This window comes from Streptomyces sp. CNS606 (genome assembly GCF_000426325.1).
In genome coordinates, this window is sequence record NZ_AUFD01000017.1 from 1 (window position 1) to 57,671 (window position 57,671).

The following is a 57,671-nucleotide window of genomic DNA, read 5'->3' on the forward strand; positions in this document are numbered from 1 at the left end:
CGCGAGGGCAGCGCCACGAAGTGGTCGTCGGGCTGGATGACATGACCGTTGGCCGTGGTGTGCCCCACCAGACCCTCACGGGTCGCGAACACCGTCGCGGAGAACGCCGCAGCCGCCCGCGGCCGCTCCTTCGCCCGCTCCGAGGCCGGCACCGCCTCCGCCGACAGCCGCAACCCCTCCACCACCGGACCGGCCGAGCCGTCCGCCATCCCGAACAGGGTCACCCGCGCCTGCACCGAGGACGCCGCACGCGGCAGCAGCGCCGGCGCACCGGCCGCCGCCTCCCGCCACTCCGTCCACACGCCACCCGCGCCGCGCCCGCGCACGTCGACCGCGACCCGCGTGCCCTGCGGCGTCCGCGCCTCCAGATCCACCGACACCCGGTGCACCGCACGGCCCAGGTCGCGCACGGGCAGCACCGCCGCACCCTGCGCGCCCTCACCCCCGGCCGACGCCGGACGCACCCCCTCCGCACGCAGCCGCAACGCACCGTCGGCGAAACGCACGCCCACGTCGTCACCGCCCCGCACACCCAACTCCGCACGCCAGGACACCTCCTGGCCCGGCTTCGCCGGGGCAGCGGGGGCGGCACCGGCCGGGCCGGAGGCGGCGCCCAGGCCGACCATGGCGAGCAGTGCGACGGCGCCGCTCAGCGCCCGGTGGCGTCGTACCCGCGAGGTCAGCACGTCGGCACCCCCGGCAGCCAGGCGTCGGAGACGTCGATGAAGATGTTCGAGATGTAGCCGCCGTAGTCCGGCAGGTAGGACCAGGCGTCGTTGCTGTAGCCGCCGTAGTGCACCATCTGGCCGCGCTTCTGGCACTGCACGGTGACGGTCGTCGGCCCGGAGAGGGTGGCGGTCACGGAGGAGTTGGTGGTGGCCTGGGCGCGGATGTTCACGCCGGAGCCCCAGGTCGGGAAGGACGTGCCGTCCCCGCCTCCGCCCCCCGGGGTGCAGGGCAGGCCGACGCCGCGCGCCGACAGGTAGGTGACGGGGTTGGCGCCGAAGCCGAAGCCGCCGTCAGGGTGGACCTCGAAGTGCAGGTGCGGGCCGGTGGACTGGCCTTCGCTGCCCATCAGCGCGATGCGCTGGCCGCCGCTGACGGTCTGCCCGACGGACACGTCGCGGTGGTACATGTGCCCGTATTCGGTGACCGTGCCGTCGGTGTGCCGGATGCGGATCCACTGGCCGTACCCGCCGGCCGGGCCGGAGTGGGTGACGGTGCCGGGGCCGACGGCGTAGATGGGCGTGCCCCGGCTGTTGGCGATGTCCACGCCGTCGTGCCCGTCGTGGTAGCCCTGGCTGATCACACCGGCGGTCGGGCACGAGCCGGAGTAGGCGAGGGACGGGGCGATCGGCGCCTGCTGCGGTGCGGCCGTGGCGGCGGCGGGGAGGGCGACCATCGTCGCCAGTACCGCGCCGGCCGAGACGACCGTCGTGAGGAGTCTTCGGGCGGCGCGTCTGCCGTGGAATCGGAACATGCGCTCTCCTGGAGGCGTAGTGGAATCGTGTTTCCGTCCGGGCCGGATGCCGCCAGGAAAGCAGGGGCGTCATGCACGCGACAATAAGCGGGCGGGGTGCGAAAGTGACGGGCCCGGGAAGCAGAAGACCACGGGTGGACGAATCATCCCCAACCGGTGGATAACACGGAGCGGGTGCCGTTGGTCCGACCTCTGACGCCCGGCCCCCCTCGGCCGCCCGGACGCCTCACAGCCACACGTCGGGCCCGCCGCCGCGCCACTCGATCAGGTCCGGGTCGTCCAGCCGGATGCCGTCCGGGTCCAGGCCCGCACGGCGCAGGAACTCCAGCAGGTCGGCCTCGCTGTACGCGATGCCGAGGATCGTTCCGTCGGCACGGACACGGCGGCCGCCACCGCCGCCCTCCGCGGGCGGATACACGACGACGGGTGCACGGGCCATGCCTCCACGCTCGCTCTCCGCGCCGCCCGCCGCATCTCCTTTCGCCCATTCGGCTGGCCTCGGACGGATGCTCGCGGACGGAGGGCGGACGAACGGCAGGACGGAGAGCAGGGTCTCCGGCGCCGGCTCAGTGCGCGGACGCGGGCTTCGCGGGGCGCTCCAGCGGCACCTCGGCGCGCACGGCGTAGCCCCCTTCCGGGGTCGGCCCGAACGTCAGCCGGCCGCCGAGCAGCACGGCGCGCTCCTGGAGGCCCACGATGCCGTGGCCGCCGCCGGGGATGTCCGGACGCGGCGCCGCCCCGTCCGGCGGCCCGTTGCGGATGCTCACCCGCAGCGCCTCGTCGTCGACGTCGACGGTGACCAGCGTGCGGGCGCCGGGCGCGTGCTTGCGGACGTTGGTCAGCGCCTCCTGCACCGTGCGGTACGCGGTCCGTTCGACCGCCTCCGGAAGCCGGCGGCCGTCGGCGCCGTCCATGCGCAGTTCGGCGTCCAGCCCGGACCCCTCGACCAGCTCCGGCAGGTTGCCCAGCCGCGGCTGCGGAAGCAGTTCCGTCGGCCCGGCACCGGCCGCGCGCAGCACCACGATCATGCCGCGCAACTCCTCCAGGGTGCCCGTCGCCAGCCGGCGCAGCGTGCCCGCGGCCTCCTTGACCTCCGGGTCGGCGGCGGTCACCTCCAGCGCCCCCGCCTGCACGGCCATCAGGCTGGCCTTGTGGGACACCACGTCGTGCATCTCCCGTGCCAGCCGGGCGTGTTCGCGCGCCAGCACCGTACGGGCGTGCAGCTCCCGCTCGTGGTCGCGTACGGTCGCCAGCTCCGCGACGCGGGCCGACAGGTCCTGCCGGGTCTGCACGAGGAGCCCTATGACGGCGGGACCGACGCCGAGCACCAGCGCGTAGATCAGGTTCTGCACGAGCAGTCCGGGCTCCGCCTCCGCGAACCGGCTCAGCGGCCACGGGATGAAGCTGCCCGTCACCACGGCCACCACCGCGAGCCGCACCTGCCAGGCGACCCGGCACCGGCTGGCCAGCGTGCCCAGCGCCACGATGGACGCCAGCAGCGCGACCCCCGCGTACAGGCCGGGCAACGCCAGGGCGAGCGTCAGCCGGGGCCAGCGGCGGCGCAGCAGGAGCGCCCCCGCGGCGACCCAGGACAGCACCGTCTGCCACAGGTGCGGAGTGGGCAGCGAGAAGTACACGTCGAGCGAGGCCAGCACGGCGACCACGGCGTCGGTCAGCCAGCCGCGGCGCATCCACCGCAGGGCGGTCAGCGGCGCGCGCACCGCCCGCCGCAGCCGGCCCCGGCCCTGCGCGGGCGCGTCGCCGGCCCGCCTCTCGTCGGCGGCGCGCACTTCGTCGGCGGTGGTGCCGTCGCGGGCGTCGGAGTTCTCGAGGGTGCCGGGAGTCTCTCGGGTGCCGGGAGCCTCGCGGGCGTCGGGGGTCTTGCGGGTGCCGCGGAATCCGGCGGCGCCGTGAGCGTTCATCGCGCGCCGTCGGCGCCGAGCAGACCCGCGCGTTCCGCGATCACGGCGGCCTGCACCCGGTTGGCCACCCCGAGCTTGGTGAGCACCGCGCTCACGTCGTCCTTCGCGGTCGCCGTGGAGAAGCACATCCGGGCGCCGATCTCGCCGTTCGACAGCCCCTCCCCGATGAAGGTGAGCACCTGTTTCTCCCGCCCGGACAGCTCCGCGACGGCACGGTCGGCGGACACCGCCTCGCCGCCCCGGCCGCCGTCCCGCAGGCGCCGCACCACCGAGGACGACATGCAACCCGCGCCCGTGCCCAGGGCCCGCACCGACCGCACCAGCACCTCCGGGTCGGTGTCCTTCAGCAGGAACCCGCCCGCGCCCAGCGCCAGCGCCTCGCCGAGGTACTCGTCGGTGTCGAAGGTCGTCAGCATCGCCACGTGCGGCGGTTCCGGCAGGCGGCGGATGTGCCGCAGCAGGGTGATCCCGTCGACGTCCGGCATCCGGATGTCGAGCAGGACGACGTCGGGCCGGTGCTCCCGTACGGCGGTCAGCGCGTCCGCGCCCGCGCAGGAGCCGACGACCTCTATGTCCGGGGCGCTGCCGAGGATCACGGTCAGGCCCGACCGGATGAGCACCTCGTCGTCGACGATGAGAAGCCGCAGCGTGGCGGCGGTTTCCGCGGTGGGGGACACGGCGTACCTCGGGAACTCGTACCGGACCGTCAGGGATGTCCCGAACACACTGCGGGAGGGCGCTCCGGAGGACCAGCCGATGTGTCCGGTCTCACATCGCGTACGGGCCGCCGCGGGGAGGCAGCCTGACCCGTATGCCGGAGCGGGCCGTCGCCGCGGCGAGGCAGTACGCCGGGACGAGGGCCGAACGCCGGGCGGGTCGCCCCGCCCGGCGCCCCCCCCGGGTGCTTCGGCCGCCGCCCAGTCTGACGCCCCCACCCGTACGGCGTAACCACCGGACGGCTGCCGTCTCCAGCCGGTCGGCGGGCGCCCGCCAGCCAGTTGGCGGTCCGTCGCCCCCCTGATGGCCACACTTCGCCATGCACAAGTAAAGAAGCACGTCCGAGGCTTGTGCACACCCCTCGGTGGGGTTGAAGGATCAGCCCCACCTACCAGCGACACCCACCAGCAGCACCTGCCCGCAGACCCCACCTGCCGGCAGCGGCACCATCGCCGCCACCGCGGCGGAACCGCAAGGGGGAACGCCTTGACCGCCTTCACCACACCGAACGGCCGCACCAGACGCGGAGCCGCACGCGGCACCGCAGGCACCGGTCCGGGCGGCGCCCGCACCCGGCGCGGCACGGTCCTCGCCGCCGCGAGCACCCTGGCGACCACCGCCCTCATAGCCGGCGTCGTGGCCGTACCGTCGGCCGGCGCCGCCCCGGCGGCCGCGGCCGATGCCCCCACGGCCGCGGCCGACCGGGCCCAGCGGGACCACCGGGCGGAGGCCCGCGGCGTGCGCGTCGCCGCTGCCCGCGCCGCCGCCGAGGGCATCGACTGGGCGGCCTGCCCCGCCGGCTGGGAACTGCCCGACCCCGTCCGGTGCGGCTGGGTCACCGTGCCCGTCGACTACGCCGAGCCGAACGGCGACACCGTGAAGCTCGCCGTCGACCGCGCCCCCGCGACCGGCGGGAAGGACGCCCACCAGGGCTCGCTCCTCTACAACCCCGGCGGGCCCGGCGGTTCCGGCATGCGCTTCCCGCTGCGCTCCACCACGGGCGGCGAGGTGTGGAAGAACCTCGCCGAGGCGTACGACTTCGTCGGGTTCGACCCGCGTGGCGTCGGCCGTTCCGCCCCCCTCTCCTGCATGGACCCGCTGGAGTTCGCCAAGGCCCCCAAGCCCGCGCCCGTCCCCGACGACGAGGCCGACAAGCGCGCCCACCGCAAGCTCGCCCGCGCGTACGCGGACGGCTGCGTCGAGCGCAGCGGCGACCTCCTCCGCCACATGAACACCCCGAACACCGCCCGCGACCTGGACGTGATCCGGGCCGCGCTGGGCGAGAAGAAGCTCAACTACCTCGGCGTCTCCTACGGGACCTACCTCGGCGCCGTCTACGCCGAGCTGTTCCCCGGCCACGTCCGCCGGATGGTGTTCGACAGCGTGGTCAACCCGTCCCGCGAGAAGATCTGGTACCAGGCCAACCTCGACCAGAACGTCGCCTTCCAGACGCGCTGGAACGACTGGACGGCATGGGTCGCCGAGCACGACGACGTGTACGGCATCGGTGCCACCGGCGAGCAGGTCCAGGAGCGGTTCACCGCGCTGCGCGCCGCCGTGAAGAAGGAGCCCGTCGGCGGCGTCGTCGGCCCCGCCGAACTGCTCGGCTTCTTCCAGGGCGCCACCTACTCCGACCGGGCCTGGGCGCCCGTCGCCGCCGTCTGGTCCGCCTACGCCAAGGGCGACGAGCAGGCCCTCGTCGACGCCGCCGGCCCGGACCCCTCCGACACCGCGGGCAACGTCTCCTCGGAGAACGGCAACGCCGTCTACACCGCCGTCGAGTGCAACGACGCGCGCTGGCCGTCGAACTGGAAGCGCTGGGACCGGGACAGCACCCGGCTGCACCGCGACCACCCGTTCCTGACCTGGTCCAACACCTGGATGAACCTGCCCTGCGCCGACTGGCCGCTGGAGCAGCGCGAACCCGTCGAGGTCCGTCCCGGCCGGAAGCTGCCTCCCACGCTGATCCTCCAGGCGGAACGCGACGCCGCCACCCCGTACGAGGGCGCCGTCGAGCTGCACGAGCGGCTCAAGGGCTCCCGGCTCGTCACCGAACGGGACGCCGGTTCGCACGGCGTCTCCGGGCTCACCAACCCGTGCGTCAACAAGCGCGTCGACGCCTACCTGCTGGACGGCACCCTCGGGAAGCGGGACGTCACCTGCGCCCCGCACGCCGAACCGCAGCCCGAGGCACCGGCGCAGGCGAAGGCGCCGGACCAGGCGTCCCGCGACGCCGGCGCGGCGACCGTCTCCGCTCCCTGACCCGCGGCGCCGACTCCGCGGACGCTCCCCACCGCCCACGGCATCGGCGCCGCACCGACCAGGCGGGGGCCGGAGGCCCCACACTCCGGCCCCCGCCACCCCTCGTACCGGTGAGGCCCCAGACCGGTGAGGGGAGAGCGGTGCCCGACTTCCCCCGCCTCCCCTCACCACCCACCCGCCCCACACGCCTCCCTCCCACGACGGCGCACCACCCCACCCGTCCGCCTCCCCCGTCTGCCTCCCCCCGACCGGGGTAGAGGGAAGGGGACGGCCGGAGGGAGGCGGGCGCCGGTCCGCGTTCCGGCCGGGGAAGGGGACACCATGACCGGGTCACCCGTCGAGGACGACCTCCGGGCGGCGGAGAAGAAGCTCCTGCAAGGGCTGACCATCGACGACCGGCGCCCCGAGCAACCCGTGGTGCTGGACGCGGAGGGACGGCCGCTCTCGACGTGGCGCGAGAACCACCCGTACGACGAGAAGCTGCGCAGAAAACCGTACGAGCGCACCAAGCGCCTGCTCCAGATCGAGTTGCTGAAGGTGCAGCGGTGGGCCCGGGAGACCGGGCAGCGCATCGTCGTGGTCTGCGAGGGCCGGGACGCGGCGGGCAAAGGCGGCACGATCCAGCGCTTCACCGAACGCCTCAACCCCCGCGGCGCACGCGTCGTCGCGCTGGAGAAGCCGACCGAGCGGGAACGCGGCCAGTGGTACTTCCAGCGTTACGCCGCCCACCTCCCCTCCGCCGGGGAGATCGTCTTCTTCGACCGCTCCTGGTACAACCGGGCCGGCGTCGAGCAGGTCATGGGCTTCTGCACCCCGGAGGAGCACCGCCTCTTCCTCCAGCAGGCTCCGCTGTTCGAGCAGATGCTGACGGACGACGGCATCCTGCTCGTGAAGTTCTGGTTCTCCCTCTCCCAGGGCGAGCAACGCACCCGCTTCGCCATACGCCAGGTCGACCCGGTACGCCGGTGGAAGCTCTCACCCACCGACCTGGCGTCGCTCGACCTGTGGGACGCCTACACCACGGCGAAGATCGACATGTTCCGCGCCACCGACACCCCGCACGCGCCGTGGACCGTGGTCAAGAGCAACGACAAGAAGCGGGCCCGGCTGGAGGCCATGCGCCACCTGCTGAGCCGCTGCGACTACCCCGCCAAGGACCCGGACGCCGTCGGCGCATGCGACCCGCTGATCGTCGGCCCCGCGGACACCCTCCTGGAGGCGGGCGAGGAACCGACCGACCTCTCCCCCACGCCCCTCGCCGACCACGGCACGGGCCCGGGCCGCCACCCCGGGCAGCCCGCCGACACGGCCGAGACGCCGTGAGACGCCGCCGGACGCCGCGAAGCCCGGGCCGGGACACCGCCCGGCCCGGGCTCCTTCGGTAGGTCGTGTGGGACTCGAACCCACAACCAATGGATTAAAAGTCCACTGCTCTGCCAATTGAGCTAACGACCCGCCCCCGCAGCATAGCCCGGAGGCGGGTCGATCATCGAAGCCATTCCCCCGTGAAGCGCCTACACCTCGGGCCCTCCCCCGGAGAGCACGGCGACCCCGTCCGCGGGCAGCACACCGGCCGCGCGTCAGCCACCCCGGCCCGCGCCACCCCGACGACAACGGCCCGGGACCCGAACGGAGTTCGGGTCCCGGGCCGGGGAGTCGTGCCGGGCGTCAGCCCGTCGCGTCAGCCGTTGCGCTTCCAGCGCGGCTTGTCGGTGCGGCGGTCGGAGTGGCGCCCGCCCGCGTTGCCGCCGCCCCGGTGGAAGGAGCCGGCGCCGCTCCCGCGGTGGTCGTCGCGGCGGCCGTACGGGCGGCGCTCGTCACGACGGTCGCGGTTGAAGGGGCGCCGGTCGTCCCGCCGGTCGTCGCGGTTGAACGGACGGCCGCCGTCACGACGGTCACGGTTGAACGGACGGTCCTCGCGCCGCTCGCGGTTGAACGGACGGTCCTCCCGCCGGTCGCGGTTGTAGGGCCGACGGTCGTCGCGCCGGTCGTCCCGCTTGAACGGACGGCCGCCGTCACGACGGTCACGGTTGAACGGACGGTCGTCCCGCCGGTCGTCACGGCCGCCGCCCTCGCGCCGGTCGTCGCGGCGGTCGAACGACCGCTCGTCGCGCTTGCGTTCGCGGCGCTCCTCGCGGCGGCGCTCCTCCGCGGCGCGGGCCTTCGCCTCGGCCTCGGCCTCCGCCGCCGCCTCGGCGGCGAGCGCCTCGGCGGCCGCGGCGACGGCCTCGTCCGGGTCGTCGCCCCGCTCGCGCGCGGCGCGCGCGGTGAGGCGGTCGGCCTCCTCACGCAGCTCGGCGGCGCGGCGCTGCGCGCCTTCCAGGCGCCGGGCCAGGTCCTTGGCCTCGCGCTCCGCCTGCTTGGCGGCGTTCGCCGTGGACTCGGCCTGCACCTCGGTCAGCGAGCGGGCGCCGGTGATGCGGGCGACCTCGTCGTCGAAGACGTCGCCGCGGCCGATGATGTGGCGGGAGGCGTCGACGCCCGCGTCCTCCATCAGCCGGAAGATCTGCCGCCGCTGGTGCGGGAGGGCGAGGGAGACGACGGTGCCGGACTCGCCCGCGCGGGCGGTGCGGCCGGAGCGGTGCAGGTAGTCCTTGTGGTCGCCGGCCGGGTCCACGTTGAGGACCAGGTCGATGCCGTCGACGTGGATGCCGCGCGCGGCGACGTCCGTGGCGACGAGCGTGTTGACCTTGCCGTCCTTGAAGTCGGCGAGGGTGCGGGTGCGGGCGCCCTGGGTCATGCCGCCGTGCAGGGCGTCGGCGCGCACGCCGGCGTCGCGCAGCTGCTCGGCGACGCGGTCGGCGCCGAGCTGGGTGCGGACGAAGATGATGGTGCGGCCCTTGCGGGCGGCGATCGCCGCGGTGACGGGCTGCTTGTCGCGCGGCTTCACCACCAGCACGTGGTGCGTCATGGTCGTGACGGCGCCCTGGGCGGCGTCCACCTGGTGGCTGACCGGGTCGACGAGGTAGCGGTCGACGAGGGTGCCGATCTCCTTCTCCAGGGTGGCGGAGAACAGCATGCGCTGGCCGCCCTCAGGGATGAGGTCGAGGAGTTCGGTGACCTCGGGCAGGAAGCCCAGGTCGGACATCTGATCGGCCTCGTCCAGGACGGCGATCTCGACGTCCTGGAGCGAGCAGGCGCCGCGGTTGATCAGGTCGCGCAGGCGGCCCGGGGTGGCGACGAGGATGTCGACCCCGCGCTCCAGGGCGTAGATCTGGTTGCCCATCGAGGTGCCGCCGCAGACGACCTTGAACTTGAGGCCGAGCACGTCGCCGTACGGCTGGAGCGCGTCGGAGACCTGCATGGCCAGTTCGCGGGTCGGGGTGAGGATGACGCCGCGCGGGCGCTTCTTCTCCGTGCGGCCGCCGGTGAGGCGGCTGAGCAGCGGCAGGCCGAACGACAGCGTCTTGCCGGAGCCGGTACGGCCGCGGCCGAGGATGTCCTTGCCGGCGAGGGCGTCGGGGATGGTGGCGGCCTGGATGGGGAACGGCGTGGTGACGCCGTTCTGTGCGAGCTTGCGGACGACCTGCTCGGGAAGACCGAGGTCGCCGAAGGTGAGGGACTGTTCCGCGTCGGCGTCCTCGGGGAGAACGGCGTCAAGGGCGGAAACGGGCGCAGACATGCGTGAACAAACCTTCCGGAGTCATCGGCACGTGCCCATAACTCCGTGAAGCACACTGGACCGCCTCGATGCGGTCTGCCACGGCAGGGAAGGAACGCGCCACACGGCGCGCTTCAGTCGTGGCGCCGGGCGAGGGTGAATGGGATCAAACGATCTACCACCATACGCACCCGGTGGGGTGGCGCGCAAACCGGTGCAGTCGGTGGTGAGGGCCGTCACACACGCGTTCTCGGCGGGCGGTTCGGGATGTCGGGTGTCACCGGTCGTGCGCCCAGGCCGGGGCTCCCGCTCCGCCCGCACCGCCGCCCTCCGAGCCGCCGCCGCTGCTCCCCGCGGGCGGGGTGGCGCCACCGGACGGCCCCGAGGCACCGGACGTGCCGCCGGAGGCGTCGCCGCCGCCGTTCCCGTCCCCGCCGCCCGTGCCGCCGGGCGTACCGCCGCCCTCGGATCCGCCCGTGCCGCTGGACGGCGACGGGCCGGGGTCGCCGCCGCCCGTCGCGTCGCCCGGGGTGCCGCCGGTGGCCGGGGGCTGCGGGCCGCCGCCGGGGGTGCCCCCGTCGTCACCCTCGCCGTCCCTCCCGTCACCGCGGCCACCCTTCGACCGGTCGTCGCCCTCGCGCTCGTCCTTCCCGTCCTTCCCGTCCTTGCCGGCCTTCCCGTCCTTGCCGCCGTCGTCGCCGTGGGAGCCGTCCCCGCTCCGGTCGCCGGCCTCCTTGCCGTCTCCCCCGTCCGCGCCCGCACGGCCCGGGCGGCCCCCTCCGTCACCGTCGTGGCCGTCCGCCTTCTCCCCGTCCCGGCCTCCGGCCTTCTCGTCCGAGCCGGCCGACTTACGGTCGTCGTCGCGGCCGTCCTTCGCGTCGTCGGACGACCCGGCGGCCATGCAGCCGGTCGCGGCGACCAGCAGCAGCGCACAGGCGACCGTACGGGCGGTCGCACGGCCGACCCTGCGGGCGGCGGCACGGGCGGCGGCACGGGCGGGGACGCGGGTGGGGACGCTGCGGGCGAGGGACGCTCTGGACACGGTGCCTCCGGGGATGCGGGCGGTGCGGGCGGTGCGGCCGGTGTTCGGCGGTGTGGGCGGGGAACCCAGCGTCCTGCTCAACTTCCCCGACCTCCCGCAGGACACGGCGCCGGAGGCCGCCGCGGGGCCCACGTTCCCTCCGTCGGCGCAGGCGAGCACCGCCGTTCGCCGCCGGTGACCTGCCGGCCCGTCAGCACGCCCTGCCCGTCCCGTGGTTCGCCGCGCCCGGCAGCGGGGCGGCGCGGGAGTGCCGCTCGTCGCCGGGGGTCTCAGACCGCGCCGGTCAGTGCCAGTCCCGCGGCCGCCGCGCCGGTGCCCGCACACACCGACGCGGCCACGTTCGCCCCGGCGAGCACCCCGCGGCCGCTCTCCGCGAGCCGCAGCGTCTCCCAGGAGAACGTCGAATACGTGGTCAGCGCCCCGCACAGCCCCGTTCCGAGCAGCGCCTGCACGTCGTCCCCCGCTCCACCCCCGCCGAGAACCGCACCCGTGAGCAGGCCCAGTGCCAGGCAGCCGGTGACGTTGACGGCGAAGGTCCCCCAGGGGAAGTCGGTGGCGTGACGGCTCTGCACCGCCCGGTCCGCCAGGTACCTCAGCGGGGCCCCGAGCGCCCCGCCCAGCGCGACCCACAGCCACGTCACGGCCGTCGCCTCCCCACGACCCTGCGGGTCCCCCACGCACCCACGGCCACCGCAGCGACGGCCACCAGCGGCGTGGCGGCCACGGACACGAGCGCCGCGCCGGGACGCCCGTCCGCCGCCCGCGCGACCGCCTCGACGGCGTACGTGGAGAAGGTGGTGAACCCGCCCAGCACGCCCACGCCGAGGAACGGCCGGGCCAGCGGGTGGGACCACGCCGCGCGCCACCGTCCCGGACCGGGCCGCGCGTCGCCGATCAGCACCATCAGCACGCCGATCAGCGCACAGCCGAGCCCGTTCACGGCGAACGTCCCCCACGGGAAGCCGTGGGGGCGTGCGGGGAGCGCGAGCGTCAGCGCGTGGCGTGCGAGCGCGCCCGACGCGCCCCCGCAGGCGATCGCGGCGAGCAGCGGCCACCGTCGCCGGCCCACGGTCTCCGCCCGGTGCTGCGCGAGGCGCAGGTCGACGTCCGAGTCGACGGGATCGGAGGACGGTCGCCGGGCGCCGGGGCGGGTCACCCGTAGCCCAGGGCGTGCAGACGTTCGTCGTCGATGCCGAAGTGGTGGGCGATCTCGTGGACGACCGTGATCTCGACCTCCTCGACCACCAGGTCGCGGTCGCCGTCCTCGGACTCGACGAGCCGCAGCGTGGGTCCGAGGTAGATCGTGATGCGGTCCGGCAGCACGCCCGCGTACCACTCGCCGCGTTCGGTCAGCGGCGTGCCCTCGTACAGCCCCAGCAGGTCGGGGTCGTGCGCCGGGGGCTCGTCCTCGACGAACACCGCCACGTTGTCCATGAGCCTGGTCAGCTCGGGCGGGATGCGGTCCAGGGCCTGGGCGACCAGTTCCTCGAAGTCCTCGCGCGTCATCTCCAGCACGCCGCCATTGTCGCCGCACCCGCCCCGGCGCACGAGGTGCCCCGCCCCACCGCTTTCCGCCCCCGGTCCGCACACGTCCCGGGACACCGGCGAGGGAACCGTTTTGGCACGACGTGACCCGGCGCACGTATCGCCCATGCCGCACCGGGTGGTGTTCAATGCCCCTGTTCTGCATGAATCTCCTGCGTCCAGGGCATAGGGGGCTCCATGGCCGCGCGTGAAGAACGGCACCGTCCGACCCGCCGTCCGTTCCGATCGCCGGGAGCCGCTCTCTCCCGTGCCGGGCGCGCCGGGCGCGCCGCCGCCGCACGCGTACGGCGGTGGGTGAGACGTCCACGCAACGGCCACGGCGCCGCGGCCGCCGACGGAGCGGCGCAGCCCCCGCAGGGTGCGGGGCTGTCCCGGGAGGGGCGCCCCGCGCAGCGCTGGAAGCGTGCGGGCGGCCTGGTCGCCGTCACCCTCCTGGGGGCCTGGCTGGGCCTGCTGATCGTGGGAAACGTGCGCACCGACGTCGGGCCGATGGACACCACGATGACCCTGCGCCCCTCGCTCTCCGGCGGCACGAAGATCAACGTGTCGCCGCTCGGCTCCCTGGAGCTGGACAGCCATCACGCGCCGCTCCGCCTCGACGTGAACGTCGACCAGCTCGACCCCGTACGGTCCACCGCCCTCGTCAGCCACCCGGAACGCATCAACGGCCTCGAGAACGAGATCACCACCGACGTGCAGGACGGCGTGCTCGACGTCGCCGTCCGCACGGTCGTCGCCGTGGTGCTCGGCTCCACGGTGCTGGGCCTGGCCGTCTACCGGCGTCCGCGCCGCGCCCTGGCCGCGGGCGGACTCGCTCTCGCGCTGCTCGCCACCTCCGGCGTCACGGCGCTCGCGACGTGGAACCCGAAGTCGGTGCTGGAGCCGAAGTTCTCCGGCCTGCTCGCCAGCGCGCCGTCCGTGGTGGGCAGCGCCCGCAGCATCGTCACGGACTTCGGCGCCTACCAGGAGGAACTGGCCCGGCTGGTCACCAACGTCACCAAGCTCTACGAGGCGACCTCCACCCTGCCCGCCTACCAGCCGTCGCCGAACACCACGCGCGTGCTGCACGTCTCCGACATCCATCTCAACCCGATCGCGTGGAGCGTCGTGCGCTCCCTGGTCGAGCAGTACGACATCGACGTCATCGTCGACGCGGGCGACACCATGGACCACGGCACCGCGGCCGAGAACTACTTCCTCGACCCCGTCCCCGACCTCGGCGCCCCCTACGTGTGGGTGCGCGGCAACCACGACTCCATCGAGACGCAGGCGGCCATGGCCGAGCTGGGCGACGGCGTGTACGTGCTGGACAACGGCGTCGCCGTGACCGTCGCGGGCGTCCGCATCGCCGGCATGGGCGACCCGCAGTTCACCCCCGACCGTTCCGTCGTCCCCGAGGGCGACCCGGCGGAACGCGCCGCCGGGCGTGAGCTGGCGTTCGCACTCCGCAAGCAGGCTGCTCAGGACACCCCCGTGGACATCGCCGTGATGCACAACCCGGTCGCCGCCGCCGAGACCGACGGCGAGGTGCCGCTCGCCCTCGCCGGCCACACCCACAAGCGCAGCAACGAGATCCTCGACGACGGCACCCGCCTGATGGTCGAGGGCACCACGGGCGGCGGCGGCCTCCGCGCCGTCGAGGACGACGACCCGCAGCAGGTGCAGGCCACCGTGCTCTACCTGGACGAGGAGACCGACCAGCTCCAGGCCTGGGACTCGATCACGCTCGGCGGGCTCGGGCTCTCCAAGGCCGAGGTCAGCCGGCACCTGCCCGGCGACGTGAACCCGCCGGAGCCCACACCGTCCCCCTCCTCCCCCTCGCCGTCGCCTTCGGTGCCGGGCGAGCCGCCCGGCACGCCCAGCCCGGGGAGCCCCGCACCCGGCGTCCCGCCCACCACCGGCGCCCCCACCCGGGAGGCGGCGCCGTGACCTGCGGCGTTCCACCGACCACGGTCGTACGGGAATCCGTTTTGGCGTTCCGTCCCGCCATCCCATATGCTTCTCACGTCCCCGACGCGCTGCGAAGCGCCCAGGTGGGTCATCAGCCCTCATCGTCTAGTGGCCCAGGACGCCGCCCTTTCAAGGCGGTAGCACGGGTTCGAATCCCGTTGGGGGCACGCACCACCCTGTGCGAGACTGGTTCCCGCACAGCACGAGCTTGGTCCTGTGGAGCAGTTTGGAGTGCTCGCCACCCTGTCAAGGTGGAGGCCGCGGGTTCAAATCCCGTCAGGACCGCTGTGGCTGGGTAGCTCAGTTGGTACGAGCGTCCGCCTGAAAAGCGGAAGGTCGCCGGTTCGACCCCGGCCCCAGCCACACCGCGTGAACAGGGAAAACCCCCTGCCGGATACGTCCGGCAGGGGGTTTTCTCGTGAGGTGACATCACCGGCCGACCTCAGTGCGGCCATCGGATTCTCCGCCGTCCGGGCACGCCCCTGGCAGCGGAACGGCTGGGGTCCGCTGCCAGGGGCCGACGACGACGGCAGGGTGATCGCTCAGCAGGACTGCTGCGGCCCGCTGTTCTCCGTGCCGACGCGCCCAACGGCCGTCTCGTCGCCCAGTCCCGTGCCCGCGGCGCGGGGGATGTAGCAGGCGTAGCGGGTCTTGTTGATGACCTCCAGGTGGATGTGCGCGCCGGTGTCGCCGTTCACCTGGTAGCAGGAGGAGTACCGGAACCGGCCCGTCTCGCCGAGCTTGGTCCACGGGCCGACCGTCGCGCCGACCGCGATGGTGTCCGGCTTGCGGTCGACGTGCATCACGTCCGCCCGTCCGACCACCGCGCCGGTGGCGTCGTTGCGGGCCTCCAGGCCGATGCGCCAGCCGCCGTCGGCCAGGTTCCCGGTGGCGCAGCCCGGGGTGACGGTGACCACGCGGACCGACACCGGGCTGCCCGACGCCGTCTTGCTGCCGAACGGCGAGACGACCGTGGCTCCCGGATTCTGGTAGATGTCCACCGACCAGTCGTTCAGGTAGCCCCAGTTGGAGAAGACCCGGTGGTGCGAGGACGGCGGGGTCTGGCCGAACCGGTCCCAGATGGACGGTCCCTGGATGGGCGGGTAGACGTTGATCGGGTCGGCGGCCAGCGGGCGCGCGACCTTTTCGGGCGCGTCCTGGGTGTCCGGCCCGGCTGCGGGGGAGGCGGGCGCGGCGACCAGGACCGAGGACGCGGCCAGGACGGTGACGGCGACGGCGCGGGCGAGTGCGAGGAGTCTCAAGGCTTCTCCGTGCGGTGGGGGACGACGGACCGGCGGACGGCCTGGACGGCGCCCCCGCCGCCGCAGAGTCAAGCACCGGCCCCACACCATGACCAGACGTCAGACACGCCCGCTCCGCCCGGGCGCCTCTGCTCGGAGCCGTCGCTCCGGACCGTCGGACGCGTCGGACGCGTCGGACAACGGTGATCCCCTGCCGGACACGTCCGGCAGGGGATCATCTCGACGGTTTTCGGCCGCTCCCCGCGTGAAGGGGCAGGATCGCTGCCGCGCTCACGCGGGCCGTGTCAGGACACGTCGGTGATCTTCGGCATCTCGCCTTCCGTCGTGGTGATGTCGATGACGGAGAACGCCGCGCCCTGCGGGTCTCCGAGGGAGGCGAAGCGGCCGAACGGCGTGTCCACGGGGCCGAAGTGGAGCCTCCCGCCGCTCTCGGTCGCCCTCGCGACGGCGTCGTCGCAGTCCGGCACGGTGAAGTAGACGTTGAGGTAGGGCGGGACCTCGGGCGGGAAGTCCTCGGCGTTCATCTTCATCCGGCCGAGGACGGCGTCCTCGCCGAGTGCGTAGACGTTGAAGTCCATGCCTCCGGTGTCCTCCACGTGCCGTACGCGGTACGGGAAGACGCGGGAGAAGAAGGTGTCGGCCGCCGGCGCCTCCCGGGTGTTGACCTCCGCCCAGCAGTACGCGCCGGGGACGGCCTCGGCGTCGAAGCCCTGGTGCGTGCCGGCCCGCCAGACGCCGAAGACGACGCCGCCCGGGTCGCGGACGAGCAGCATCCCGCCGAAGTCGCCGACGTCCATCGGCCCCATCAGCACCTCGCCGCCCGCGTCCCGCACCTTCTGCGCGGTCGCGTCGAGGTCGGGCGAGGCGAGGTACAGGCACCAGGCGCCGGCGCCGCCTTCCATGCCGGGCATGGTGGGCGAGACGGCGGCGACGGCCTTGCCGTCGGCGTACGCCTGCGCGTAGTCGCCGAACCGCGGGTCGGGTGCGGCGAACGTCCAGCCCAGCACGTCGCCGTAGAAGCGCTTCGCCGCATCGACGTCGTCGAACATCGCGTCGGCCCAGCAGGGGGTGCCTTCCGGTCGTACGGCCATCACTCTGCGCTCTTTCCGTATCGAGGGGCTCCCCCCTCCTTTCACGCTAGCCACGGCCCGGCGCCCTCGCACGCCGACGACCCCGCCTCCGTCGGCGGGCCTACGTCCGGGTGCCGGCAGAACCGGTCTCCGGGCCGATCCGGCGGGCGGCGGGGGCTGCGTAGGTTCGGGCGCATGCGGATCGGGATTCTGGGGACGGGGAACGTCGCGCGGGCGCTGGGAGGGGGATGGGCGGCGGCCGGGCACGAGGTGGTGCTGGGGTCGCGGGCCCCGGCGGAACGCGGGAACGCCGGGCCGGACGTACGGTCGCTCGCCGGGGCAGCGGCGCACGGTGAGGTGCTGGTGAACGCGACGCCCGGCACGGAGTCGGAAGCGGTGCTCGCGTCGCTCGCCGGGGAGGTGCGGGCCGGCACGGTGCTGGTGGACGTCGGCATCGGCTTCACGCCGGACGGCGCCCTCGCCCATCCCGGCGTGTCTCTGGGCGAACGGCTCCAGGCCGCGCATCCGGCGCTCCGGGTGGTCAAGACGCTGTGCACGGTGACCGCTTCGGTGATGCGCGATCCGGGCGGGCTGAGCGGACCGTCCACGGTGTTCCTGTCCGGCGACGACGCCGGTGCGAAGGAAGTCGTCGGCGGGCTGCTGCACGATCTCGGCTGGCCGGAGACGTCCCTCCTGGACCTCGGCGGCATCGGCACGGCACGTGGTCAGGAACACCTCGCGCTGCTCTTCCTGGGCGTGGCCGGGGCGTTGGGCTCGCACGCCTTCAACGTTCGCGTGGTGCCGGAGGCGGACACGGCGACCGTGGCGGCGGCGCGTACGGCACGGCGCTCGCGCCGGTACGCGGAGGCGGTGGCTTTCTACCGCGACGTCGTCCGCCTTCCCGTGGTCCACCTGGCCGAGGACGGTCCGGACGGGCACGGGGTGGCGATCTTCGGGCTGCCGGGCACGGCGGCGACGTACGAACTGCTGCCGGGAGACGGGTCGTTGCCGGGCGCTCGTCCGCACGAACAGCTGGTGCTGTACTTCCCGGGCCGGGCGGCCAGGGACGCCGTCGTCGGCCGGCTGACGGACGCCGGTCACGAGCCGGTCGGGCAGAACCGCTACTGGACCCTCAACGACGCCGTCACCTTCCGGGACCCCGACGGGTCCGAACTCGTCCTCGCCCCGTGGGTCTTCGGCGCGGAGCCGCCGCCCGCCCGCAGGCGGCGGGCGGGGGTCGTCACGCCGGCCACCGGACGAGGGCGCTGAAGACGAGGTACAGCACGACGACCGCGACCGGCGCCAGGACCGACACCAGCACCCGGAGCGCGGTGAAACACCGCTGCCGGGGCAGGGCCAGCTCGGGACGAGAAGGCCAACCGGGGGTGTGCGGGGCGGTCGTCCCGGTCATGCGCCCATCCAACGCCGCTCGGCGCCCCGGGGCCTGAGTCGCCGTACTCACCCGCACTCCGCCGGAGTACGGAGAGGCGGAGACCGGGGAGGGAGACCTCACGGCACCCCTCCGGTGTCAGTGGTCCGTGCGAGCGTGGTGGCATGACGACGATGCCGGACGGACGTGCCGTCCCGCCGCCGCGGGCCGACGAACGGGCCACGCTGGAGAGCTGGCTGGACTTTCACCGGGGGACCCTGCCGCTGAAGTGCGCCGGTCTGGACGACGCGCAGCTCCGGCGTGCCTCCGTGGAGCCGTCGTCCATGACGCTGCTGGGTCTGGTCCAGCACCTGGCGGAGGTCGAACGAAACTGGTTCCAGCGGGTGTTCGCCGGCTCTCCGGTGGACCGGGTGTACGAGGAAGGTCCGCACGGCTTCACGCTGTCGGCCGGTCGGGGGATCGACGAGGCGCTGGCCGTCTGGCGCGCGGAGGTCGCACGGAGCCGCGCCGCGATCGCCGACGCGTCGCTGGACGACTGCGGCACGCTGTCCGCCGCGGAGGCCGCGCACCTCGGCGGTGACGCCAAGGTCTCCCTGCGCTGGATCCTGGTCCACATGATCGAGGAGTACGCCCGCCACAACGGCCACGCCGACCTGCTCCGCGAACGCCTCGACGGCGCCACGGGGACGTGAGACGAGCACCGACACCGTGATGCAGTGCCGCTCGTGCGGATACGACTTCCGTCGGATGCCGCAGCAGGACACCCGCACCGGTCCCGTGCAAGGAGGCCCCGGCCGCGGCTGGGGCCGGGAACGCTCCGGGCGGTGAGCCCCCGTCACGCCGGCACGGACGGCCGCCCCTGCGCCGGGCGTCGGGCGCGGCCGCCGGGGTGGCGGTGGCGATGCAGCCAGAAGACGGTGCAGGAGACGAGGGACCAGGCGGCCAGGCAGGCGTACGGCTGCGGATGGAGGGTGCCGGGGAAGTAGACGGCCGTGTGCTGGGCGTTGACGGAGGCGCCGGGCGGGAGCCAGCGGCCGACGGTACCGAACGGGGACGGCAGCAGGGGCCAGGACACCGCGCCTCCGGAGGAGGGGTTGCCGAGGAGCACCATCAGGCCCCAGGTGGGGAGGACCGCCCAGCGGCCGAAGAGGGCCTGGAACATCGTGAAGACCATGCCGGACGTGAACATCGTCAGGGAGAGGATCAGCCACGCGTGCGCGAACGGCAGGCGCACCGCGGCGAGCAGCCAGTCGACGACGGCGGCGATGGTGAAGCCGCCGAGCACCGCGTACCCGGCGGTGAAGGCGATGCGTTCGGCCGGGTCCAGGGCCTTGGCGTGGACGCCGAGCTGGATGGCGCCGACGAAGCCGATGATCACGGCGGCCAGGGAGATGTAGAAGAGCGCGAGGCCGCGCGGGTCGCCGGGCTGGAGCGGATGGAGATCCCGCACCCGGACCGGGACGCCGACGGCGTCTCCCGCCTTGGGCCCGGCCTCCCGCAGCAGCAGCGCCACGGACGAGCCGGCGGCGCCCGCCACGTCCAGCTCGACGCCCCGCTCGCGGGAGAGCCGGATGATCGCGAAGACCTCCTGCGCCTTCATCGCGCTGCGCGCCGCGTCGTAGGAGGGGAGTCGGTGCAGGGTGAGCGAGGAGTCGAGCCGCTGCTCCAGGGCACGGACGAAAGCGGTACGCCGCACGCCCGGGTCGGCCTCGCCGACGACGGCCGTGGGGACGTGACGCGGGGCGGGGTCGGCCATGGCGTAGGTGTAGGAGCCGGCGAAGAGGCCGGCCCCGGCGGCCACGATCAGCGAGATCACCACGGCCGGGAGGAAGGGGGACGCGCGGAACGCCGCCCACCAGCCGCGCGGGCCCCGCCGTGCCCCCGGCGTTCCAGCTTCCTCCGGCGCTCCCGGCCCTCCCGGCGTCGCCGGTTCCTTCCGTGCCTCCGGCGCACCCGCACCGTCCGGGTCCTCCGGTGTCCCCGCCGCGTCCCGCTCCTCGTCGCTCACCCGGATCACCGTAAAGGGGATCTACGGGATGTTCCGGTAGCGGCAGGGAGCGGTTCTGCGGGGACGCGGCGGCGCCGCGCGGGGGGCTGCGGCCCGGAATTGATTCGCCACCCGAATCCGCGAGGTGCGATCCTGGGGTCCGTATGTCCAGATCTCCTGCCGCCGCCCCGACGCTCCCCGCCCTGCTGGAGCGCCTGCCCGAGCTGATGCTGCGCGACCAGCAGCGGCTGGGGCGCCGTCTCGACGGCGCGCGCCGCATCCGCAAGCCGGAGGCGCGGGACGCCGTGCTCCGCGAGATCGCGGACGCGATGGACGTCTCCGAGCTGCGGGTCGCCTCCCGCCGGGACGCGGTGCCGGCGATCACCTACCCCGAGCAGCTCCCGGTCAGCCAGAAGAAGGGCGCGATCCTGGAGGCGATCCGCGACCACCAGGTCGTGATCGTCGCCGGTGAGACGGGTTCCGGCAAGACCACGCAGATCCCGAAGATCTGCTTGGAGCTGGGCCGCGGCCTGCGCGGCACCATCGGTCACACCCAGCCGCGCCGCATCGCGGCCCGCACGGTCGCGGAGCGCGTGGCGGAGGAGCTGAAGTCGCCGCTGGGCGAGACGGTGGGCTGGAAGGTCCGCTTCACCGACCAGGTGAAGGACCACACGCTGGTCAAGCTGATGACGGACGGCATCCTGCTGGCCGAGATCCAGACCGACGGCGAGCTGCGCCAGTACGACACCCTGATCATCGACGAGGCGCACGAACGCAGCCTCAACATCGACTTCCTCCTCGGCTACCTCGCGCAGCTCCTGCCCCGCCGCCCCGATCTCAAGGTCGTGATCACCTCCGCGACCATCGACCCCGAGCGGTTCTCCCGCCATTTCGGCGACGCCCCGATCGTCGAGGTCAGCGGCCGCACGTACCCGGTGGAGGTGCGGTACCGGCCGCTGCTGGAGGAGGACTCCGACGAGAAGGACCGCGACCAGGTCACCGCGATCTGCGACGCCGTCGACGAGCTCCAGGCCGAGGGCCCCGGCGACGTGCTGGTCTTCCTCTCCGGCGAACGCGAGATCCGCGACACCGCCGACGCGCTGAACAAGAAGAAGCTGAGACAGACCGAGGTGCTGCCGCTGTACGCGCGCCTCTCGCACGCCGAGCAGCACCGCGTCTTCCAGCGCCATTCCGGACGCCGCATCGTTCTCGCCACCAACGTCGCGGAGACGTCGCTGACCGTCCCCGGCATCAAGTACGTGATCGACCCGGGCACCGCCCGCATCTCGCGCTACAGCCACCGCACCAAGGTGCAGCGCCTTCCCATCGAAGCCGTCTCGCAGGCCAGCGCCAACCAGCGCAAGGGCCGCTGCGGCCGTACGTCGGACGGCATCTGCATCCGGCTGTACTCGGAGGACGACTTCCTCTCCCGCCCCGAGTTCACCGACGCCGAGATCCTGCGGACCAACCTGGCCTCCGTCATCCTCCAGATGACCGCGGCCGGTCTGGGCGACATCGAGAAGTTCCCCTTCATCGACCCGCCGGACCACCGCAGCATCAAGGCCGGGGTGCAGCTGCTGGAGGAACTGCACGCGCTGGACGCGCGGCAGAAGGACCCGCGCAAGCGCCTGACGAGGACCGGCCGGCAGCTCGCCCAGCTCCCGGTCGACCCGCGGCTGGCGCGCATGGTGCTGGAGGCGGACCGCAACGGGTGTGTCCGCGAGGTCATGGTCATCGCCGCCGCGCTGTCCCTCCAGGACCCGCGCGAACGGCCGTCGGACAAGCAGCAGCAGGCCGACCAGCAACACGCCCGCTTCAAGGACGAGGGCAGCGACTTCCTCGCGTTCCTCAACCTGTGGCGCTACGTGCGCGAGCAGCAGAAGGCGCTGTCGTCGTCCGCGTTCCGCCGGATGTGCAGGTCGGAGTACCTCAACTACCTGCGCATACGCGAGTGGCAGGACATCTACGCCCAGCTCCGACAGGTGGTGAAGCAGCTCGGCATCCAGATCGGCGAGCCGAAGGACGAGGTGGACGCGACGGCCGTGCACCAGTCGCTGCTGGCGGGCCTGCTGTCGCATGTGGGGCTCAAGGAGACCGAGAAGAACGAGTACCTGGGGGCGCGGAGCGCGAAGTTCGCGATGTTCCCCGGGTCCGCGCTGTTCCGGAAGCCGCCGCGCTGGGTGATGTCGGCGGAGCTGGTGGAGACCTCGCGGCTGTGGGCACGGGTCAACGCGAAGATCGAGCCGGAATGGGTCGAGCCGCTCGCGCAGCACCTCGTCAAACGCACCTACAGCGAGCCGCACTGGGAGCAGAAGCAGGCCGCGGTCATGGCGTACGAGCGAGTCACGCTGTACGGCGTGCCGCTCGTCGCGCAGCGCAAGGTCAACTACGGCCGCATCGACCCCGAGACCTGCCGCGACCTGTTCATCCGGAACGCGCTGGTGGAGGGCGACTGGCGCACCCACCACCAGTTCTTCGGCGAGAACCGGAAGCTTCTGGAGGAGGTCGAGGAGCTCGAACACCGGGCGCGGCGCCGCGACATCCTGGTCGACGACGAGACGCTCTACGACTTCTACGACCAGCGTGTGCCCGAACACGTCGTGTCGGGGGCGCACTTCGACTCCTGGTGGAAGACGAAGCGCCGGGACGAGCCGGACCTGCTGAACTTCGAGAAGTCCATGCTCATCAACGAGCAGGCGGAGCAGGTCACCGAGGCCGACTATCCGGACGTGTGGCACCAGGGGCGGCTGCGCTTCCCCGTGACGTACCAGTTCGAGCCGGGCACGGCCGCGCCGGGGACGGACGCCGACGGCGTGACCGTGCACGTGCCGCTGCACGTGCTGAACCAGGTGACGTCGGAGGGGTTCGACTGGCAGATCCCCGGCCTGCGCGAGCAGTTGGTCACCGAGCTGATCCGGTCGCTGCCCAAGCCGATCCGCCGCAACTACGTGCCGGCGCCGAACTTCGCGCAGCGCTTCCTCGGCCTGTGGGGGCCGGACGGCGCGTACGGGCCGGACGGCGGGCCGCCCCTGGAGCGGTCGCTGACGGCGGTGCTGGCGCAGGAGCTGCAGCGCATGGTGGGCGTCCGGATCGCCCAGGAGGACTTCGACCGTGCGAAGGTCCCCGACCACCTGAAGATCACCTTCCGGGTGACCGACGAGCGCCGCCGCAGGCTGGCCGAGGACAAGGACCTGGAGGCGCTGCGGCTGCGGCTGAAGGGGAAGACGAAGGCGGCGCTGTCCAAGGCGTTCGACTCTTCCGCGCGGGGGCGCGGACGGGGCGAGGGGCGTAGCGGGCGTGGCGGAGGCGGCGGAGGCGCCGGGCGTGACGGCAGCGCCGGGCGGCGGGACGGTGACGAGGCGGGCCTCGCTGCGGACGCCGGGACGGCCACCGAGCCGGGGCTCGGACGGCGCAGCGGCCTGACGACGTGGACGCTGGGCACGCTGCCCCGCACCTTCGAGACCCGACGCGCCGGCCAGCCGGTCCGGGCGTACCCGGCGCTGGTGGACGACGGGGACTCGGTGTCCGTGCAGCTCTTCGACACCGTGCACGAGCAGCAGGCCGCGATGTGGCGCGGGACGCGGCGGCTGATCCTGCTCAACCTGCCCTCCGACCCGGCGAAGTTCGCCCAGTCGCAGCTCGACAACCGGCAGAAGCTCGCCCTGTCCCGGTCCCCGCACGGCAGCGTGCAGGCGCTCTTCGAGGACTGCGTACGGGCTTCAGCGGACCGGCTGGTCGCCGTGCACGGCGGACCGGCCTGGGACGAGGAGGCGTGGCGCAAGCTGTTCGACGCGGTGCGCGCCGACCTGGTCGAGGCGACGCTGCGGACCGTCCAGCAGGTGCAGCAGGTGCTGGCCGCGTGGCACTCGTGCGAGCAGCGGCTCCGCTCGATCACGAGCCCGGTGCTGGTGGCCTCGCTGACCGACGTGCGGGAGCAGTTGGCCGCGCTGGTCTGCGACGGCTTCGTCACGCAGCACGGGGCGGGCCGGCTGCCCGACCTGATGCGGTACCTCGTCGCGGCGGACCGGCGGCTCCAGCAGCTTCCGCAGCACGCGGAACGCGACCGGGCGCGGATGGCGAAGGTCCAGGAGATGCGGGACGAGTACCTGTGGCTGCTCGAGCAGTTCCCGGCCGGGAGGCCGGTGCCGAAGGAGGCCCGCGACATCCGCTGGATGCTCGAGGAACTGCGCGTCAGTTACTTCGCGCACGCGCTGGGCACGGCGTATCCGGTGTCCGACAAGCGGATCATGAAGGCGGTGGACGCGGCGGTGCCGCAGGCGCGTTAGGGCCGCTGCGGCGGGCCTGGTGGGGGTCGTCCGAACGGATTCGCGTGGCGGGGCTGAGCTGGGGTAGAGTCTGGCTCGCGCCGCACGGGCCCCGGGTCCGGGTCGGCGAACCATCCAGGTCCTGTGGAGCAGTTTGGAGTGCTCGCCACCCTGTCAAGGTGGAGGCCGCGGGTTCAAATCCCGTCAGGACCGCGTTGCAGGCAGTGGCCCGCTTCCCTTTGTGGGGGCGGGCCGTTGTCGTGTGTGCGGGCCTGGGGTGTGGGTCGGGGGCGTGGGCTGCGGTCCGGGCCGACGACCCGGAAACCCATGATGTACGGGCCGCGTTCTCGGCGAACGGCGGGCACGACTCGTACTTCGCGGCCCACACATCACGGGCAAGTGTTTCCGGGCGCATCGACCCTGCCCTCCGCCCACGCCCCCTCACGTCCATGGCGGGTGCGGGCTCCACGTCCACGGCGGGTGCCAGCCGCCCTCGCCGCGCCCCTCCCGCTCTGTGGGAAGGGCTCACGCCGAGTTCGGGGAGGACCCAGCCCGTGTCTCAGTAGGGGGCGGGCGGGGCGGCCGGCGAGGGGGTGGGGCTTGACGGGGTGCGACCGGGGCGGTACGTAACGTGGCAGGGAGGTGTGCGCCATGACGACAGCTCCGGACGGCGACTCCGGTCCCCGCCGCGCGCGGCACGAGACGCGGGCGCTGCTGCGCGCCCACCTGGCGGCCGCGAGCCGTTACCGGCACTCCACGCGCCAGTGTCCGGTCTGCCACCGGCTGCTGCGCCTCGCGCTGGAGGGTGCAGAGGACCGAAGTCCCTTCACCAAGTGACGGAAGAACCCCCGCCCGACGGGCCGTTCCCACTATCGTGGAGTCCGGGCGGGGACAAGACCCCGGTGGTGTGACGGGACTCACCGAAAATGTTGGCCTCGCGGTGCAACTGACGCACCCCTGGCGGGTCGTCGATTTTATATGTGCAATTGCACTGCGCGGGGAAGGTGGTGGCGTGCACCGTCAACTCCCTCTGCAGAGGCTGGAGTCGGGTTCCCCGGAAGGGCAAACGCAATCGCGCTGGGCCCGGCGGAGCCCAGCGCGATGTCGTCGCACTGCTTGGCGTCCTGCGGGTGGGGGACCCGAAAGACGCCCGATTATGCGGTTATTTCGCTTCCCGTCCTGAAGATTCAGGCCTCGCTGCGCTGCTGCGGGATGCCCGCGAGCAGGGCGCGGACCTCCGCCTCGCGGTAGCGGCGGTGCCCTCCGAGCGTGCGGATCGACGTGAGCTTGCCGGCCTTGGCCCAGCGCGTGACCGTCTTCGGGTCCACGCGGAACATGGTGGCGACCTCAGCCGGGGTCAGCAGCGGCTCGGCATCAGGGGTGCGAGCGGTCATGAGCGGCCTCCTCGGGAGAACCGAACCATACGGTTCTTTCCTCTAAATTCTGCACCTTGACCCGCGTTGCCCGAAATGGCGCGCGCGGGTCGAGTCGGTTATAGGACGAACGGCTTGTCCTCGGCACTACAACTACACCATCTGTCCAGCCACGTCGGCCAAACCGATGGAATTGCCCTCTCAGGCGTGCAACCTCGGCGGATGCCGATGGACCGTGCCATAGCGGACAGTTACGCCCCTGTGACGATGGGTCACAAGGTGGTCAGGTGTCATAAGACCTACCAAGGAGTGCAACTCTGATCTTTCTACCCCTAGTGGGACAGAAGGACCCCCTCCGGACTCGTTGTCCTATTTTGACACGAGGAGTGGGTCTGAGAGCAAGACCCGGAAAACGTGCTTTCCATCACCTTGTGCCGATAGCCCGGTTCAGGACATTGGTCCCGATCGGCGTCAGTTCGCGAACTGGAGGTCGCGGACCGCTCGCCAGCGCTCCGTCAGCCGCTCGTACGCCTCGTTGGCCGCCTCCGCGTCCCCCTCGCGCAGCGCCGCGACGCCTGCCGCCACGTCCGCCGCGGAGTGGTCCTCGGCGAGCTGCTCCTCGGGGATCACGTGCGCGAGACCGCCGTAATCCAGTTCGACGAGTGACCTCGGATGGAACTCCTCCAGCCAGCGGCCCACGTCGACCAGACCCTCGACGAGCGGTCCGTCCTCCAGCTCCTCGCGGAGCACCTTCAGGCCGCGGGCGAGGCGACGCCGCGCCTCCACCATGGGCGTCCGGTACCGGAGAACGGACTGCTGACTTCCGCTCTCCTCACCGCTTTCCGGCTTCGCAAACTCCCTTTCTTCGTCCGTGAAGAGTGCGAACCACCGCACGGGCACGTGCCACAGCGCGGAACGGATCCACGGCCGGGCGTCCGGGTTCCGCTCCCGCCACCGGTCGTAGTCGGCCATCGCCTGCCGCCGCACGACGGGCGGGACGGCGGCGTCCAGCACCGGACCGGGCATCTGCGGCACCAGGGGGCCCGCCGGAGTGGAGAGCCCACCCAGGGCCTGCCAGCCGCGCAGCCGGGTCCGCCAGGGGCAGACGCAGGTGACGCCGTCGACGTCGGTGACGAACGCCTCCGCGCTCTCCCGGACGGGCACCACCACCGGCGGCACCGGCAGCAGGTCGGCGAGCGCGCGCCGCAGCTCGTCCTGGGCCGTGGGCAGCCTCTTCCGGCGCGCGTAGCGCGCCCAGTGCGCGCGCTCGGCCTCCGGGAACGCGGCCAGCGGCTCGTACACCCGCAGGTAGGCCGCGTACGGAATCACTGCCGCGGGGCTCTGCCGCACGCTCTCTCCTCCACGTCTTTCGCTCCCCCGCCGGACGGGGCGGACGACTTCCTCACACGATCGTGTCACCGTCGGCGGTCCTCCCGTGCCCCGACAGGTCGTACCCTGCTGCCGAAAGATGACAGCATCGCCCTCCTCCCACCCCTCAGGAGGGCGACCCCTCCGCGACTACAGGAGTCACCACCGTGACTGACGTACGTCCTCACTCCGCCAACGACGACGGAGTGCTGCACACCCTCTTCCGCTCCGAACAGGGCGGACACGAGCAGGTCGTGCTGTGCCAGGACCGGGACAGCGGCCTCCGCGCCGTGATCGCCGTGCACTCGACCGCCCTGGGCCCCGCCCTCGGCGGCACCCGCTTCCACGCCTACGCCTCCGACGCGGACGCCGTCAGCGACGCGCTGAACCTGTCGCGCGGCATGTCGTACAAGAACGCCCTCGCCGGCCTGGAGCACGGCGGCGGCAAGGCCGTCATCATCGGCGACCCGGACAAGCTGAAGTCCGAGGAACTGCTCGAGGCCTACGGCCGCTTCGTCGCGTCGCTCGGCGGCCGGTACGTCACCGCCTGCGACGTCGGCACCTACGTGCAGGACATGGACGTCGTCGCCCGCACCAACCAGTGGACGACCGGCCGCTCCCCCGAGAACGGCGGCGCCGGCGACTCCTCCGTGCTCACCGCGTTCGGCGTCTTCCAGGGCATGCGGGCCAGCGCCCAGCACCTGTGGGGCGAGCCCACGCTGCGCGGCCGCAGGGTCGGTATCGCCGGCGTCGGCAAGGTCGGCCACCACCTGGTGGGGCACCTGGTCGAGGACGGCGCCGAGGTCGTCGTCACGGACGTCCGCGAGGAGTCGGTCGAGCGGGTCCGCGCCGCGCACCCCTCGATCACCGTGGTCGCCGACACCGCCACCCTGATCCACACCGAGGGCCTCGACGTGTACGCGCCGTGCGCCCTGGGCGGCGCCCTCAACGACGCCACGGTCCCGACGCTCACCGCGAAGATCGTCTGCGGTGCCGCCAACAACCAGCTCGCCCACCCGGGCGTGGAGAAGGACCTCGCCCAGCGCGGCATCCTCTACGCCCCGGACTACGTGGTGAACGCCGGTGGCGTGATCCAGGTAGCGGACGAGCTGCACGGCTTCGACTTCGCACGTGCCAAGGCAAAGGCGACGGGCATTCTGGACACCACGCTGGCGATCTTCGAGCGGGCCGCGCGGGACGACGTGCCGCCGGCCGTCGCCGCCGACCGGATCGCGGAGCAGCGCATGGCGGAGGCCCGCTGACGCTCCGCGACCGCCCGCACCTGCTCCCCGCGGGTGGTGGGTGCCGGGCGGTCGCGGCCGGTGCCCGCCGGGCGGCGGGGAGCCGCCCGGCGGCCCGGCGGCCCGGCGGCCCGGCGGCCCGGCGAGAGCCTTCTCACGCACCCCTGGGCGGGTCGTGCGATGTGCAGAAGGTAAAATCCCCGTTGACCAGTGGGAAACGGGTCACCAGGCGAGGCGGCGAGCGGCCGCGCCGTGCGGGCGACGTACCGTACGGCAGCGGAAGCAGGTACCGTTGAAGCCACACGGACCGGTCTCTCCCTCGAGAGACCGCACGTCCGCTGCCGAATGATGAACGCGTGTCAAGACTCTGGGGCCGTCGAGCCCCGTCGTTGAGGGGGTCGAGCCATGGGGCGCGGCCGGGCCAAGGCCAAGCAGACGAAGGTCGCCCGCCAGCTGAAGTACAACAGCGGTGGGACGGACCTCACGCGTCTGGCCGAGGAGCTGGGCGCATCGACGTCGAACCAGCAGCCGCCGAACGGCGAGCGGTTCGAGGACGATGAGCTGGACGACGACCCGTACGCACAGTACGCGGATCTGTACAACGACGACGAGGACGACGAGGACGACGAGTCCTCCCGCTCCGAGTCGCAGCGGCGTCGCGCCTGAGCACGACGCGCGCGGCAAGCGGCGCCCGGCTTCCCCGAGCGCCACGGCCCTGAGCCACACACCCGGTCCGGCCTCCGCCGGACCGGGTTCTGTGCTGCCCGCCGCCGAGCGGCGAACCGCCCCTGCCGACAGGCCGCGAGCGCGTCAGGCTCCGGGGTGGTCGCCGGTCAGGGTGACGGCCTCGGCGCGGTCGCCGCGCTCGGTCACCTCGCCCGCCACCCAGGCGTCGACACCCCGCGCGGACAGGGTGCTCAACGTGGCGCCGACCGCGGACTGCGGGACGACGGCGACCATGCCGACGCCCATGTTCAGCGTCTTCTCCAGCTCCGCGCGCGCGACTCCGCCCAGTGCGCCGACCAGGCCGAACACCGGGCCCGGCGTCCAGGTCGCGCGGTCGATGCGGGCGTGCAGCCCGTCCGGGATCACCCGGGCCAGGTTGGCGGCCAGCCCGCCTCCGGTGACGTGCGAGAAGGCGTGCACCTCGGTGGTGCGGGCCAGCGCCAGGCAGTCCAGCGAGTAGATCTTGGTGGGCTCCAGCAGCTCCTCGCCGAGGGTGCGCCCGAAGTCCTCCACCTGCCGGTCGAGGGACCAGCCGGCACGGTCGAAAAGCACATGGCGGACGAGCGAGTACCCGTTCGAGTGAAGACCGGACGACGCCATGGCGAGGACGGCATCCCCCGAACGGATGCGATCGGCTCCCAGCAGGGCGTCCGCCTCGACCACACCGGTGCCCGCGCCCGCGACGTCGTACTCGTCCTCGCCCAGCAGGCCCGGGTGCTCGGCGGTCTCCCCGCCGACCAGCGCGCAGCCGGCCAGCACACAGCCCTCCGCGATGCCCTTGACGATCTGCGAGACCCGGTGCGGGTCGACCTTGCCGACGCAGATGTAATCGGTCATGAACAGCGGCTCGGCGCCGCACACGACGAGGTCGTCCACCACCATCGCCACCAGGTCGTGGCCGATCGAGTCGTGGATGTCCATGCGCCGGGCGATGTCGACCTTGGTGCCCACGCCGTCGGTGGCGGACGCGAGCAGCGGCCGCTCGTACCGCTTGAGGACGGAGGCGTCGAAGAGCCCGGCGAAGCCGCCGAGGCCGCCCAGGGACTCCGGGCGCTGCGCCTTCTTCACCCACTCCTTCATCAGGTCGACGGCGCGGTCGCCCGCTTCGATGTCGACGCCGGCGGCGGCGTAGCTGGCGCCTTCGGCGCCGGCGGCACCGGTGGACTCGGCGGTCATGACGGGTTCTCCCGGCTCGTTTCGGGTGAGGGGTGCGGAGTCTGGACGGGTCGGGCCGGCGGGGGCGGCGTTCACGGGCGGCGCAGGGCGTCGGCACCGCCGACCCCGGCGGTCATCGAGTTCACGCCGTCCGAGTCGGTACGCGCGGGGGCCGCGGCGCCGTCGGGCTCCAGCAGGTGCTTGCCCAGCAGTTCGGGGTCGGGCAGGTCCATCGGGTACTCGCCGTCGAAGCAGGCCCGGCACAGGTTGGGCTTGGCGATCGTCGTCGCCTCGGTCATGCCGTCGAGGGAGATGTACGCGAGCGAGTCGGCGCCCAGCGAGGTGCCGATCTCGTCGACGGTGAGCCCGTTGGCGATCAGCTCGGCGCGGTTGGCGAAGTCGATGCCGAAGAAGCACGGCCACTTGATGGGCGGGCTGCTGATCCGTACGTGGACCTCGGCGGCGCCCGCCTCGCGCAGCATCCGCACCAGCGCCCGCTGCGTGTTCCCGCGGACGATCGAGTCGTCCACGACGACCAGGCGCTTGCCGCGGATGACCTCCTTCAGCGGGTTCAGCTTGAGACGGATGCCCAGCTGCCGGATGGTCTGCGAGGGCTGGATGAACGTGCGGCCGACGTAGGAGTTCTTGACCAGGCCGCGGCCGTAGGGGATGCCGCTCGCCTCGGCGTAGCCGATGGCGGCCGGAATGCCGGACTCCGGGGTCGCTATCACCAGGTCGGCGTCGGCCGGTGCCTCCTCGGCGAGTCGACGGCCCATCTCCACGCGGGAGAGGTGGACGTTGCGGCCCGCGATGTCGGTGTCGGGGCGGGCCAGGTACACGTACTCGAAGACACAGCCCTTCGGCTTCGCATCCGCGAAGCGCGTGGAGCGCAGTCCGTCCTCGTCCACGGCGATCATCTCGCCGGGTTCGATCTCGCGGATGAACGAGGCGCCGCAGATGTCCAGGGCGGCCGTCTCGGAGGCGACCACCCAGCCGCGCTCCAGCCGTCCGAGGACCAGCGGGCGGATGCCCTGCGGGTCGCGGGCGGCGTAGAGGGTGTGCTCGTCCATGAAGCAGAACGAGAACGCGCCCTGGACCTTGGGCAGCACCAGCCGGGCGGCCTGCTCGACGGTGAGGGGGTCGCCGTTCTCGTCGGTCTGGCCCGCGAGCAGCGCGGTGACCAGATCGGTGTCATTGGTGGCGGCGACCTGCGTGGCGCGGCCGCCCCTCCGGCCGTCGGCGAGCTTCGCGACCAGCTCCGCCAGTTCGGCGGTGTTGACCAGGTTGCCGTTGTGGCCGAGCGCGATGGAGCCGTGCGCGGTGGCGCGGAACGTCGGCTGGGCGTTCTCCCACACGGACGCGCCGGTCGTCGAATACCGGGCGTGGCCCACGGCGATGTGCCCTCTGAGGGAGCCGAGGGAGGTCTCGTCGAAGACCTGCGAGACCAGTCCCATGTCCTTGAAGACGAGGATCTGGGAGCCGTTGCTCACCGCGATGCCCGCGGACTCCTGTCCACGGTGCTGGAGCGCGTACAGCCCGTAATAGGTCAGCTTCGCGACCTCCTCACCCGGAGCCCAGACCCCGAAGACGCCGCATGCGTCCTGGGGACCCTTCTCGCCGGGGAGCAGGTCGTGGTTGAGTCGTCCGTCACCACGTGGCACGTCCACGAGTCTAGGCCAGGCGAGGGAGTGGGCCGAATCCGGCGGGTGTGGGTCCGCCCACACCCGGGCGCGCGGCCCTGTCCGGCCCGAGCCCTGTCCGGTACGCCTAGCCGAGCACCGGCAGGTGGGGCGAGAGGTCGGCGCGCTCGCCGCTCGCCTGCACCACGCGGCGGGCCCGCGCCGCCTCCCACGTGGTGCGGCCGGTCGCCAGCCGCAGGAACGTGAGCGGATCGGTCTCCACCACGCTGGACGGCGTGCCCCGGGTGTGCCGGGGGCCCACCACGCACTGCGTCACCGCGAACGGCGGCACCCGTACCTCCACCGCCCGGCCCGGCGCCTTCGCGGCGAGCGCGTCCGCCAGCAGACGGATCGTCGCGGCCAGGGCCTGCCGGTCCAGCGGCACCCGGTGGCCGGTCGCGCGGACCAGGTCGTCGGTGTGCACCACCAGCTCCACGAGGCGGGTCACCGTGAAGTCCAGCGCGCGCATCGCCCCGAACCCGTGCGGGAGGAGCAGGTCCGGGCGCACGGCGGACTCCAGCACGGGTTCGAGCTGTTCGACCGCCTCGTCGACGCGGGCGGCGGCGTCCCGCGACGCGGCGGCGTCGGCGCGGGTCGCCTCGTCCAGGTCCTTCGCCCGGGTGGCGGTGGACAGCGCCCAGGTGGACAGGTCCACCTGGGGCGCGGCGACGTCCGGTTCCGGTTCCGCGAGGAGGCGCGGCACCGCGTCGATCTGCCCGGCGATGTGCACGACCAGGTGGTGCACGTCCCAGCCGGGGAGCCCGGAGGGCTGCGCGTACTGCTCCGCGGTGAGGGCGTGCGCGGCGGCGGCGACGGACTCGACCTGGGCGGTGAGGGCCTTGCGGACGCGGAGGGGGTCGTAGCTGCGGAGCTTCGGGGGCGCCATGCGATCGAGCTTACGCGGCGCGCTGCCCTCTTCGCGGCGGGTCACGGAGCCCCGGCCTCCGGCCGTGCCCCTCCCCGGTAGTGGGTGCCGGACGAGGGGAAACCGGGGGTCTCAGGGACGGGTGAACGTGTCGGGGGCCGGGAAACGGACCTGCTCGCAGCCACGACGCTCGGCCACGGAGTCCACGTAGGCGCGGAAGACCGCGCCGTAGTGCCGTTGCGCGGCCAGGGTGTAAGGCCAGCTGAGCGTCAGCGTGTGCATCGCGGGCTCGCCGTCGCACACCGACGTGGCCCACCAGATGTGGCCACGGGTGTGCCCGGCCGTACCGGGTTCCGGGCGGACGACGCCGTCGCCGGCGTTGTCGAGTACCACCTGCCGCGCCGGCTCGCCGAAGAAGCTCTCGGTGCGCGCCCAGAGGACGCCGTCCACCTCCACCGAGTCGTAGAAGCTCTCCAGGTCCGGATCGTCGCGGTGCCGGGAGACGGCCTCGCGCGCGGCCTCCGGGCCGAGACGCAGCAGGCACTCCTCGTTCCAGGCCTCCCCCGCGATACGGCTCTCGTACGCCTGGTCGGGCAGCCAGTCCCGGCCCGCGCCCGGAAGGTCCGCACGGGCGAGCCACGCGCACGTGCCGTCGGCCCGCCCGACGGCCACTGGTTCCAGCCGCACGCCGGGCACGTGCTCCGGCGGGTCGGGCAGCCGATCCCGGCAGCCGAGCCTCTCAGCAAGGTTGTTCGCCGTGTCGACGGCGATCCGCACGAGCGTGTCGCGGTCGCCCTGGGGCATTTGGCGGAGCTGCTCGCGGGCGTCGAACGAGGAGTGGTTCCGCAGGACGGCCTTCGCAGTGATCGTCTCGACGCCTTCGCCCCGACCACTGCCGCCGGTGCAGGCGAGCCGGACGTAGGCGTCGTCCTCACCGATCGTGCCGTCGATGCCGTCGCCCACTGGCTGGCGGGCGTAGGCGTCCTCTCCGATTCCCGAGAACGAACCGGCGGCGTCGACCTCCCAGATCTGCTCCGCCGACGGGCCGACCGGCTCCACCGTCACCTCGGCCGTGAAGAAGAGCAGGTGCTCCGCCTCCGACCCGGCCGAATCGGCCGACGCGCCGCTGAACACGTCGCAGCCCTGGGGGAAGCCCTCGGCAAGGTCGATGCGCGCTCCCTCGTGCCGACCGCCGGCAATGTCCCCGCCGGAGAGCGACAGGTCGAGCACCTCGTCGGCGGGGACGAGACCGGCGCAGGCCTCGTCGATCGTATGACGGCGGTCCCAGAAGTCCCACAGCGCCCACAGGCTGAGCAGGATCGCGCCCACCGCGACCCAGACCGTCAGGGTGCGCAGGCGCTCGGTGCGACGGGTAGGGAATGTGCTGTCTGCCACCGAGGCAACGTACAACGAGGGCCCGGGACACCGGAGTTCAGGTGTCCCGGGCCCTCGCCCACATGCCGGTGGCGGTCAGCCGAACAGCTCCGGGAGGGTGCGCTCGTGCCGCGCCCGCAGCTCGTCCAGGGGGAGGCTGAACCGGCCCTGGACGTCGATCGCGTCGCCGTCGACGACGCCGATCCGCGCGACGGGCAGACCGCGCGCGCCGCACATGTCGTTGAAGCGGACCTCCTCGCTGCGCGGGACGGCGACGATCGCGCGGCCCTGCGACTCGGAGAAGAGGAGGACGAACGGGTCGATCCCGTCCGGCACGACGATCCGGGCGCCGCGCCCGCCCTCGAGGCAGGACTCGGCGAGTGCCTGGACCAGTCCGCCGTCGGACAGGTCGTGGGCGGCGTCGATCATGCCGTCCCGGCTCGCGGAGACCAGAATCTCGCCGAGCAGCCGCTCACGCTCCAGGTCGAGCGCCGGCGGCCGGCCGCCGAGGTGGCCGTGCGCGACCTGCGACCACGCCGAGCCGCCGAACTCGTCCTTCGTCTCGCCCAGCAGGTAGATCAGGTGGCCCTCGTCGGCGAACGCCATCGGCGTACGCCGCGCGACGTCGTCGATGACGCCGAGCACCCCGACCACCGGCGTCGGGTGGATGGCGGCGTCGCCGGTCTGGTTGTAGAGGGAGACGTTCCCACCGGTCACCGGGGTGCCGAGCACCTGGCAGGCGTCGGCGAGCCCGCGGCACGCCTCCGCGAACTGCCACATGGCGGCCGGGTCCTCCGGAGAGCCGAAGTTGAGGCAGTCGGTGACCGCGAGCGGAGTGGCACCGGTGGCGGCGACGTTGCGGTACGACTCCGCGAGCGCGAGCTGCGCGCCCGCGTACGGGTCGAGCTTGGCGTACCGGCCGTTGCCGTCCGTCGCCACGGCGACGCCCAGACCCGACTCCGCGTCGATGCGGATCATGCCGCCGTCCTCGGGCTGCGCCAGGACGGTGTCGCCGAGCACGTAGCGGTCGTACTGGTCGGTGACCCAGGACTTCGACGCCTGGTTCGGGGAGCCGACCAGGTCGAGGGCGGCCTGCCGCAGCGCGTCGCCGCCCTCGGGGCGGGCGAGCCGCGCCGGGTCGTCGCCCTGAAGGGTGTCCTGCCAGTCGGGGCGTGCGTACGGGCGCTCGTACACCGGCCCCTCGTGGGCGACGGTACGCGGCGGCACGTCGACGATCTGCTCGCCGTGCCAGTAGATCTCCAGCCGCTCGCCGTCGGTGACCTCGCCGATGACGGTGGCGGTCACGTCCCACTTCTCGCAGATCTCCAGGAAGCGCTCGACCTTCGCCGGTTCGGCGACGGCGCACATGCGCTCCTGGGACTCGCTCATCAGGATCTCCTCCGGGGAGAGGGAGGAGTCGCGCAGCGGCACGTCGTCGAGGGTGACGCGCATGCCGCCGGAGCCGTTGGACGCCAGCTCGCTGGTGGCGCAGGACAGACCGGCCGCGCCGAGGTCCTGAATGCCGGTGACCAGGCCCTCGCGGAACAGCTCCAGGGTGCACTCGATGAGCAGCTTCTCCTGGAACGGGTCGCCGACCTGGACGGCGGGACGCTTCGACGGCTTCTCGTCGTCGAAGGTCTCGGAGGCGAGCAGCGAGGCGCCGCCGATGCCGTCGCCGCCGGTGCGGGCGCCGTAGAGGATGACCTTGTTGCCCGCGCCGGCGGCCTTCGCGAGGTGGATGTCCTCGTGCTTCATCACGCCCACGCACAGCGCGTTGACCAGCGGGTTGCCCTGGTAGCAGGCGTCGAAGACGACTTCGCCGCCGATGTTGGGCAGCCCGAGGCAGTTGCCGTAGCTCCCGATGCCGGAGACGACACCGGGCAGCACGCGCTTGGTGTCGGGGTGGTCGGGGGCACCCATGCGCAGCGGGTCCATGACCGCGACCGGGCGCGCGCCCATGGCGATGATGTCCCGCACGATGCCGCCGATACCGGTGGCCGCGCCCTGGTGGGGCTCCACGTACGACGGGTGGTTGTGCGACTCGATCTTGAACGTGACGGCGTAGCCCTGGCCGACGTCGACCACGCCCGCCTGCTCGCCGATGCCGACGAGCAGCGCGTCGGTCTGGGGCGCCTTGTCGCCGAACTGCCGCAGGTGCACCTTGCTCGACTTGTAGGAGCAGTGCTCGGACCACATCACCGAGTACATGGCGAGTTCGGCGCCGGTCGGGCGGCGGCCCAGGATCTCGCGGACGCGCGCGTACTCGTCCTGCTTCAGGCCCAGTTCGGCCCACGGCAGTTCCGTCTCGGGCGTCTCTTCGGCGTGCTTGACGGTGTCGAGGGTCACGCTCGGTCGCTCCTTCGCGCGGGGTGGTACAGGCATCGCGGCCCGGGGCGCTCCGTTGCTCCCTCGGCTGTTCCGGTGTCCAGAGTCATGCGGTGACCAGCTTCTTCAGAACCGAGGTGAAGAACCCGAGCCCGTCGGTGGTGGGGCCGGTCAGCTCCTCGACGGCGTGCTCGGGGTGCGGCATGAGGCCGACCACGTTCCCGGCCTCGTTGGTGATTCCGGCGATGTCGCGGCGGGAGCCGTTCGGGTTCCAGCCGGTGTAGCGGAAGACGACGCGGCCCTCGGCCTCCAGGGCGTCGAGGGTGCGCTCGTCGGCGGTGAACTGGCCGTCCTGGTTCTTCAGCGGGACGGTGATCTCCTGCCCCTGCGTGAAGTCGGAGGTCCAGGCGGTGTCCGCGTTCTCGACCCGCAGCCGCTGGTCGCGGCAGACGAAGTGGAGGTGGTCGTTGCGCAGCATGGCGCCGGGCAGGAGGTGGGCCTCGGTGAGGACCTGGAAGCCGTTGCAGATGCCGAGGACGGGCATGCCGGCCCTGGCCTTCTCGATCAGGGTCTCCATCACCGGGGAGAAGCGGGAGATGGCTCCGGCCCGCAGGTAGTCCCCGTAGGAGAAGCCGCCGGGCAGCACGACGGCGTCGACCTGGTGCAGGTCCTTGTCGCGGTGCCAGAGAGCGACGGGTTCGGCGCCGGCGAGGCGGACCGCGCGTTGCGCGTCGCGGTCGTCCAGGGAGCCGGGGAAGGTGACGACACCGATGCGCGTCGTCATACGGCGGCCTCTTCCCGCTCCTCGACGCGGACGGTGAAGTCCTCGATCACGGTGTTGGCAAGGAACGTTTCGGCCATCTCCCGCACGCGGGCGAGGGCCGCGTCGTCGACGGGACCCTCCAGTTCGAGTTCGAAGCGCTTGCCCTGGCGGACATCGGCGATGCCCTCGAATCCGAGACGGGGCAGTGCGCGCTGGACCGCCTGTCCCTGCGGGTCGAGGATCTCCGGCTTCATCATGACGTCGACTACGACGCGGGCCACAGGTACTCCCGGTGATGTGTGGTGCTGCCGGTTCGCCACCGCGCAGCAGCTTGCTGCTTCGGTACGCCAGCGTACCCGGCTCGAAAATCTACGCGAGTAGATATCGGTCACATTCGAGCATCACCGAGTCGGAACACTGGGAAATCGAGGCCGAAAAAAGTATGGTCCACATTGCGGCATGACACGCGAGGCGTGAATAGCGACGCTTCGCAAACAATGCCGATCCCTGTAGAAAAGAAAAGACACCGATCTCCGAGCAGCCGGACCGCACGACATTCCCGCATGTCAGCCCACGGATGGAGGGCCGGGCATGCACAAGCGGTCGCGGCCACCCTTAGCGGAAGGACCGATATCCGTGGCGCAGCGCGTACTGGTCACACTCTCCGACGACATGGACGGCGGAGAAGCGTCGGAAACGGTCGCCTTCGGCCTCGACGGGAAGTCCTACGAGATCGACCTCAACGACGCCAACGCCGAGAAACTCCGCGGCACCCTCGCCCCCTACGTGGAGGCCGGCCGCAAGCGGGCGAAGTCGGGCAGGACCTACCACCGCACCTCCGTCGCCCCCGACCCGCGCGCGGTGCGCGCCTGGGCGGAGTCGAACGGCTTCGACGTGCCGCCGCGCGGACGCATCCCGAAGAAGGTGTACGAGGCGTTCAACGCCTCCCGCTGACAGGCCCGTCGGGGAGGCCGGCCACCGGCTCCGCGCCGGTCGTCCGGCCTCCCCGCCGTCAACTTGCCAGCACCCCGGGGTGATCCGCTACAGTCGGGCACACGCCGCGAGGACAGCCCGCAAGGGAGACCTCACGGAGCGTGCGGGTGTAGCTCAGTAGTAGAGCGCCCTCTTTCCAAGAGGGAGGCGCAGCGTGCAATCCCTGTCACCCGCTCCGATCGTCCCTGAATCACCGACCCGTGCCGCCAGGCCTCCGGGATCGGGTACAGTGACCATCGCGCCATTCGGTGAAAGCCGGATGGATGCCTGCGGACGTAGCTCAGTTGGTAGAGCGCAACCTTGCCAAGGTTGAGGTCGCGAGTTCGAGCCTCGTCGTCCGCTCAGAAGGAAAAGGCCCCGCTTGCGGGGCCTTTTCGCATTTCCGGCTCCGTTCCCGCCACACACCCGTCACGCCCCGGAGCCCGTATGACGGATGTCATTCGGGCCGGTGACAGCCCGCACTGCCCGCGGTGCACCGGTGGCGGAAGAGTGAGAGCGGGGAGGCGAACGAGGTCCACGCGCGCACGCGGCACTCGGCCCGCTCCCCGGCGCGCACCCCGGGGCGGTCACCACGCCGGCCCGTCGGCACCGCGTCCGTCACCGGCACGACGGAGGGGTCGTGCCGGTGACGTCGGTACCCCTCATGCTGGTGGCGTTTCATCCCGGGACGAGGACGAGGACGAGGAAGCGTGGAGATGATCGGCTGGCTACGGAACAGACGCGCCGTCTGGCACGGGCGCAGCCGGCACGCCCAGGTCGAGGCGTCCACCCGCTGGTCGCTGTTCGCGCTCCCCTGGATCATGCTGCTGGCCGGTCTGTCCCAGGTCCCCGCGAAGTCCGCCGACACCTCTGCGGCGACCGCGGCGGCATGGGCGGTCCTCGGCGTCCACGCCGTGCTGTGTGCCGCCACCTCCGTCGTGGTGGGCCGGGCGCTCCGCGCCTACCTGGGAGAACGTCCGCCTCCGTGGCTCGGCGTCGCCGTACTCGGTGTACTGGCCGCCCTCGCCGCCGGGCTCACCGCGTGGCTCCTGGTGGCCGACCGCCAGGGAGGTGAAGCGGCCGAGGGCATGGTCCTGATGGTCAGCGTCGGCGCCTTCCTGATGCCGTACGCACTGCTGATGCCCGTACGCGTCACGGCCTGGACGCTGGCCGGGGTGGTCGCCGCGCTGACCGGCGTCTTCGCCGCCGTCGGCGTCGAGGGCGGCGAACTGGGGGCGCTCGCCGCCGTCGCCGCGGTCGGCGGCCTCGCGATGGGCGTGAGCACCCGCTCGTCCGCCTGGTACATCGCCGTGATGCGCGAACTGGACGACGCCCGCGAGACGCAGGCCCGGCTGGCCGTCGCCGAGGAACGCCTGCGCTTCGGCCGCGACCTGCACGACGTCCTGGGCCGCAACCTGTCCGTCATCGCGCTCAAGAGCGAGCTCGCCGGTCAGCTGGCGCGCCGGAGCGACCGCGGCCCGGAGGCGGCGCTGGACCAGATGGTCGAGGTGCAGCGGATCGCCCGCGACTCCCAGCGCGAGGTGCGCGACGTGGTCCGCGGCTACCGGGAGGCGGACCTCGCCACGGAACTCGCCGGCGCACGCGGCGTGCTGCGGGCGGCGGGCATCGACTGCCGGGTCACCTCCCGGGACGGCGACGACCGCCTGCCGCCGCCGGTCCGCGCAGCGCTGGGCTGGGTGGTGCGCGAGGGTGCCACGAACGTGCTGCGGCACGCGGACGCCTCGCGCTGCGACGTCACGGTGCGGGTCGAGCACGGGGCGGTGGTGCTCGTCATGGAGAACGACGGGGCGCGGGAGCCCGGCGGACGGCCCCGGCCCGGGTCGCCGTCCCCGGGTGAGCAGGCCGGGGGCGCGGGCCTCGCGGGCCTGCGGGAACGGCTGACGGCCCTGCACGGCGTACTCACCGCCGCGCGGCCTTCTCCCGGCTCGTTCCGTCTCACGGTGGAGATCCCGCTGCCCGCGGCCGTGCCGGGCCGTCCGGGCGCCCGGCCGCAGGACGCCACGGCGGCGCCCGGCGGGGCGGACGCAGCCGCACACGCCCCGCCCGCCCCCACCCCGGCGGACGAACGGGCCCGGCCGGACGGAGACCGCGACGGCCAGGCGCCGGACGGACCGGGCGGACCGGCCGACGACCCCGTCGGCGGGAACGAAGCAGACATGGCAGGGGTCCGGGACGGCGGACCCGGAGCCCGGGAGAAGGGACGAGGGTGAACGGACACGAACCCCACCGGGAGCAGCCCGCACAGCGCATCCGCGTTCTGCTCGCCGACGACGAACACCTCATCCGCGGCGCCCTCGCCGCACTGCTCGCCCTCGAGGACGACCTCTCCGTCGTCGCCGAGGCCGCCTCCGGCCCGGAGGCACTGGCCATGGCGCGGGCCCACTCCCCGGACGTCGCCGTCCTGGACCTCCAGATGCCCGGCGCCGACGGAGTCGCCGTCGCCGCTTCGCTGCGCACCGACGCACCCGGCTGCGGCACCATGATCGTCACGGGCCACGGGCGTCCCGGCCACCTCAAACGGGCGCTGGAGGCGGGCGTGCGCGGCTTCGTGCCCAAGACGGTCTCCGCGCAGCGGCTCGCGGAGATCATCCGCACCGTGCACGCGGGCAGCCGCTACATCGACCCCGAACTCGCCGCCGACGCCATCAGCTCCGGCGACTCCCCGCTCACCGCACGCGAGGCGGAACTCCTCGAACTCGCCGCGGACGGCGCCCCGGTCGCCGAGATCGCCGCACGCGCCCGTCTCGCGCAGGGGACCGTGCGCAACTACCTCTCCGCCGCGACCGCGAAGCTCGGCGCGGAGAACCGGCACGCGGCCGTACGCGCGGCACGCGAACGCGGCTGGCTCTGAGGGAGCACCGCGCCCCCGCCGCCGGGGGCGTGAGCGTGCTCACCCCGCAGCGGTGGCACGAGCCGCTCTGCAGCATGGCTATACTGGGCCACGCACCGCACGGGAACGGCGGTGCGATGCGGACGTAGCTCAGTTGGTAGAGCGCAACCTTGCCAAGGTTGAGGTCGCGAGTTCGAGCCTCGTCGTCCGCTCAGAGCACGAAGGGCCCCGGCGACGGGGCCCTTCGTCGTTCCCGGGTCGCTGCCGGGTCGTCCCGGGTCGTTGCCGCCGGGGCGCCGGCGCCGGGCAGGGCGCGGACGGCCCCGCCCGGGACGTGGTCGCCGGGCCCGACGTCGTACCGCGACGGCACGGACGGCTACGCTGCCTCACGTGAAGGTCCTCGTCATCGGAAGCGGCGCCCGCGAGCACGCCCTGTGCCGCTCCCTCTCCCTCGATCCCGACGTCACCGCAGTGCACTGCGCGCCCGGCAACGCCGGCATCGCCGACGTGGCGGCGCTGCACACCGTCGACGCGCAGGACGGCGCCGCCGTCGCCGCACTGGCCGCCGATGTCGGCGCGGGCCTGGTGGTCGTCGGCCCCGAGGCACCGCTGGTCGCGGGAGTCGCCGACGCGGTGCGCGCCACGGGCGTCCCCGTCTTCGGCCCCTCGGCCGAAGCGGCGCGGCTGGAGGGCTCGAAGGCCTTCGCCAAGGACGTCATGGCCGCCGCGGGCGTGCCCACCGCCCGCAGCTACGTGTGCGCCACCCCGGAGGAGGCCGACGCGGCACTCGACGCCTTCGGCGCGCCCTACGTCGTCAAGGACGACGGCCTGGCCGCCGGCAAGGGCGTGGTGGTGACCGACGACCTGGACCTCGCGCGGGAGCACGCCCGGGCCTGCGGGCGGGTCGTGATCGAGGAGTTCCTCGACGGTCCCGAGGTGTCGCTGTTCGCCGTCACCGACGGGGAACACGTCGTCCCGCTGCAGCCCGCGCAGGACTTCAAGCGCGCCTACGACGGCGACGCCGGCCCCAACACCGGGGGCATGGGCGCCTACTCGCCGCTGCCGTGGGCCGACCCGAAACTGGTCGAGGAGATCGAGCACACGGTGCTCCGCCCGACCGTCGACGAACTCCGCCGCCGCGGCACGCCGTTCTCCGGCCTGCTGTACGCCGGGCTGGCCATCACCTCGCGTGGCGTGCGCGTCATCGAGTTCAACGCCCGCTTCGGCGACCCCGAGACGCAGGCGGTGCTGGCGCGCCTCAGGACGCCGCTGGGCGGGCTGCTGCACGCGGCCGCCACCGGGCGGCTCGCCGAGCTGCCGCCGCTGCGCTGGGACGACGGTGCGGCGGTGACCGTCGTGGTCGCCGCCGAGAACTACCCCGCGGCGCCGCGCACGGGTGACCCGATCGAGGGGCTCGACGCGGTGCGGGACGAGGACGGACCGGACGCGTACGTGCTCCACGCGGGGACGCGCCGCAGCCCGGACGGGCGCGTGGTGAGCGCCGGCGGGCGCGTGCTGTCCGTGACGGCGACCGGGGAGGACCTGGCGGCGGCACGCGAGCGGGCGTACGCGGCGGTCGGACGCATCCGGCTGGCCGGCTCCCACCACCGCACGGACATCGCCGCCGCGGCCGCCGGCACCCCCTGATCCCGCCGGAGCCCGGCCCCTCCCCCGCCGGGGAAGCAGGTGGGGACGGGCGCTGGAACGAGACCTGGAACGGCGGCTGGAACGGCGGCGTCCGGCGACAGGGAGCGCGCAGCCGGGAGGAACGACGCACGCGCACCCACCGCTCCGCGGCGACGGCGGCACCGCACCCGGCGGAGACCGGTCGGGCCACACCGCCGCCGCTCCGGCCTCAACGTCCCGCGACCCGTCGGCGGCCGCCTGACGTGCCTGCCGCCCAGCGCCGGCCCACCCTCGTGGCACCTGGGCCAGAAGGGACGAATGGGGCGCCCGTATCAGGAGCCCGGGCGCAACACCGTTGGGCAAAGCCATTCCATCGAGTGACGGCCCGGCCGAGCGGCTGACGCTCGCACGGCCCCCAACTAGGGTTCCCGGCAAGCCGCGTACGGCCGCGCGGGGCGGTCCCCGACTGGCCCACCGCGCATTGCGTCGTCGGTGCGTGGTGCCACAGTGGGGGCATACGACAGGCTCCGTCCGCCACGTCGTCGTTCGTCGCGTCACGTCATGAATGTCCTCCTACGTCTTCGGGGGTGAGCGGTCAGTGCCGGCTCCGCACTCGGCGCACTCGGCGCGCAAGGCGCCCACGGCGCCCCATGCGCCGTCCGCGAGGGATCACGCCCTCGCGGTGCTCCGCATCCGCGGCACCGCGCTGGCGGCGGCCCTGCTGCCGGGGGGCGCTGCGGTGATCCTGCACGTCGCCGCGAGCACGGGCCTGGCCGGCCCGGGCTGGGCGCCGGCCACCTGGGCCGTGACGGCCGCCGCCGTGCTGGCGCTCGCCGTCGCGGGCGGGGTCGCCGCCGTGATCGCCCGCGCCCGGCCGGCGACCAGTCCGACCGTGCCGGTGACCCGCGCGCAGGCCCCGGACCTGTACGTGCTGGTGCGCGAACTCGCCGACCGGCTCGACGTGCCCGTGCCGTCCGCCCTCGCACTCACCCCGGACTGCGACAGCTGGCTGGAGGACCGTACGCACCCGGCGCAGGAGCGGAGGATGCCGGGCGGCGCACCGGTGCGATGGCTGCGGCGGCGCCGTTCTCAGGCGCCGCCGGTACTGGTGATCGGCTCGCCGTTCCTGTGGTGGATGCGGGTGGCGGAGCTGCGCGCCCTGCTGGCCCCCGTCGTCGCGGGCACCGGCCCGTCCGCCCATCCGGACATAGCCGCCGCGCGCCGCTGCGTGCGCGGCCTGGACGCGGCGGTCGCCGTCGCGGACCGCGCCCGCGCCGGCCGCCGGCGCGACGCCGGTCCGGGGCCGAATCCGGCGTGGCGGGCGGTGCTGCGGCTCACCGGGCTGGTCGCCCGGGTGCTGCTGCGCGCCTGCGGGCCGCACGCCGCGGAGATGGAGCGCGGGGTGGCGGCCGCCGCCGCGGACCGCGCACAGCACGTGGACCGTGCGCTGCGCACCACCGCGCAGGAGCAGGTCGGTCTGGCCTACGCGGGCTGGGACCGGCTGCTGACCCGGGTGGCGCTGCCCGCCTGGCGCACCGGCCGCTGGCCGTCCCGGCTCGACGCCGGTGTGGTGGCGGCCCTCACCGAGCTGTCCCGCCGGGACCGCCTGGCGGACGGCTTCGCCTCGCGCCTGGGCGAGCGTCCGGCGTGCGATCTGCTGGAGGAGCCGGGCGCGGTCGACGCCTCGGTCTCGCTGCTGGCCGCGCGGCTCTTCCACGGCGAGCCGCGCGGGGAGGGCTCCGGGTGGGCGCCCGTGGACTGGACGGACTACCCGGAGGAGGTCGTCGACCGGATCTGGCGGGGCGAGGCGGCCCGCCTGTTCGCCGCCCTCGACGCGACGGAGCCGGACGGCCGGGCGCGAGCCGCCGAGCACACGCCGCCCGCGGAAACGGACGGGGCGGCACGGGCACCGTCCGGCGCCGGGGGTGCGGCGGCACCGCCCGTCTCGTACACGGAGGCGGCGGTGGGCCGGATACTGGAGCGTCTCGCGGCCGGCGGCACGGACGCCGTCGCGGCCCGGATCAGCGCCGACGTCGCGCGGGCCGAGGCCGCGCAGGACGCCTGCCCGACGGCCCCCGGGCTGGACGAGCCGGTGCTGCCGGGAGCCGGGCAGCCCTCGCCGATGGGGCTGCCGCTGCGGCCGCCGCGCTCCGGGCGGGAGCTGATGGCCGAGCACGTGACGGCGGCGGTGTGCTGCGCCGCCGTGGACACCGCGGGCGCGACACCGGGCCTCGACTGGCTGGACGGGCCCGCCCTGCTCGTCGACGGCGAGCGGGCGACCGACCTGGCGGGACCCGTGCTGGACCTCGTCGAGGACGGCGACCCCGGCCCGCTGCGCGACTGGCTGACGGCGCGCGGCATCCGCGCCGACAAGCCTGTCCGCCTGGTGTAGCGGCTGCCCCGGGGCGGCGGTGCCCGTCCCCGGGCGCGGCAGGGCCCCTCGCGAGGAATCGCGACGAACGGTGACCGAATCCTCGCTCCATGTGATGTGCTGGCCCTGTGAACCGGGGGACGAACCGTCCGGGAGGGGTGCGAAAGCGTGAGGACCGAGCAGATCAGGCGTTGGGAGTCGGGGGCGCTCGCACACGCGGTGACCGATCCGTTCGCCCAGGGCCCGCTGCCCTGGCTGCGCGGCAGCGAGAACTACTTCGACGACGGGCAGGTCGTCCCCTGGTACGTGGACGTCGACCAGTCCGGCATCCTCCCCGTGCAGCGCGAGCGGCAGGCGGCCCGCGGACGGCGCGCGCATCACGGCGGTCCGCGTACGGCCGACGACGTGCACTGCCAGATCAAGGGCTTCGCGTCGTCCGGCGGCGGCGTCGCGCCGGGCGAGTCGATCGACTTCCGGGTCACGGTCAGCCCGCCGCAGCCGTTCTCCGTGGACGTCTACCGGATCGGGCACTACGGCGGCGAGGGCGCCACCAAGATCACCACCAGCCCCCGCCTGTCCGGCATCGTGCAGCCCGAGCCGCTGGTCGCGGACCGTACGGCGTCCTGCCACCACTGGTGGCTGTCCTGGCGGCTGCAGATCCCGGACTACTGGTCGACGGGCGCCCACGTCGCCGTGCTGACCACCGCGGACGGCCACCGCTCGCACATCCCGTTCACCGTGCGGGACCGCGACCCCGCGGACCTCCTGCTGCTCATGCCGGACGTCACCTGGCAGGCGTACAACCTCTTCCCCGAGGACGGCCGCACGGGCGCGAGCCTCTACCACGCGTGGGACGAGAAGGGCCGGCTGCTGGGCGAGGAGGACGCGGCGGTCACCGTGTCGTTCGACCGGCCGTACGCGGGAGCGGGTCTGCCGCTGCACGTGGGGCACGCCTACGACTTCATCCGCTGGGCGGAGCGCTACGGCTACGACCTGGCCTACGCGGACACGCGCGACCTGCACTCCGGCCGGGTCGATCCGACCCGGTACCGCGGCCTGGTCTTCCCCGGCCACGACGAGTACTGGTCGGTGCCGATGCGGCGCGCCGCGGAACGGGCCCGGGACGCGGGCACGTCGCTGGTGTTCCTGTCCGCCAACACCATGTACTGGCGGGTCGAGTTGCAGGCGCTGCCGGGTGACGCCGAAGACCGCCTGCTGACCTGCCGCAAGCGGCAGGGCGGCGGCCGTGCGCTGTTGTGGCGCGAACAGGGCGAACCGGAGCAGCAGTTGCTGGGCGTGCAGTACGCGGGGCAGGTGCCGCAGCCGCACCCGCTGGTGGTGCGGAACACCGGCCACTGGCTGTGGCAGGCCACGGGCGTCGCCGAGGGGGACGAGCTGCCGGGTCTGGTGGCCGGCGAGGCCGACCGCTACTTCCCGCGCACCCCGCTGCCGGGGCACACCGAGCGCATCCTGCTGGCGCACTCCCCCTACCAGGACGCCTCCGGCGCCCGGCGCCACCAGGAGACCTCGCTGTACCGGGCGCCGAGCGGCGCGCTCGTCTTCGCCTCCGGGACGTTCGCCTGGTCGCCGGCGCTGGACCGGCCCGGCCACGTCGACCAGCGGGTCCAGCGCGCGACGGCCAACCTGCTCGACCGGATCTGCCGACGCCACTGACGCCGCCCCGCCCGCTCCTCGTCGGCCCACACGGTCTCCCGGCCTCCCGCCCTCACCCGGGCGGCGGGCACGACCCCGGGCGGGCCGGGACGGGCCGCGTACAGGACAATCGGACCAGCACCGCCGGAGCCGGGCGGCCGAGGCCCGGGCGTTCCCGGCAGCACGCGACCACAGGAGAGACCGTGTCCGGATTCGTCCACAAGCCCGAACCCGTGCAGGTGCCCGGGCTGGTGCACCTGCACACCGGCAAGGTGCGCGACCTGTACCGGAACGAGGCGGGCGACCTGGTGATGGTCGCCAGCGACCGGATCTCGGCCTACGACTGGGTCCTGCCGACCCCGATCCCGGACAAGGGCCGCATCCTCACCCAGCTCTCCCTGTGGTGGTTCGAGAACCTCACCGACCTGGTGCCGCACCACGTGCTGTCCTCCGACCTGCCGGACGGCGCACCCGCCGACTGGGAGGGGCGCACCCTGGTGTGCCGCTCGCTGCGCATGGTGCCCGTGGAGTGCGTGGCACGCGGCTACCTGGCCGGCTCCGGCCTTCTGGAGTACGAGAAGACCCGCACGGTCTGCGGACTGGCGCTGCCGGAGGGCCTTCAGGACGCCTCCGAACTGCCCGCCGCGATCTTCACCCCGGCGACCAAGGCCGAGGTCGGCGAGCACGACGAGAACGTCAGCTACGAGGAGGTCGCCCGCCGCGTCGGCGTGGAGACCGCGGCGCAGCTGCGGCAGACCACCCTGGCCGTCTACGCGCGCGCCCGCGACATCGCGCGGGAGCGCGGCATCGTGCTCGCGGACACGAAGTTCGAGTTCGGCTTCGCGGAGGGCCCGGACGGCGAGCAGGAGCTCGTCCTCGCCGACGAGGCGCTGACCCCCGACTCCTCGCGCTTCTGGCCCGCCGACACCTGGCAGCCGGGTCGCCCGCAGCCGTCGTTCGACAAGCAGTACGTGCGGGACTGGCTGTCCGGGCCCGAGTCGGGCTGGGACCGGCACGGCGAGGAGCCGCCCCCGGAGCTCCCGGCGGAGGTCGTCACGCGGACCCGCGCCAAGTACGCGGAGGCGTACCGGCTCCTCACTGGTCACCCTTTCGAGTGATGCGTGCGGGGGGTCTCCGGTCTCTCAACTGCCCACTTCGGGACGGGAAGACGGCGAAAGCCCCCGCGGATCCCTCTTCCGGCGGTATGAAGGGGGTGGAAGTGGCCGGTGTGGGGGCTGTCGTAGGGAGTGGCGGGTGAGTCAGCCGGAGAAGCGGCCGGAGGGCGCTTCGCGCAACGGGAAGCCGCGACGCAGCGGCCGGGGGGACCTGCTGAGCCGCGCGTTCCCGCTGGGCGACTGGGGCGAGCCGGCGGAACGCCTGGAGGAGCTCTACCAGTGGGTGGAACAAGGCGCCCTCGACATGGTCGAGTGGTACCTGTCCGACCGCCGCTGGAAGCGCCGCGTCGCGCGCACGCTGCGCGCGGGCACCGCCGCCGGAGTGGGTGCGGGCGCCGTCCTGCCGCTGCTGCAGCTCACCGGGGCGTTCGACGCGCCGTTGACGGCGTGGGGCTTCGTCGCGCTGCTGGGGGCCGCGGTGTGCGCGGGCTGCGACCGCTGGTTCGGCCTCACCTCGGGATGGATGCGCGACGTCGCGACGGCGCAGGCGGTGCAACGGCGCCTGGAGGCGCTGCAGTACGACTGGGCGTCGGAGTCCATCCGCGAGGTGCTCGGGCCCACTGAGGGCACCGCGGCGGAGGCGGCCGAACGCTGCCTGTCCGTGCTGCGGGGCTTCACCGAGGACGTCACGGAACTGGTGCGGGCCGAGACGGCGGACTGGATGGTCGAGTTCCGCGCGACGACGACGCCGCTGCGGGTGCAGACGAAGGGGGCCGCCGGGGTGTTCGGCGGGGCCGCCGCTCCCCGGGCGGACGGCCCGGCGGGTCCGGCCGGCGGACGCCTTCCGCACCCGAGTCTCCGCCCCAACATGCCCCGCCAGCGTCCCCCGGACCGCTGACCGCCCGCGGCGGGCCGCAGTCGAGGGGCAGGCCGGTGCGACCGGCGCCGTGCCGTCGGCGGACGGCGGCAGACGGCAAACAGCGGCAGACGGCAACCCTGCCTGCTCGTCCGGCACTCGGAGGTGCGCGGGCGAAGCCCGTCCACCGGCCCTGGCGGGACGAGGACGGCGCCCCTGACGGAAGGCGACGGCCGGGCGGGTGCGGAGGAGGCGACTCCTCCGCACCCGCCCGGTGGGCGTCAGGGCCGGCAGGGCTCCGTACCGGAGGGCACGCCGTACATCGGGTTGAAGGAGCCGAACGTGCGGACCTGGCCCGCCGAGACGCTCAGGCAGGGGTACGGGACGTCCGGGTAGCGCTCGCCGCGGAGGCGCCGGTACACCGTCGAGTCCCCGCAGTTGTAGTAGCTGATCTCCACCTTCCGCCACGGGGGCGTGCCGGTGTACTCCTGGTTGTCGCCGCACTGGTAGTCGGCCGCCGCGGCGCCCGCGCCCGGCCCGGGCACGGCGGCCGTCGCCGTCGTACCGGTCAGGACCGACGCCCCCGCCAGCACCGCCGTCAGCAGGGCGACGGCAGCTCTGCGCCGGTTTCCGCTGTTCCCCATGTGTGCCCCCTCGTTGCCTTGCCTGCGTGGATGTGGATTGCCCGATTCCGCTTCTGTCATCGAGCGAACGCACACTGTAATGCCGAACGGGTGACCGTGCCACGCCCTGCGGGACGCGACGAGGGTGACACCCCGACGGCCCGGCACGCGGACGGGGCCCGCTCGCCGAGTGGCGGACGGGCCCCGTCGTCTGCGGTGCTCCGGCTCAGCCGGTCAGGGGCGCGCCCCCAGCAGCCGGTGCAGTTCCGCGCCGTCGGCGCGGTCCGCGGACGGCGCGTTCCGCTCGCCCTTCTCCGCGGAGGCGGCGCCGGCGGGCTCCGGCTCCGGGAGGGCGTCGCAGGTCGCGTCCACCCCGCGGCGCGCGTCCGGCAGCGTGCCGTCGGCCAGGTACTCCGTCAGGTACCGGTCCAGGCAGGCGTTGCCGCCGAACGTGATGCCGTGGTTGCCGCCGTCCTCCTCGACCACGAGGCGGGAGTCGTCGAGCAGCCTGTGCATCTTCACGCCGCCTGCGTACGGGGTGGCCGCGTCGTCGGTGGCCTGGAAGAGCAGCACCGGCGGGATGTCGTCGTTGCGGACGTCCGTGGCCTCCGGCTGCCGGGTGGGCCAGAACGCGCACGGCGCGTTGTACCAGGTGTTGGACCAGGTCAGGAACGGCGCCTTGCGGTACGTCTCTCGGGCGTCCTCGTACCAGGTGCCCCAGTCGCGCGGCCACTTCGCGTCACGGCACTCGACGGCCGTGTAGACGCTGTAGCCGTTCGTCCCGGTGACCTTGCCGTAGTCGTCGTACAGGTCGAGCAGCGCCTGCTCGTCGCCCTCGTGGACGTAGGCGGCGAACGCCTCGGCCATGGCGGGCCAGTAGCCGTTGTAGTAGCCGCCGGGCAGGAAGGACTCCTCCAACTCGGCCGGTCCGACGACGCCCTTGGCCGGCTCGTCCCGCATGGCGGTGCGCATCTCGTACCAGCGGGCCTCGACCTTCTCCGCGTCGGTGCCGAGTCCGTACGTCGCGTCGTGCTCGGCGATCCAGGCCGTGAACGCCTTGAAGCGCTCGTCGAAGGCGTAGTTCTGGCTGATGTTGGCCTCGTACCAGACCTTCGTCGGGTCGACGATGCTGTCGAGGACCATCCGGCGCACCCGCTCCGGGAAGAGCTCGGCGTACACGGAGCCCAGGTAGGTGCCGTACGAGTACCCGAAGAAGTTGATCTGCTCCGCGCCCAGTGCGGCGCGGATGACGTCCATGTCGCGGGCGGTGTTGCGGGTGTTGATGTGCTTCAGCACGCCCTCGTGGCGGATGCCGCAGTCGACGGCGAAGGACGCGGCGCGCGAGATGTTCTCCGCGAAGGTGCGGAAGTCGTGCGGCACGGAGTCCGGGCGGGTGGCGTCGAAGTAGCCGGGCTTGCACTCCAGCGCGGGTTCGCTCTTGCCGACGCCGCGCGGGTCGAAGCCGATGACGTCGTACTGCGCGGCCACGTCGGCGGGCAGCGAGCGGGCGACGTAGCCGGCGAGGCCGAGGCCGCTGCCTCCGGGGCCGCCCGGGTTGACCAGCAGCGGTCCCTGCTTCTCCTCGGCGGTGGCCGGGATGCGGTTGACGGCGATCTGGATCTGCCGGCCCTCGGGACGGGCGTGGTCCAGCGGCACGTCGACCGTCGCGCACTGCATGGTCGGGTTGTTCGCGGTACCGCAGTCCGTCCAGCCCACGGACGACGCGGCGGCGGGTGATCCCGCGGCGGCTGTCGCCGGCACTGCCGAGACCAGGCCCGATGCCATCGCCGCCAAGGCGACGGCCACCGATGCGGTTCGTCTCACTTGCCCTCCTGACACCTGCACAGGCGCCGGCGCAGGCCGCGCCGACCCGCAGATGGTGCCGTGCCGGGAGGGCCCGCGGCTAGTCCTGTCCGGCGGATCTTCCGGCGCACCGCCCGAGGTCCCGGACCACGGCCTACTGCCGAGCGCCCTCCGTGCTCACACTGGCCAACCGATAAGAGGTTGTGACCGCGCTTCCGTGATGGCTGCGCCTTGGCAGTGAGATCGGTTCGGCAGGGGTATGTGGCGGCCATCGTCTAGGGAGCTTGGTTTGTCCCTCGAAGTCCTGGTGTGTGATCGCGCCCGTTTGTGGCCCTGTTCGCGTCCTGCGCCATGTAGATCCAGTCGAATCCGTCGTATCCCTCGGTGTCGAGATGCTGTGCTCGGCTGAGCCCCGCGCGTATCGCCACGCGCTGAGAAGCAACGTTGGCTGGTCGAACGCGGGCGATGAGCGGGAGTTCGGGCAGGCGAATGGATGCCCAGGTGGCAACCGCGGCCGTGGCTTCACCGGCGAAGCCTTGACCCCAGGCGGAGGTGGCGAAACGGTAGAAAAGATTCAGCACCGGGGCCCCGTGCAGTTCCATGGGCTTGATTCCGCAGAATCCGAGCTGCTGGGCGGAGCCGTGATGCCGGACAACCCAGTACCCATATCCGTGCTGCTGCCACTGGTTGTCCCAACGCTGGTAGAGCGCCTCTGCTTCCTCGAACCGGGCAAGCGCATCGGACGGGTTGTGTGTACAGGTCTCGGGATCGCGGTGGACGGCGAAGATCGCGTCGACATCGGTCGCGTTCGGACGTCTCAGGAACAGCCGGGCGGTCTGCAGCTCGACGGCTGCTGGGCTCCGGTCACTCACGTCAGAACCGCCTTACCGGTGCGGAAGATTCGGCTGAGGTGGTGGTCCAGGACCGCGGTCGCGGACTCCGGGCTGCGCTGACCGACGAGGATACTCGTGCCGAGTGCCGCAGACATGGCAGGCAGGCCGGCTGCCTCCAACCGTGAGTCCACCCCGGACTCGAGTAGTGCCGCTTCTTGCGCCTGCCGGACGAGCTCGGTCAGGGCATCTTCGGCGGCATCAGGGTTCTTGATGAAGGGCTGGGCCGCGAGCGCCGGGTCGTTCACGGCCGGAACTGCGTATGAGGTGTAGAGGCCGCGGAAGGTGCGGCTCTCGTCGTCCGTCGGCAGCGCCGCCATCAGCAGCGCCTCGACGATTGCGCGCGGACCTGGACTGTTGCCGACGGCCCGTATCTGGGCGGAGACCCGTTCCCCGAATCTCTCCGCCAGAAGCTCGAGCCCGAAAAGCAGCAACCTTTCCTTGGTCTGGAAGTAGTACTGCACCAGCCGCAGCGATACGCTCGCCTCCGCTGCCACATCACGCATGCCGACGGCATGCAGCCCGCGCCGTGCGGCGACCCGGATCAGGGCCCCCGGCGATCTCGGTGCGCCGTTCTGCGTGGTCTACGCGCCTGGGCATCGGCCGGTTCTCCGCTCGTCGTTCCTGCTGCGGCTCCACGAAACCCTTTGGTGATACAGCCGTACCCACCGCAGTACGTTCGCATCACAGAACCGGAACGCTGGAGGTGGCCATACCCGAGACCAATGCCCGACCCCAGGCCCGATGTCGGCCGCTACGTGAGCGATGCCTGGCGGGAGCGCCGCTTCGCGGCCTGCGACGCGGTCTGCGCACTGGGCGCGCCCTCACTCGAAGAGGACTACCGGCACGTCCCAGGTGTATTGCCCATGAGCAATACACCTGGGGCCTGTCCGGGACGTCCCGGTAAGAACACCCGGCCGTCCGGTAGCCGGACGGGGACGGGAGCGTCAGCTGAAAATGATCATCGAGCCCTGGGCGAGGCTGCGCGTCGCGGCCTGGTGCAGCCCGAGCCACACGTGCTGCTCCCGGGCGAACGGGCCCTCGCCGTACGCGGGGGCCACGGCGGGCTCCTCCAGCTCGGTCGGCCGGGTGGGCGCCTCGGGTGGCGGCGGCGGGTTGTGCGGGTCGATGCCCACGAAGGGGGCGACCGCCTCCAGTTCGCGCAGCAGCCCCTGGCTGGAGCCCAGCGGGCCGCCGCCCTCGAGGAGTTCGTCCGTGGCGAGCGGCGCCGGGAAGTCCACCGGCACGTACGCGCCCGCGTGGTCGTAGTGCCAGACCAGGTGGGAGTGCTGCGCGGTCTGCTCGAACATCTCCAGCAGCTGCTCGTAGTCGCCGCCGAGGGCGTCGACCGGGGTGACCTCCAGGTTGCACAGCTGGAGGAGATGCGCGCGGCGCAGCAGGTGCAGTGCGTCGTAGTCGAAGCCGGCGACGGGGGCGACGTCGCCGGACAGCCCCGGTACGTACCCGTACACGGGGACGGGCGGCAGGCCGGACGCGGCGAGCGCCCGGTCGTAGGTCGCGATCTCCTCCGCGAAGGGATTGTCGGGGCTGTGGCACAGCACGTCGACGAGGGGGACGAGCCACAGGTCACAGGCCAAGGGATTCGCTCCGCGGGTTGGGGGCGGCCGACGGCCTCAGGGTAGACCGGGGGGCGCCGGTGCAGAAGATCCCCTCGGTACGAACGGCGTCCGCCCGCCGCGCGGAGGCGGCCCGGTCAGGGGCCGTCGACCAGCGTCAGCGCGTGCGCGTTGTACTCGGTGAGGAGACGTTGTGCCCCGTCCAGGTCCAGCTTCTCCACCGCGTCCAGCAGCGTGCAGTGCCCCGCCCACAGGCGCCCGGCCAGCTTCTCCTCGCGCCGCAGCACCGGCACCGCGAAGGCCCAGCACTGCACACGGACGCGGTCCAGGAAGTCGCGCACGTAGGGGTTGTGCACCACGCCGCCCAACTCGCGCCAGTACCGCAGGTCGTAGCCGATGAGGATGTCCAGGTCGCCGAGGAGCGCGGCGCGTTCGGCGGCGACGGCGCGCCGCCGCACCGACTGAAGCGTGTCCCGGTCGGGCAGCTCGACGGTGCCGCCGCGCTGCCGTATCCAGCGGAAGACGCCCTCCATGACCAGCGAGCGGGCGTCGATCATGGCGCGGAAGTCCGCCGGCGAGAACTCGTGCACGCGGAAACCGCGGTGCTGCTCCATGTCGAGCAGACCCTGCGCGGCGAGGTCGACCAGCGCCTCCCGTACGGGGGTCGCGGAGACGCCGTACTGGTCGGCGATCTCCTTGACGGTGAAGTCCCTCCCGGTCGGCAGCCGGCCGGCGAGGATCTCGTCCCGGAGGGCGGTGGCGACCTGCGCCCGCAGGGTGCTGCGCCGTATCACCGCACGTGCCCCGCATCGGTGGTGTGGGCGTCGGCGGCGGACAGGGCCTCGTCCAGCACGGCCAGCCCTTCCTTGGCCTCCGACTCGGTGACGGTGCACGGCGGCACCACATGGGTGCGGTTCATGTTGACGAAGGGCCACAGGCCGCGCGTCTTGCAGGCGGCCGCGAAGTCGTTCATCGGCTTCGCGGCGTCGCCGGACGCGTTGTAGGGCACCAGCGGTTCGCGGGTCTCCCGGTCGCGGACCAGGTCCAGCGCCCAGAAGACCCCGGTGCCGCGCACCTCGCCGACCGACGGGTGACGTGCGGCGATCTCCCGCAGGCCGGGGCCGAGGACGTCCTCGCCGATGCGCGCGGCGTTCTCCACGATGCCCTCCTCGGCCATCGCGTTGAGCGTCGCGACCGCGGAGGCGCAGGCGAGGGGGTGACCGGAGTAGGTGAGGCCGCCGGGGTAGGGGCGGTCGTCGAACGTGGCGGCCACCGCCTGGGAGATGGCCACGCCGCCCAGTGGCACGTAGCCGGAGTTGACCCCCTTGGCGAAGGTCAGCAGGTCGGGCACGACGTCGTACAGGTCGGCCGCGAACCAGGTGCCGGTGCGGCCGAAGCCGGCCATCACCTCGTCCAGCACGAGCAGGATGCCGTGCCGGTCGCAGATCTCGCGGACGCCGGCCAGGTAGCCCTCGGGCGGCATCAGCACGCCGGCGGTGCCGACGATGGTCTCCAGCACCACGGCGGCGAGGGTGTGCGGCCCCTCGAAGAGGATGGTCTGCTCCAGGTGCTCCAGGGCGCGGGCGCACTCCTCGGCCTCGGTGGTGGCGTGGAAGTGGGAGCGGTAGAGGTGCGGGCCGAAGAAGCGGACGACGCCGGCGGTGCCGGTGTCGGAGGCCCAGCGGCGCGGTTCGCCGGTGAGGTTGATGGCGGCTGCCGTGGCGCCGTGGTACGAGCGGTAGGCGGCCATCACCTTGGGGCGCCCGGTGTGCACCCGGGCCATGCGCACGGCGTTCTCGATCGCCTCGGCGCCGCCGTTGGTGAAGAAGATCCGGTCCAGGTCGCCGGGGGTGCGGGCGGCGATGAGCCGGGCCGCCTCCGAGCGGACGTCGACGGCGAAGCCGGGTGCGAGGGTGCACAGCCGGCCGGCCTGCTCCTGGATGGCGGCGACGACCTTGGGGTGCTGGTGGCCGATGTTGGTGTTGACCAGCTGGGAGGAGAAGTCGAGGTAGCGGTTCCCGTCGTAGTCCCAGAAGTACGCACCCTCGGCACCGGCGACCGCGAGGGGGTCGATGCGCCCCTGGGCGGACCAGGAGTGGAAGACGTGGGCACGGTCGGCCGCCTTGACGGCGTCCTTGTCCCCGGGCACGGCGAAGGCCGCAGGCGTGGAGTCCTGACTGGTCATGCGTATCTCACCTCTCGGTCGGCCCCCACAGGGTAAGGACCGCTCCCGGCACGCGTCGCGGGTGCGCGACGGAATGTGGGGTTCCCCATCGACCTGACACCTGGGGGTGCTCACACCGGGCACCCGCACGGACACGGTGCGCACCGTCGCGGCGGGGTGGCGGCGTCCGGCGGGGTCGGCCGTCAGCGCCGGGGGTGGACCAGCCAGGCGTGTTCGAGCACGTCCTCCAGGGGGTCGTCGATCTGGCCGGTGTGGACGAGGGCGACGCGTGGCCCGTTGTGCCGCCCGGCCACCCGTTTCCGTCGACGCGTTCACCGAGCCGCGCGGTCCGTCGTCACGCGGATCGGGCCGAGTGCCACAGCACGTCGGCCGACCGGACGCCCCGGCATTGACAGCATGCTGTCTTCATGACAGCCTCTTGTCATCGAAGGGAGTACCACCATGAGCTTCCACCTCGCCGTCTACGACACCCTCGCCGACTACGAGTACGGCCACGTCGCGGCGCATCTGCCCGGCGGCGTGACCACCGTCGGCCTCACTCCCGGCCCGGTCACCACCAAGGCCGGACTGCGCGTGCAGCCCGACATGGTGCTGGCCGACCTCGACCCGGCGGACAGCGCACTGCTCGTCCTCCCCGGCGCGGACCTCTGGTTCGGCGACGCGCTCGCCCCGTTCGCCCGCACCGCGCGCACCTTCCTCGACGCGGGCGTGCCGGTGGCGGCGATCTGCGGCGCCACCTTCGGGCTCGCCGCCGAGGGACTGCTGGACGACCGCGACCACACCAGCGCCGCCGCCGAGTACCTGGCGGCGAGCGGCTACCGCGGGGGCGACCGGTACCGCGAGGCGGACGCGGTCACCGACGGCGACCTGATCACCGCCGGACCCACCGACCCCGTGGCGTTCGCCCGCGAGATCTTCGGACGCCTCGGCACCTTCCCGCCGGAGGTGCTGGACGCCTGGTACCGGCTGTTCCACGACTCCGACGCCGCGGCCTACCCGGTGTTCGCGGCGGCCCAGGGGTGAGCGCCGCGGGCACCGGGCCGGTGGGCACGGGGCCGGCTGTCACCGGGGACGCGGCGGCGCCCCCGGACCTGCTGAGCGGCACGGCACTCACCGTGTTCCACCTCAACGGGCAGTTCCTCACCATCGCCGAGAAGCTGGCCCGTCCCGCGGGGCTCACCGCCGCCTGGTGGCAGGTGCTCGGCGCCGTCCTGCACGAGCCGCTGCCCGTCGCGGGCGTCGCCCGCACCATGGGCATCACCCGGCAGAGCGTGCAGCGGGTCGCCGACCTGCTGGTCGACCGCGGCCTCGCCGAGTACCGCCCCAACCCGGCGCACCGCAGGGCCAAGCTGCTCGCCCCCACCGCCGACGGGCTCGCCGCCGTACGCCGCATCGCCCCGCAGCACGCCGACTTCGCCCACCGGCTCGCCGAACAGCTGGGCGGCCAGGAGGAGTTCGCGCGGGCGCTGGACGCGCTGCGGCGCCTCACCGGCGCACTGGACGCCCTGGAGTCCGCGCCGGACACCCCGCAGCCGGTCCGGGGCGCCCGGCGCGGCCGGTAACGGTAACGACTCGGGTCTCCGCCCGGCCCGCCTCGGACCGGGCGAACCCCTCTATCCTCGGTGACGGTTGACTGCCGCACAGCACGGCACGGCACGACACGGGGGAGGACGCATGGAGGGGCTGGGCAGCCACGACCCTCGCTGGATAGGCGGCTACCGCCTGCTGGGCAGACTGGGCGAGGGCGGCATGGGCCGCGTCTACCTGGCCCGTTCCGAACGGGGCCG

At 73.1% G+C, this 57,671-nt stretch carries 48 protein-coding genes, 8 tRNA genes and 2 pseudogenes (1 of these 58 running past the window's edge); 27 read left to right on the forward strand and 31 right to left on the reverse strand.

All coding sequences use genetic code 11. The features are described from left to right. The 5 genes and pseudogenes from K304_RS0113425 to K304_RS32895 all read right to left on the reverse strand — a co-directional run. Positions 1–686, reverse strand: a pseudogene (locus K304_RS0113425) (hypothetical protein); the annotation flags it as partial. Beyond that, positions 680–1,480, reverse strand: a complete 801-nt coding sequence (locus K304_RS31700; protein ID WP_078529045.1) for a peptidoglycan DD-metalloendopeptidase family protein — start codon at positions 1,478–1,480, stop codon at positions 680–682. The gene K304_RS31700 and the pseudogene K304_RS0113425, both read right to left, overlap by 7 nt. Positions 1,481–1,706: 226 nt before the next feature. Then, the gene (locus tag K304_RS0113435) at positions 1,707–1,919 is read right to left on the reverse strand and encodes a hypothetical protein (protein ID WP_027764175.1); all 213 of its coding nucleotides are present in this window, start codon (positions 1,917–1,919) and stop codon (positions 1,707–1,709) included. 127 nt (positions 1,920–2,046) lie between these two features. After that, positions 2,047–3,402 carry a histidine kinase gene (locus K304_RS0113440; protein ID WP_051308423.1) on the reverse strand — a complete coding sequence of 452 codons (1,356 nt, stop codon included), beginning with the start codon at positions 3,400–3,402 and terminating at the stop codon, positions 2,047–2,049. After that, positions 3,399–4,079, reverse strand: coding sequence for a response regulator transcription factor (locus K304_RS32895; protein WP_311673556.1), 681 nt, complete (start codon positions 4,077–4,079; stop codon positions 3,399–3,401). The genes K304_RS0113440 and K304_RS32895 overlap by 4 nt, the downstream gene beginning before the upstream one ends. A gap of 646 nt (positions 4,080–4,725) precedes the next feature. Between K304_RS32895 and K304_RS28885 the strand changes: the two genes are divergently transcribed. Together K304_RS28885 and ppk2 are read left to right on the forward strand one after the other, a co-directional pair. After that, complete coding sequence (locus K304_RS28885) at positions 4,726–6,381, forward strand: alpha/beta hydrolase (RefSeq protein WP_051308438.1); 1,656 nt, start codon at positions 4,726–4,728, stop codon at positions 6,379–6,381. A 321-nt stretch (positions 6,382–6,702) separates the two neighbouring features. Further along, positions 6,703–7,704, forward strand: coding sequence for a polyphosphate kinase 2 (gene ppk2 / locus K304_RS0113455; RefSeq protein WP_027764178.1), 1,002 nt, complete (start codon positions 6,703–6,705; stop codon positions 7,702–7,704). Between the two features lie 59 nt (positions 7,705–7,763). On the opposite strand, the gene K304_RS0113460 is transcribed toward ppk2, so the two are convergent. The 6 genes from K304_RS0113460 to K304_RS0113490 form a co-directional block, all read right to left on the reverse strand. Then, positions 7,764–7,836, reverse strand: a tRNA-Lys gene (locus K304_RS0113460). Between the two features lie 226 nt (positions 7,837–8,062). After that, positions 8,063–10,003, reverse strand: coding sequence for a DEAD/DEAH box helicase (locus K304_RS0113465; RefSeq protein ID WP_027764179.1), 1,941 nt, complete (start codon positions 10,001–10,003; stop codon positions 8,063–8,065). Between the two features lie 256 nt (positions 10,004–10,259). Next, positions 10,260–11,105 carry a hypothetical protein gene (locus K304_RS33350; RefSeq protein WP_158687339.1) on the reverse strand — a complete coding sequence of 282 codons (846 nt, stop codon included), beginning with the start codon at positions 11,103–11,105 and terminating at the stop codon, positions 10,260–10,262. 188 nt (positions 11,106–11,293) lie between these two features. Further along, positions 11,294–11,665 carry a fluoride efflux transporter CrcB gene (gene crcB / locus K304_RS0113480; protein ID WP_027764181.1) on the reverse strand — a complete coding sequence of 124 codons (372 nt, stop codon included), beginning with the start codon at positions 11,663–11,665 and terminating at the stop codon, positions 11,294–11,296. Then, positions 11,662–12,180, reverse strand: coding sequence for a FluC/FEX family fluoride channel (locus tag K304_RS0113485; RefSeq protein ID WP_027764182.1), 519 nt, complete (start codon positions 12,178–12,180; stop codon positions 11,662–11,664). The genes crcB and K304_RS0113485 overlap by 4 nt, the downstream gene beginning before the upstream one ends. After that, positions 12,177–12,539 (reverse strand): metallopeptidase family protein, encoded by a 363-nt coding sequence (locus tag K304_RS0113490; RefSeq protein WP_027764183.1) that lies wholly within the window; start codon positions 12,537–12,539, stop codon positions 12,177–12,179. The genes K304_RS0113485 and K304_RS0113490 overlap by 4 nt, the downstream gene beginning before the upstream one ends. Positions 12,540–12,746: 207 nt before the next feature. Between K304_RS0113490 and K304_RS28890 the strand changes: the two genes are divergently transcribed. From K304_RS28890 to K304_RS0113510, 4 genes are all read left to right on the forward strand, one after another. Next, on the forward strand, positions 12,747–14,498 hold the full coding sequence (locus K304_RS28890) for a metallophosphoesterase (protein WP_051308424.1): 1,752 nt from the start codon (positions 12,747–12,749) through the stop codon (positions 14,496–14,498). 115 nt (positions 14,499–14,613) lie between these two features. Continuing rightward, a tRNA-Glu gene (locus tag K304_RS0113500) sits at positions 14,614–14,686 on the forward strand. A 43-nt stretch (positions 14,687–14,729) separates the two neighbouring features. After that, positions 14,730–14,804 (forward strand) — tRNA-Asp (locus tag K304_RS0113505). 4 nt (positions 14,805–14,808) lie between these two features. Next, positions 14,809–14,882, forward strand: a tRNA-Phe gene (locus K304_RS0113510). A gap of 179 nt (positions 14,883–15,061) precedes the next feature. Here the strand turns inward: K304_RS0113510 and K304_RS28895 are convergent. Together K304_RS28895 and K304_RS0113520 are read right to left on the reverse strand one after the other, a co-directional pair. After that, entirely contained in the window at positions 15,062–15,781 is a 720-nt protein-coding gene (locus K304_RS28895; protein ID WP_051308425.1) for a hypothetical protein, read from the reverse strand. 284 nt (positions 15,782–16,065) lie between these two features. Then, positions 16,066–16,872, reverse strand: a complete 807-nt coding sequence (locus K304_RS0113520) for a VOC family protein (RefSeq protein ID WP_027764184.1) — start codon at positions 16,870–16,872, stop codon at positions 16,066–16,068. 174 nt (positions 16,873–17,046) lie between these two features. On the opposite strand from K304_RS0113520, the gene K304_RS32130 reads away from it, so the two are divergent. Continuing rightward, positions 17,047–18,120 carry an NAD(P)-binding domain-containing protein gene (locus tag K304_RS32130; protein WP_078529049.1) on the forward strand — a complete coding sequence of 358 codons (1,074 nt, stop codon included), beginning with the start codon at positions 17,047–17,049 and terminating at the stop codon, positions 18,118–18,120. On the opposite strand, the gene K304_RS33355 is transcribed toward K304_RS32130, so the two are convergent. After that, on the reverse strand, positions 18,092–18,262 hold the full coding sequence (locus tag K304_RS33355; protein WP_158687340.1) for a hypothetical protein: 171 nt from the start codon (positions 18,260–18,262) through the stop codon (positions 18,092–18,094). The two genes, K304_RS32130 and K304_RS33355, sit on opposite strands and share 29 nt — an antisense overlap. A gap of 143 nt (positions 18,263–18,405) precedes the next feature. Here K304_RS33355 and K304_RS0113535 point away from each other — a divergent pair, with 143 nt between their 5' ends. Next, positions 18,406–18,933: a DinB family protein gene (locus K304_RS0113535; protein WP_027764185.1), complete on the forward strand. Its 528-nt coding sequence runs from the start codon at positions 18,406–18,408 to the stop codon at positions 18,931–18,933. Positions 18,934–19,076: 143 nt separating this feature from the next. Here K304_RS0113535 and K304_RS28905 read toward each other — a convergent pair whose 3' ends face one another. Further along, the gene (locus K304_RS28905) at positions 19,077–20,249 is read right to left on the reverse strand and encodes a hypothetical protein (protein ID WP_051308426.1); all 1,173 of its coding nucleotides are present in this window, start codon (positions 20,247–20,249) and stop codon (positions 19,077–19,079) included. A 143-nt stretch (positions 20,250–20,392) separates the two neighbouring features. Here K304_RS28905 and hrpA point away from each other — a divergent pair, with 143 nt between their 5' ends. From hrpA to K304_RS28910, 3 genes are all read left to right on the forward strand, one after another. Continuing rightward, on the forward strand, positions 20,393–24,514 hold the full coding sequence (hrpA, locus tag K304_RS0113545; protein WP_027764186.1) for an ATP-dependent RNA helicase HrpA: 4,122 nt from the start codon (positions 20,393–20,395) through the stop codon (positions 24,512–24,514). Positions 24,515–24,631: 117 nt separating this feature from the next. Then, positions 24,632–24,706: transfer RNA gene (locus tag K304_RS0113550), tRNA-Asp, on the forward strand. A 438-nt stretch (positions 24,707–25,144) separates the two neighbouring features. After that, the gene (locus K304_RS28910; protein WP_037790357.1) at positions 25,145–25,330 is read left to right on the forward strand and encodes a DUF6274 family protein; all 186 of its coding nucleotides are present in this window, start codon (positions 25,145–25,147) and stop codon (positions 25,328–25,330) included. A gap of 350 nt (positions 25,331–25,680) precedes the next feature. Here the strand turns inward: K304_RS28910 and bldC are convergent, their stop codons facing one another. Together bldC and K304_RS0113565 are read right to left on the reverse strand one after the other, a co-directional pair. Beyond that, on the reverse strand, positions 25,681–25,887 hold the full coding sequence (gene bldC / locus K304_RS0113560; protein WP_003949541.1) for a developmental transcriptional regulator BldC: 207 nt from the start codon (positions 25,885–25,887) through the stop codon (positions 25,681–25,683). 450 nt (positions 25,888–26,337) lie between these two features. Further along, complete coding sequence (locus K304_RS0113565) at positions 26,338–27,216, reverse strand: DUF8083 family protein (protein WP_027764187.1); 879 nt, start codon at positions 27,214–27,216, stop codon at positions 26,338–26,340. A gap of 185 nt (positions 27,217–27,401) precedes the next feature. Between K304_RS0113565 and K304_RS0113570 the strand changes: the two genes are divergently transcribed. Further along, the gene (locus tag K304_RS0113570; protein WP_027764188.1) at positions 27,402–28,496 is read left to right on the forward strand and encodes a Glu/Leu/Phe/Val dehydrogenase dimerization domain-containing protein; all 1,095 of its coding nucleotides are present in this window, start codon (positions 27,402–27,404) and stop codon (positions 28,494–28,496) included. A gap of 384 nt (positions 28,497–28,880) precedes the next feature. Next, positions 28,881–29,141 (forward strand): DUF3073 domain-containing protein, encoded by a 261-nt coding sequence (locus K304_RS0113575; protein ID WP_027764189.1) that lies wholly within the window; start codon positions 28,881–28,883, stop codon positions 29,139–29,141. A 144-nt stretch (positions 29,142–29,285) separates the two neighbouring features. Here K304_RS0113575 and purM read toward each other — a convergent pair whose 3' ends face one another. From purM to purS, 7 genes are all read right to left on the reverse strand, one after another. Beyond that, positions 29,286–30,377, reverse strand: coding sequence for a phosphoribosylformylglycinamidine cyclo-ligase (gene purM, locus K304_RS0113580; RefSeq protein WP_027764190.1), 1,092 nt, complete (start codon positions 30,375–30,377; stop codon positions 29,286–29,288). Between the two features lie 71 nt (positions 30,378–30,448). Next, entirely contained in the window at positions 30,449–32,017 is a 1,569-nt protein-coding gene (gene purF / locus K304_RS0113585) for an amidophosphoribosyltransferase (RefSeq protein ID WP_027764191.1), read from the reverse strand. A gap of 106 nt (positions 32,018–32,123) precedes the next feature. Next, a complete protein-coding gene (locus K304_RS0113590; protein WP_027764192.1) occupies positions 32,124–32,921 on the reverse strand; it encodes a sterol carrier family protein in 798 nt (265 codons plus the stop codon). Between the two features lie 111 nt (positions 32,922–33,032). Then, positions 33,033–34,295, reverse strand: a complete 1,263-nt coding sequence (locus K304_RS0113595; RefSeq protein WP_158687341.1) for a hypothetical protein — start codon at positions 34,293–34,295, stop codon at positions 33,033–33,035. A gap of 75 nt (positions 34,296–34,370) precedes the next feature. Next, a complete protein-coding gene (gene purL / locus K304_RS28915) occupies positions 34,371–36,620 on the reverse strand; it encodes a phosphoribosylformylglycinamidine synthase subunit PurL (protein ID WP_037790360.1) in 2,250 nt (749 codons plus the stop codon). A gap of 85 nt (positions 36,621–36,705) precedes the next feature. Next, the gene (gene purQ, locus K304_RS0113605; protein WP_027764194.1) at positions 36,706–37,383 is read right to left on the reverse strand and encodes a phosphoribosylformylglycinamidine synthase subunit PurQ; all 678 of its coding nucleotides are present in this window, start codon (positions 37,381–37,383) and stop codon (positions 36,706–36,708) included. Next, positions 37,380–37,643: a phosphoribosylformylglycinamidine synthase subunit PurS gene (gene purS / locus K304_RS0113610; protein WP_027764195.1), complete on the reverse strand. Its 264-nt coding sequence runs from the start codon at positions 37,641–37,643 to the stop codon at positions 37,380–37,382. The genes purQ and purS overlap by 4 nt, the downstream gene beginning before the upstream one ends. A 355-nt stretch (positions 37,644–37,998) precedes the next feature. On the opposite strand from purS, the gene K304_RS0113615 reads away from it, so the two are divergent. The 11 genes from K304_RS0113615 to K304_RS0113665 all read left to right on the forward strand — a co-directional run bounded on the left by K304_RS0113615 (position 37,999) and on the right by K304_RS0113665 (position 48,848). Next, complete coding sequence (locus tag K304_RS0113615; protein WP_027764196.1) at positions 37,999–38,316, forward strand: histone-like nucleoid-structuring protein Lsr2; 318 nt, start codon at positions 37,999–38,001, stop codon at positions 38,314–38,316. A gap of 142 nt (positions 38,317–38,458) precedes the next feature. Continuing rightward, positions 38,459–38,530: transfer RNA gene (locus K304_RS0113620), tRNA-Gly, on the forward strand. Positions 38,531–38,624: 94 nt separating this feature from the next. Further along, positions 38,625–38,697 (forward strand) — tRNA-Gly (locus K304_RS0113625). A gap of 353 nt (positions 38,698–39,050) precedes the next feature. Beyond that, positions 39,051–40,565 (forward strand): histidine kinase, encoded by a 1,515-nt coding sequence (locus K304_RS28920; RefSeq protein WP_078529051.1) that lies wholly within the window; start codon positions 39,051–39,053, stop codon positions 40,563–40,565. A 38-nt stretch (positions 40,566–40,603) separates the two neighbouring features. Continuing rightward, positions 40,604–41,206 carry a response regulator transcription factor gene (locus K304_RS0113635; RefSeq protein ID WP_027764197.1) on the forward strand — a complete coding sequence of 201 codons (603 nt, stop codon included), beginning with the start codon at positions 40,604–40,606 and terminating at the stop codon, positions 41,204–41,206. Between the two features lie 118 nt (positions 41,207–41,324). Then, positions 41,325–41,397 (forward strand) — tRNA-Gly (locus K304_RS0113640). 178 nt (positions 41,398–41,575) lie between these two features. After that, positions 41,576–42,832, forward strand: coding sequence for a phosphoribosylamine--glycine ligase (gene purD / locus K304_RS0113645; RefSeq protein ID WP_027764198.1), 1,257 nt, complete (start codon positions 41,576–41,578; stop codon positions 42,830–42,832). A 661-nt stretch (positions 42,833–43,493) separates the two neighbouring features. Further along, the gene (locus K304_RS0113650) at positions 43,494–45,203 is read left to right on the forward strand and encodes a hypothetical protein (protein WP_027764199.1); all 1,710 of its coding nucleotides are present in this window, start codon (positions 43,494–43,496) and stop codon (positions 45,201–45,203) included. A 147-nt stretch (positions 45,204–45,350) separates the two neighbouring features. Continuing rightward, the gene (locus K304_RS0113655) at positions 45,351–46,856 is read left to right on the forward strand and encodes a N,N-dimethylformamidase beta subunit family domain-containing protein (protein WP_027764200.1); all 1,506 of its coding nucleotides are present in this window, start codon (positions 45,351–45,353) and stop codon (positions 46,854–46,856) included. A 182-nt stretch (positions 46,857–47,038) separates the two neighbouring features. Continuing rightward, a complete protein-coding gene (locus K304_RS0113660) occupies positions 47,039–47,953 on the forward strand; it encodes a phosphoribosylaminoimidazolesuccinocarboxamide synthase (protein ID WP_027764201.1) in 915 nt (304 codons plus the stop codon). 136 nt (positions 47,954–48,089) lie between these two features. Then, positions 48,090–48,848, forward strand: coding sequence for an SLATT domain-containing protein (locus tag K304_RS0113665; protein WP_027764202.1), 759 nt, complete (start codon positions 48,090–48,092; stop codon positions 48,846–48,848). Positions 48,849–49,087: 239 nt separating this feature from the next. On the opposite strand, the gene K304_RS0113670 is transcribed toward K304_RS0113665, so the two are convergent. The 7 genes and pseudogenes from K304_RS0113670 to K304_RS0113695 form a co-directional block, all read right to left on the reverse strand. Beyond that, positions 49,088–49,450 carry a hypothetical protein gene (locus K304_RS0113670; RefSeq protein ID WP_027764203.1) on the reverse strand — a complete coding sequence of 121 codons (363 nt, stop codon included), beginning with the start codon at positions 49,448–49,450 and terminating at the stop codon, positions 49,088–49,090. Between the two features lie 213 nt (positions 49,451–49,663). Continuing rightward, a complete protein-coding gene (locus K304_RS0113675; protein WP_027764204.1) occupies positions 49,664–51,253 on the reverse strand; it encodes an alpha/beta hydrolase in 1,590 nt (529 codons plus the stop codon). Positions 51,254–51,507: 254 nt separating this feature from the next. Continuing rightward, positions 51,508–52,104 (reverse strand): GNAT family N-acetyltransferase, encoded by a 597-nt coding sequence (locus K304_RS32135; protein ID WP_078529053.1) that lies wholly within the window; start codon positions 52,102–52,104, stop codon positions 51,508–51,510. Then, positions 52,101–52,722 (reverse strand): annotated as a pseudogene (locus K304_RS28925) (TetR/AcrR family transcriptional regulator). The gene K304_RS32135 and the pseudogene K304_RS28925 overlap by 4 nt, the downstream one beginning before the upstream one ends. 347 nt (positions 52,723–53,069) lie before the next feature. Beyond that, complete coding sequence (locus K304_RS0113685) at positions 53,070–53,720, reverse strand: hypothetical protein (protein ID WP_027764205.1); 651 nt, start codon at positions 53,718–53,720, stop codon at positions 53,070–53,072. Between the two features lie 116 nt (positions 53,721–53,836). After that, on the reverse strand, positions 53,837–54,493 hold the full coding sequence (locus K304_RS0113690) for a GntR family transcriptional regulator (RefSeq protein ID WP_027764206.1): 657 nt from the start codon (positions 54,491–54,493) through the stop codon (positions 53,837–53,839). Beyond that, entirely contained in the window at positions 54,490–55,884 is a 1,395-nt protein-coding gene (locus tag K304_RS0113695) for an aspartate aminotransferase family protein (protein ID WP_027764207.1), read from the reverse strand. Before K304_RS0113695 ends, K304_RS0113690 begins: the two co-directional genes overlap by 4 nt. Before the next feature lie 441 nt (positions 55,885–56,325). On the opposite strand from K304_RS0113695, the gene K304_RS32910 reads away from it, so the two are divergent. The 3 genes from K304_RS32910 to K304_RS28930 all read left to right on the forward strand — a co-directional run. After that, positions 56,326–56,907 carry a DJ-1/PfpI family protein gene (locus tag K304_RS32910; protein WP_027764208.1) on the forward strand — a complete coding sequence of 194 codons (582 nt, stop codon included), beginning with the start codon at positions 56,326–56,328 and terminating at the stop codon, positions 56,905–56,907. A gap of 20 nt (positions 56,908–56,927) precedes the next feature. Continuing rightward, a complete protein-coding gene (locus K304_RS32915; protein WP_051308439.1) occupies positions 56,928–57,446 on the forward strand; it encodes a MarR family winged helix-turn-helix transcriptional regulator in 519 nt (172 codons plus the stop codon). A gap of 112 nt (positions 57,447–57,558) precedes the next feature. After that, positions 57,559–57,671 carry the 5' end (the start) of a protein kinase domain-containing protein gene (locus K304_RS28930; protein ID WP_037790363.1) on the forward strand. It continues 1,810 nt past the right edge of the window, so only the first 113 of its 1,923 coding nucleotides appear in the window; the start codon lies at positions 57,559–57,561; its stop codon lies beyond the right edge, outside the window.

Coding starts and splice junctions, on each gene's coding strand:
- K304_RS31700 (WP_078529045.1), bottom strand. CDS start 1,480: ATGTTCCGATTCCACGGCAGACGCGCCGCCCGAAGACTCCTCACGACG.
- K304_RS0113435 (WP_027764175.1), bottom strand. CDS start 1,919: ATGGCCCGTGCACCCGTCGTCGTGTATCCGCCCGCGGAGGGCGGCGGT.
- K304_RS0113440 (WP_051308423.1), bottom strand. CDS start 3,402: ATGAACGCTCACGGCGCCGCCGGATTCCGCGGCACCCGCAAGACCCCC.
- ppk2 (WP_027764178.1), top strand. CDS start 6,703: ATGACCGGGTCACCCGTCGAGGACGACCTCCGGGCGGCGGAGAAGAAG.
- K304_RS0113465 (WP_027764179.1), bottom strand. CDS start 10,003: ATGTCTGCGCCCGTTTCCGCCCTTGACGCCGTTCTCCCCGAGGACGCC.
- K304_RS28890 (WP_051308424.1), top strand. CDS start 12,747: ATGGCCGCGCGTGAAGAACGGCACCGTCCGACCCGCCGTCCGTTCCGA.
- K304_RS0113520 (WP_027764184.1), bottom strand. CDS start 16,872: ATGGCCGTACGACCGGAAGGCACCCCCTGCTGGGCCGACGCGATGTTC.
- K304_RS32130 (WP_078529049.1), top strand. CDS start 17,047: ATGCGGATCGGGATTCTGGGGACGGGGAACGTCGCGCGGGCGCTGGGA.
- K304_RS33355 (WP_158687340.1), bottom strand. CDS start 18,262: ATGACCGGGACGACCGCCCCGCACACCCCCGGTTGGCCTTCTCGTCCC.
- K304_RS0113535 (WP_027764185.1), top strand. CDS start 18,406: ATGACGACGATGCCGGACGGACGTGCCGTCCCGCCGCCGCGGGCCGAC.
- hrpA (WP_027764186.1), top strand. CDS start 20,393: ATGTCCAGATCTCCTGCCGCCGCCCCGACGCTCCCCGCCCTGCTGGAG.
- K304_RS28910 (WP_037790357.1), top strand. CDS start 25,145: ATGACGACAGCTCCGGACGGCGACTCCGGTCCCCGCCGCGCGCGGCAC.
- bldC (WP_003949541.1), bottom strand. CDS start 25,887: ATGACCGCTCGCACCCCTGATGCCGAGCCGCTGCTGACCCCGGCTGAG.
- K304_RS0113575 (WP_027764189.1), top strand. CDS start 28,881: ATGGGGCGCGGCCGGGCCAAGGCCAAGCAGACGAAGGTCGCCCGCCAG.
- purM (WP_027764190.1), bottom strand. CDS start 30,377: ATGACCGCCGAGTCCACCGGTGCCGCCGGCGCCGAAGGCGCCAGCTAC.
- K304_RS0113590 (WP_027764192.1), bottom strand. CDS start 32,921: ATGGCGCCCCCGAAGCTCCGCAGCTACGACCCCCTCCGCGTCCGCAAG.
- purQ (WP_027764194.1), bottom strand. CDS start 37,383: ATGACGACGCGCATCGGTGTCGTCACCTTCCCCGGCTCCCTGGACGAC.
- K304_RS28920 (WP_078529051.1), top strand. CDS start 39,051: ATGATCGGCTGGCTACGGAACAGACGCGCCGTCTGGCACGGGCGCAGC.
- K304_RS0113670 (WP_027764203.1), bottom strand. CDS start 49,450: ATGGGGAACAGCGGAAACCGGCGCAGAGCTGCCGTCGCCCTGCTGACG.
- K304_RS0113695 (WP_027764207.1), bottom strand. CDS start 55,884: ATGACCAGTCAGGACTCCACGCCTGCGGCCTTCGCCGTGCCCGGGGAC.
- K304_RS32910 (WP_027764208.1), top strand. CDS start 56,326: ATGAGCTTCCACCTCGCCGTCTACGACACCCTCGCCGACTACGAGTAC.